The organism is Pseudomonas sp. GXM4, from assembly GCF_008923895.1.
Classification (GTDB): Bacteria; Pseudomonadota; Gammaproteobacteria; order Pseudomonadales; family Pseudomonadaceae; genus Aquipseudomonas; species Aquipseudomonas atacamensis.
Genome location: NZ_WBRZ01000007.1, coordinates 1 through 55,342 on the forward strand (window position 1 = coordinate 1; position 55,342 = coordinate 55,342).

The 55,342-nt window shown below is 59.2% G+C and carries 60 protein-coding genes, 1 tRNA gene and 1 pseudogene (1 of these 62 cut by a window edge); 20 read left to right on the plus strand and 42 right to left on the minus strand.

Translation table 11 applies throughout. From position 1 onward, the window contains the following. Positions 1–68 precede the first annotated feature (68 nt). The 19 genes from der to trmJ form a co-directional block, all read right to left on the minus strand. Complete coding sequence (gene der, locus F8N49_RS02265) at positions 69–1,541, minus strand: ribosome biogenesis GTPase Der (RefSeq protein ID WP_024014210.1); 1,473 nt, start codon at positions 1,539–1,541, stop codon at positions 69–71. A gap of 135 nt (positions 1,542–1,676) precedes the next feature. Further along, a complete protein-coding gene (bamB, locus tag F8N49_RS02270) occupies positions 1,677–2,828 on the minus strand; it encodes an outer membrane protein assembly factor BamB (protein ID WP_016773335.1) in 1,152 nt (383 codons plus the stop codon). After that, the gene (locus tag F8N49_RS02275; RefSeq protein WP_056790153.1) at positions 2,821–3,462 is read right to left on the minus strand and encodes a tetratricopeptide repeat protein; all 642 of its coding nucleotides are present in this window, start codon (positions 3,460–3,462) and stop codon (positions 2,821–2,823) included. The genes bamB and F8N49_RS02275 overlap by 8 nt, the downstream gene beginning before the upstream one ends. Before the next feature lie 41 nt (positions 3,463–3,503). After that, a complete protein-coding gene (gene hisS, locus F8N49_RS02280; RefSeq protein ID WP_024014212.1) occupies positions 3,504–4,793 on the minus strand; it encodes a histidine--tRNA ligase in 1,290 nt (429 codons plus the stop codon). 22 nt (positions 4,794–4,815) lie between these two features. Continuing rightward, on the minus strand, positions 4,816–5,925 hold the full coding sequence (gene ispG, locus F8N49_RS02285; protein ID WP_016773332.1) for a flavodoxin-dependent (E)-4-hydroxy-3-methylbut-2-enyl-diphosphate synthase: 1,110 nt from the start codon (positions 5,923–5,925) through the stop codon (positions 4,816–4,818). Between the two features lie 3 nt (positions 5,926–5,928). Further along, complete coding sequence (locus F8N49_RS02290) at positions 5,929–6,948, minus strand: RodZ family helix-turn-helix domain-containing protein (RefSeq protein WP_151550704.1); 1,020 nt, start codon at positions 6,946–6,948, stop codon at positions 5,929–5,931. Next, positions 6,948–7,706, minus strand: coding sequence for a type IV pilus biogenesis/stability protein PilW (gene pilW / locus F8N49_RS02295; RefSeq protein WP_016773330.1), 759 nt, complete (start codon positions 7,704–7,706; stop codon positions 6,948–6,950). The genes F8N49_RS02290 and pilW overlap by 1 nt, the downstream gene beginning before the upstream one ends. Before the next feature lie 12 nt (positions 7,707–7,718). Beyond that, positions 7,719–8,867, minus strand: coding sequence for a 23S rRNA (adenine(2503)-C(2))-methyltransferase RlmN (rlmN, locus tag F8N49_RS02300; protein ID WP_024014215.1), 1,149 nt, complete (start codon positions 8,865–8,867; stop codon positions 7,719–7,721). A 28-nt stretch (positions 8,868–8,895) separates the two neighbouring features. Further along, positions 8,896–9,321 (minus strand): nucleoside-diphosphate kinase, encoded by a 426-nt coding sequence (ndk, locus tag F8N49_RS02305; protein WP_024014216.1) that lies wholly within the window; start codon positions 9,319–9,321, stop codon positions 8,896–8,898. An 87-nt stretch (positions 9,322–9,408) separates the two neighbouring features. Next, on the minus strand, positions 9,409–9,609 hold the full coding sequence (gene iscX / locus F8N49_RS02310; RefSeq protein WP_016773328.1) for a Fe-S cluster assembly protein IscX: 201 nt from the start codon (positions 9,607–9,609) through the stop codon (positions 9,409–9,411). A 14-nt stretch (positions 9,610–9,623) separates the two neighbouring features. Continuing rightward, positions 9,624–9,965 carry an ISC system 2Fe-2S type ferredoxin gene (gene fdx, locus F8N49_RS02315; RefSeq protein WP_016773327.1) on the minus strand — a complete coding sequence of 114 codons (342 nt, stop codon included), beginning with the start codon at positions 9,963–9,965 and terminating at the stop codon, positions 9,624–9,626. Beyond that, complete coding sequence (gene hscA / locus F8N49_RS02320; protein WP_151550705.1) at positions 9,965–11,830, minus strand: Fe-S protein assembly chaperone HscA; 1,866 nt, start codon at positions 11,828–11,830, stop codon at positions 9,965–9,967. The genes fdx and hscA overlap by 1 nt, the downstream gene beginning before the upstream one ends. Before the next feature lie 50 nt (positions 11,831–11,880). Further along, a complete protein-coding gene (hscB, locus tag F8N49_RS02325) occupies positions 11,881–12,402 on the minus strand; it encodes a co-chaperone HscB (RefSeq protein ID WP_016773325.1) in 522 nt (173 codons plus the stop codon). An 8-nt stretch (positions 12,403–12,410) separates the two neighbouring features. Next, positions 12,411–12,734, minus strand: a complete 324-nt coding sequence (gene iscA, locus F8N49_RS02330) for an iron-sulfur cluster assembly protein IscA (RefSeq protein ID WP_003227904.1) — start codon at positions 12,732–12,734, stop codon at positions 12,411–12,413. 34 nt (positions 12,735–12,768) lie between these two features. Then, a complete protein-coding gene (iscU, locus tag F8N49_RS02335) occupies positions 12,769–13,155 on the minus strand; it encodes a Fe-S cluster assembly scaffold IscU (protein WP_003227907.1) in 387 nt (128 codons plus the stop codon). 100 nt (positions 13,156–13,255) lie between these two features. Next, positions 13,256–14,470, minus strand: coding sequence for an IscS subfamily cysteine desulfurase (locus tag F8N49_RS02340; RefSeq protein ID WP_151550706.1), 1,215 nt, complete (start codon positions 14,468–14,470; stop codon positions 13,256–13,258). Between the two features lie 50 nt (positions 14,471–14,520). Further along, complete coding sequence (iscR, locus tag F8N49_RS02345) at positions 14,521–15,012, minus strand: Fe-S cluster assembly transcriptional regulator IscR (protein WP_151550707.1); 492 nt, start codon at positions 15,010–15,012, stop codon at positions 14,521–14,523. Between the two features lie 245 nt (positions 15,013–15,257). Next, a complete protein-coding gene (gene cysE / locus F8N49_RS02350) occupies positions 15,258–16,034 on the minus strand; it encodes a serine O-acetyltransferase (RefSeq protein WP_024014221.1) in 777 nt (258 codons plus the stop codon). After that, positions 16,027–16,809, minus strand: a complete 783-nt coding sequence (trmJ, locus tag F8N49_RS02355) for a tRNA (cytosine(32)/uridine(32)-2'-O)-methyltransferase TrmJ (RefSeq protein ID WP_151550708.1) — start codon at positions 16,807–16,809, stop codon at positions 16,027–16,029. Before trmJ ends, cysE begins: the two co-directional genes overlap by 8 nt. Positions 16,810–16,954: 145 nt before the next feature. Here trmJ and suhB point away from each other — a divergent pair, with 145 nt between their 5' ends. Continuing rightward, positions 16,955–17,773: an inositol-phosphate phosphatase gene (gene suhB / locus F8N49_RS02360; RefSeq protein WP_016773320.1), complete on the plus strand. Its 819-nt coding sequence runs from the start codon at positions 16,955–16,957 to the stop codon at positions 17,771–17,773. A 236-nt stretch (positions 17,774–18,009) separates the two neighbouring features. Here the strand turns inward: suhB and F8N49_RS02365 are convergent, their stop codons facing one another. The 6 genes from F8N49_RS02365 to queA form a co-directional block, all read right to left on the minus strand. Then, entirely contained in the window at positions 18,010–18,558 is a 549-nt protein-coding gene (locus tag F8N49_RS02365; protein ID WP_007916907.1) for a glycine zipper 2TM domain-containing protein, read from the minus strand. A gap of 121 nt (positions 18,559–18,679) precedes the next feature. Beyond that, entirely contained in the window at positions 18,680–19,594 is a 915-nt protein-coding gene (gene secF / locus F8N49_RS02370; RefSeq protein WP_016773319.1) for a protein translocase subunit SecF, read from the minus strand. A 9-nt stretch (positions 19,595–19,603) separates the two neighbouring features. Next, positions 19,604–21,472, minus strand: coding sequence for a protein translocase subunit SecD (gene secD / locus F8N49_RS02375; RefSeq protein ID WP_016773318.1), 1,869 nt, complete (start codon positions 21,470–21,472; stop codon positions 19,604–19,606). Between the two features lie 65 nt (positions 21,473–21,537). Continuing rightward, entirely contained in the window at positions 21,538–21,876 is a 339-nt protein-coding gene (gene yajC / locus F8N49_RS02380; RefSeq protein ID WP_016773317.1) for a preprotein translocase subunit YajC, read from the minus strand. 43 nt (positions 21,877–21,919) lie between these two features. After that, entirely contained in the window at positions 21,920–23,035 is a 1,116-nt protein-coding gene (gene tgt / locus F8N49_RS02385; RefSeq protein ID WP_160768392.1) for a tRNA guanosine(34) transglycosylase Tgt, read from the minus strand. 14 nt (positions 23,036–23,049) lie between these two features. Further along, positions 23,050–24,114 (minus strand): tRNA preQ1(34) S-adenosylmethionine ribosyltransferase-isomerase QueA, encoded by a 1,065-nt coding sequence (gene queA / locus F8N49_RS02390; RefSeq protein WP_016773315.1) that lies wholly within the window; start codon positions 24,112–24,114, stop codon positions 23,050–23,052. A 108-nt stretch (positions 24,115–24,222) separates the two neighbouring features. On the opposite strand from queA, the gene F8N49_RS02395 reads away from it, so the two are divergent. Next, a tRNA-Leu gene (locus F8N49_RS02395) sits at positions 24,223–24,307 on the plus strand. A gap of 212 nt (positions 24,308–24,519) precedes the next feature. Here the strand turns inward: F8N49_RS02395 and F8N49_RS02400 are convergent. From F8N49_RS02400 to F8N49_RS02415, 4 genes and pseudogenes are all read right to left on the minus strand, one after another. Next, the gene (locus F8N49_RS02400) at positions 24,520–24,807 is read right to left on the minus strand and encodes a hypothetical protein (RefSeq protein ID WP_122747855.1); all 288 of its coding nucleotides are present in this window, start codon (positions 24,805–24,807) and stop codon (positions 24,520–24,522) included. A gap of 208 nt (positions 24,808–25,015) precedes the next feature. Then, on the minus strand, positions 25,016–25,372 hold the full coding sequence (locus F8N49_RS02405; RefSeq protein ID WP_039761423.1) for a hypothetical protein: 357 nt from the start codon (positions 25,370–25,372) through the stop codon (positions 25,016–25,018). A 67-nt stretch (positions 25,373–25,439) separates the two neighbouring features. Then, positions 25,440–25,559, minus strand: a pseudogene (locus F8N49_RS02410) (PAAR domain-containing protein); the annotation flags it as partial. A gap of 200 nt (positions 25,560–25,759) precedes the next feature. Beyond that, entirely contained in the window at positions 25,760–25,978 is a 219-nt protein-coding gene (locus F8N49_RS02415; protein WP_232245565.1) for a DUF6429 family protein, read from the minus strand. A 221-nt stretch (positions 25,979–26,199) separates the two neighbouring features. Here F8N49_RS02415 and F8N49_RS02420 point away from each other — a divergent pair, with 221 nt between their 5' ends. Next, on the plus strand, positions 26,200–26,529 hold the full coding sequence (locus F8N49_RS02420) for a hypothetical protein (protein WP_122747804.1): 330 nt from the start codon (positions 26,200–26,202) through the stop codon (positions 26,527–26,529). Positions 26,530–26,564: 35 nt separating this feature from the next. Here the strand turns inward: F8N49_RS02420 and F8N49_RS02425 are convergent, their stop codons facing one another. Continuing rightward, positions 26,565–27,314: a hypothetical protein gene (locus tag F8N49_RS02425; RefSeq protein ID WP_122747805.1), complete on the minus strand. Its 750-nt coding sequence runs from the start codon at positions 27,312–27,314 to the stop codon at positions 26,565–26,567. Between the two features lie 115 nt (positions 27,315–27,429). Here F8N49_RS02425 and F8N49_RS02430 point away from each other — a divergent pair, with 115 nt between their 5' ends. The 5 genes from F8N49_RS02430 (at position 27,430) to F8N49_RS02450 (ending at position 31,358) form a co-directional block, all read left to right on the plus strand. Beyond that, complete coding sequence (locus F8N49_RS02430; RefSeq protein WP_122747806.1) at positions 27,430–27,795, plus strand: hypothetical protein; 366 nt, start codon at positions 27,430–27,432, stop codon at positions 27,793–27,795. Positions 27,796–27,895: 100 nt separating this feature from the next. Then, on the plus strand, positions 27,896–28,630 hold the full coding sequence (locus F8N49_RS02435; RefSeq protein ID WP_151550709.1) for a hypothetical protein: 735 nt from the start codon (positions 27,896–27,898) through the stop codon (positions 28,628–28,630). Positions 28,631–28,701: 71 nt separating this feature from the next. Further along, entirely contained in the window at positions 28,702–30,621 is a 1,920-nt protein-coding gene (locus F8N49_RS02440; protein WP_151550710.1) for an alkaline phosphatase D family protein, read from the plus strand. 231 nt (positions 30,622–30,852) lie between these two features. Then, positions 30,853–31,107 (plus strand): type II toxin-antitoxin system prevent-host-death family antitoxin, encoded by a 255-nt coding sequence (locus tag F8N49_RS02445; RefSeq protein ID WP_042608352.1) that lies wholly within the window; start codon positions 30,853–30,855, stop codon positions 31,105–31,107. After that, entirely contained in the window at positions 31,104–31,358 is a 255-nt protein-coding gene (locus tag F8N49_RS02450) for a Txe/YoeB family addiction module toxin (RefSeq protein WP_042608353.1), read from the plus strand. The genes F8N49_RS02445 and F8N49_RS02450 overlap by 4 nt, the downstream gene beginning before the upstream one ends. Here F8N49_RS02450 and F8N49_RS02455 read toward each other — a convergent pair. Beyond that, positions 31,352–32,539: an aspartate aminotransferase family protein gene (locus tag F8N49_RS02455; protein WP_151550711.1), complete on the minus strand. Its 1,188-nt coding sequence runs from the start codon at positions 32,537–32,539 to the stop codon at positions 31,352–31,354. The genes F8N49_RS02450 and F8N49_RS02455 overlap by 7 nt on opposite strands. A gap of 102 nt (positions 32,540–32,641) precedes the next feature. On the opposite strand from F8N49_RS02455, the gene F8N49_RS02460 reads away from it, so the two are divergent. Further along, complete coding sequence (locus F8N49_RS02460) at positions 32,642–33,568, plus strand: LysR family transcriptional regulator (RefSeq protein WP_122507822.1); 927 nt, start codon at positions 32,642–32,644, stop codon at positions 33,566–33,568. Between the two features lie 134 nt (positions 33,569–33,702). After that, positions 33,703–34,404 carry a hypothetical protein gene (locus F8N49_RS02465; RefSeq protein ID WP_016773307.1) on the plus strand — a complete coding sequence of 234 codons (702 nt, stop codon included), beginning with the start codon at positions 33,703–33,705 and terminating at the stop codon, positions 34,402–34,404. Positions 34,405–34,477: 73 nt separating this feature from the next. Here F8N49_RS02465 and F8N49_RS02470 read toward each other — a convergent pair whose 3' ends face one another. Then, a complete protein-coding gene (locus F8N49_RS02470) occupies positions 34,478–34,969 on the minus strand; it encodes a RidA family protein (RefSeq protein ID WP_016773306.1) in 492 nt (163 codons plus the stop codon). A gap of 342 nt (positions 34,970–35,311) precedes the next feature. Between F8N49_RS02470 and F8N49_RS02475 the strand changes: the two genes are divergently transcribed. Beyond that, positions 35,312–36,496 carry an AAA family ATPase gene (locus tag F8N49_RS02475; protein WP_122747810.1) on the plus strand — a complete coding sequence of 395 codons (1,185 nt, stop codon included), beginning with the start codon at positions 35,312–35,314 and terminating at the stop codon, positions 36,494–36,496. Positions 36,497–36,641: 145 nt separating this feature from the next. Here the strand turns inward: F8N49_RS02475 and cyoE are convergent, their stop codons facing one another. Genes cyoE through cyoA form a run of 5 tightly spaced genes read right to left on the minus strand, consistent with a single transcriptional unit; the run spans position 36,642 to position 41,477 of the window. Continuing rightward, complete coding sequence (gene cyoE, locus F8N49_RS02480) at positions 36,642–37,529, minus strand: heme o synthase (RefSeq protein WP_016773305.1); 888 nt, start codon at positions 37,527–37,529, stop codon at positions 36,642–36,644. Positions 37,530–37,539: 10 nt separating this feature from the next. Continuing rightward, positions 37,540–37,875, minus strand: coding sequence for a cytochrome o ubiquinol oxidase subunit IV (gene cyoD / locus F8N49_RS02485; RefSeq protein ID WP_011335842.1), 336 nt, complete (start codon positions 37,873–37,875; stop codon positions 37,540–37,542). Further along, positions 37,875–38,498, minus strand: a complete 624-nt coding sequence (gene cyoC / locus F8N49_RS02490; RefSeq protein ID WP_016773303.1) for a cytochrome o ubiquinol oxidase subunit III — start codon at positions 38,496–38,498, stop codon at positions 37,875–37,877. Before cyoC ends, cyoD begins: the two co-directional genes overlap by 1 nt. Positions 38,499–38,501: 3 nt before the next feature. Continuing rightward, positions 38,502–40,532: a cytochrome o ubiquinol oxidase subunit I gene (gene cyoB / locus F8N49_RS02495; protein WP_016773302.1), complete on the minus strand. Its 2,031-nt coding sequence runs from the start codon at positions 40,530–40,532 to the stop codon at positions 38,502–38,504. A 3-nt stretch (positions 40,533–40,535) separates the two neighbouring features. Next, positions 40,536–41,477: a ubiquinol oxidase subunit II gene (gene cyoA, locus F8N49_RS02500; protein ID WP_024014231.1), complete on the minus strand. Its 942-nt coding sequence runs from the start codon at positions 41,475–41,477 to the stop codon at positions 40,536–40,538. 350 nt (positions 41,478–41,827) lie between these two features. Between cyoA and F8N49_RS02510 the strand changes: the two genes are divergently transcribed. After that, positions 41,828–42,163, plus strand: a complete 336-nt coding sequence (locus F8N49_RS02510) for a hypothetical protein (RefSeq protein WP_151550712.1) — start codon at positions 41,828–41,830, stop codon at positions 42,161–42,163. 141 nt (positions 42,164–42,304) lie between these two features. On the opposite strand, the gene F8N49_RS02515 is transcribed toward F8N49_RS02510, so the two are convergent. Both F8N49_RS02515 and hmpA read right to left on the minus strand, forming a co-directional pair. Further along, positions 42,305–42,814, minus strand: coding sequence for a disulfide bond formation protein B (locus tag F8N49_RS02515; RefSeq protein ID WP_016773299.1), 510 nt, complete (start codon positions 42,812–42,814; stop codon positions 42,305–42,307). Between the two features lie 251 nt (positions 42,815–43,065). Then, positions 43,066–44,247: an NO-inducible flavohemoprotein gene (hmpA, locus tag F8N49_RS02520; RefSeq protein WP_151550713.1), complete on the minus strand. Its 1,182-nt coding sequence runs from the start codon at positions 44,245–44,247 to the stop codon at positions 43,066–43,068. Positions 44,248–44,411: 164 nt separating this feature from the next. On the opposite strand from hmpA, the gene norR reads away from it, so the two are divergent. The 5 genes from norR (at position 44,412) to F8N49_RS02545 (ending at position 48,906) form a co-directional block, all read left to right on the plus strand. Beyond that, entirely contained in the window at positions 44,412–45,971 is a 1,560-nt protein-coding gene (norR, locus tag F8N49_RS02525) for a nitric oxide reductase transcriptional regulator NorR (protein ID WP_151550714.1), read from the plus strand. 230 nt (positions 45,972–46,201) lie between these two features. After that, the gene (locus F8N49_RS02530; protein WP_016773296.1) at positions 46,202–47,104 is read left to right on the plus strand and encodes a chemotaxis protein CheV; all 903 of its coding nucleotides are present in this window, start codon (positions 46,202–46,204) and stop codon (positions 47,102–47,104) included. A gap of 3 nt (positions 47,105–47,107) precedes the next feature. Further along, entirely contained in the window at positions 47,108–47,590 is a 483-nt protein-coding gene (locus tag F8N49_RS02535) for a GNAT family N-acetyltransferase (RefSeq protein ID WP_151550715.1), read from the plus strand. A gap of 156 nt (positions 47,591–47,746) precedes the next feature. After that, positions 47,747–48,073 carry a hypothetical protein gene (locus tag F8N49_RS02540; RefSeq protein ID WP_151550716.1) on the plus strand — a complete coding sequence of 109 codons (327 nt, stop codon included), beginning with the start codon at positions 47,747–47,749 and terminating at the stop codon, positions 48,071–48,073. An 83-nt stretch (positions 48,074–48,156) separates the two neighbouring features. After that, positions 48,157–48,906 (plus strand): YkgJ family cysteine cluster protein, encoded by a 750-nt coding sequence (locus F8N49_RS02545; protein WP_151550717.1) that lies wholly within the window; start codon positions 48,157–48,159, stop codon positions 48,904–48,906. Positions 48,907–49,055: 149 nt separating this feature from the next. On the opposite strand, the gene F8N49_RS02550 is transcribed toward F8N49_RS02545, so the two are convergent. From F8N49_RS02550 to F8N49_RS02560, 3 genes are all read right to left on the minus strand, one after another. Next, positions 49,056–49,295: a hypothetical protein gene (locus F8N49_RS02550; RefSeq protein ID WP_039761398.1), complete on the minus strand. Its 240-nt coding sequence runs from the start codon at positions 49,293–49,295 to the stop codon at positions 49,056–49,058. 145 nt (positions 49,296–49,440) lie between these two features. Continuing rightward, the gene (locus F8N49_RS02555) at positions 49,441–49,860 is read right to left on the minus strand and encodes a hypothetical protein (RefSeq protein WP_151550718.1); all 420 of its coding nucleotides are present in this window, start codon (positions 49,858–49,860) and stop codon (positions 49,441–49,443) included. Then, positions 49,823–50,452, minus strand: coding sequence for a nucleotidyltransferase domain-containing protein (locus F8N49_RS02560; protein ID WP_110646179.1), 630 nt, complete (start codon positions 50,450–50,452; stop codon positions 49,823–49,825). Before F8N49_RS02560 ends, F8N49_RS02555 begins: the two co-directional genes overlap by 38 nt. 191 nt (positions 50,453–50,643) lie before the next feature. Here F8N49_RS02560 and F8N49_RS02565 point away from each other — a divergent pair, with 191 nt between their 5' ends. The 3 genes in view from F8N49_RS02565 to F8N49_RS02575 are tightly spaced (at most 9 nt apart) and all read left to right on the plus strand, a layout consistent with a single transcriptional unit that may run on beyond the window. Beyond that, complete coding sequence (locus tag F8N49_RS02565) at positions 50,644–51,804, plus strand: efflux RND transporter periplasmic adaptor subunit (RefSeq protein ID WP_151550719.1); 1,161 nt, start codon at positions 50,644–50,646, stop codon at positions 51,802–51,804. Next, complete coding sequence (locus tag F8N49_RS02570; protein ID WP_071173545.1) at positions 51,801–54,902, plus strand: multidrug efflux RND transporter permease subunit; 3,102 nt, start codon at positions 51,801–51,803, stop codon at positions 54,900–54,902. Before F8N49_RS02565 ends, F8N49_RS02570 begins: the two co-directional genes overlap by 4 nt. A 9-nt stretch (positions 54,903–54,911) precedes the next feature. After that, positions 54,912–55,342 carry the 5' portion of a heavy metal response regulator transcription factor gene (locus F8N49_RS02575; protein ID WP_016773287.1) on the plus strand. It continues 247 nt past the right edge of the window, so 431 of the gene's 678 nt are visible here — the first part of the coding sequence; it begins with the start codon at positions 54,912–54,914; the stop codon falls past the right edge of the window.

A 55,342-nucleotide genomic window follows, 5' to 3' on the forward strand; every position in this document is an offset into this window, starting at 1 on the left:
TGCGCAGCCCATCGGGGATAAATCCCCTCGCCACAAAAGCCCCACACAAAATTGTGCAGGGCCTCGGATCACTTCTTGTCGCGGCGCTTCTTGCTGGCTTTCTTGTTGTGCGACATCAAGCGACGCTTCTTGTTGACCTGGCGGTCGGTCAGCGTGTTCTTGTTGCCTTCGTACGGGTTCTCGCCGCCCTTGAACTCGATGCGGATCGGCGTACCGACCAGCTTGAGTACACGACGGTAAGTGTTTTCCAGATAACGCACGTACGACTTCGGCACTTTCTCGATCTGGTTACCGTGGATCACGATGATCGGCGGGTTCGCACCACCGAGGTGAGCGTAACGCAGCTTGATCCGGCGGTTGTTGACCATCGGCGGCGCGTGCTCGCCCACCGCATCTTCGAGAATCTGGGTGAGACGGTTGGTCGGCCAGCGGGTAACCGCGGACTTGAACGAGTTCTGCACCGAGGCGTAGAGGTTGCCCACGCCCGTGCCGTGCAGCGCCGAGATGAAGTGAATGTCGGCGTAGTCGACGAAGAACAGCCGGCGTTGCAGCTCGACTTTCACGAAGTCGCGCTCGCTCGGCGTCATGCCATCCCACTTGTTGATCGCGATGACCAGCGCACGACCGGATTCGATCGCGAAGCCCAGCAGGTTCAAGTCGTGATCGACCACACCCTCGCGGGCGTCCATCACGAAGATCACCACGTTGGCGTCTTTGATCGCCTGCAGGGTTTTGACCACGGAGAACTTTTCGACTTCTTCGTGGATCTTGCCGCGCTTGCGCACACCGGCGGTGTCGATCAGCGTGTACTTCTCTTCATTGCGCTCGAACGGAATGTAGATGCTGTCGCGGGTGGTGCCCGGCTGGTCATACACGATGACCCGGTCTTCACCGAGCATACGGTTGACCAGAGTCGACTTGCCGACGTTCGGACGGCCGATGATGGCGATCTTGATTCCGTCTTTCTCGCTCGGGCCAGGAATACGCTTGGCTTCCTCGCCTTCGGCAACCACTTCTTCCTCTTCGCCTTCAGCCGGCTCGTCATCATCGCGCGGGAATTCGCTCAGGGCGGCTTCCAGCAATTGCGTGATGCCACGGCCGTGGGCGCCGGCGATCGGGATCGCGTGACCCATGCCCAGCGGGGCGAATTCGGCGCGGGCCATTTCCGGGTCGATGTTGTCGACCTTGTTGGCAACCACGTGGGAACGCTTGTTACGTTTGCGCAAATGCTCGGCGATCATCTGGTCGGCAGCGGTAAAACCGGCCTTGGCATCTACCAGAAACAGCACCACATCGGCTTCTTCGATGGCCAGCAGCGACTGCTCGGCCATTTTTTCGTCCATACCATGTTCGTCACCGGAGATACCGCCGGTGTCGATCAGAATGTAGGAACGCCCTTGCCACTTGGCCTCACCGTACTGGCGATCACGGGTCAGACCGGACAGGTCGCCGACGATGGCGTCACGAGTCCTGGTCAGGCGGTTGAACAAGGTGGACTTGCCGACGTTCGGTCGGCCCACCAGGGCGATTACGGGAACCATGCGGCTCTCCACTTCGTTATTTCAGAAAATACAAAAGCCGCTGCGAGGCAGCGGCTGGTGCTCGGGGCAACACCCGGGGGCGCTGCAAACCCTGCTGATGCAGGGCCGCTTGGGGATGAACCCCAAGCATAGTTGTTACTTGATGGTCAGGGCTTCCAGTTTGCCGCTGTTGCCATACACATAAATCGTGTCGCCCACCACCAGCGGACGGGCACGCAGGCCGTCGCTGTCGATGCGCTCACGGCCGACGAAACGACCGTCGACCTGACTCAGCAGATGCAGATAACCTTCCAGGTCACCTACAGCTACGTAGCTGGAGAACACTTCCGGTGCCGACAGTTGACGGCGAGCCAGCGAGTCGTTGCTCCACAGTGCGGTGGTGGAACGCTCGTCGACGCCTTCAACGGTGCCCGAAGACAGGCTCACGTAGACGCTGCCGAAACCTTGAGCGATACCGGCATAGCTCGACGCATCGCGCTGCCACAGTTGACGACCGCTTTCCAGATCCAGTGCCGCAACGCGACCCTGATAGCTGGCCACGTACAGCGTGCCGCCGGACAGCAGCAGACCGCCGTCGATGTCGACCACGCGCTCCAGTTCCGAGCGCCCCTGTGGAATGGCGATGCGTTGTTCCCACACCGGCACGCCATTGGAGATGTCCAGCGCGACCACTTTACCGGTCGACAGACCAGCTACCGCCAGGCGGTTGGTGACCAGCGGAGCACTGGTGCCACGCAGGGTCAGGACCGCCGGGGTGCTGTCATACACCCAGCGCTGGTTGCCGGTGGCAGCGTCCAGACCGATCAGACGATCGTCCTGGGTCTGCACAACGACCACGTCCCCATTGTTGGCCGGCGGCGCGAGGACTTCACTGTTGACGCGGGCACGCCACTTCTCTTCACCGTTGCTGGTGTCCAGAGCGACGACTTCGCCACGCAGGGTACCGATCAGTACCAGACCGTAACCCACGCCAACGGCGCCGGAGACAGGCAGTTCCAGATCCTGGTCCCACTTCACGTCGCCGTTGCTGCGATCCAGCGCCATTACCACACCGGTCACATCAGCGGCGTAGATGGTGTCACCGTCGATCGCCGGCACCAGCATGTTGTAGGTCTCGCCCTGACCGTCACCGATCGAGCGGCTCCACTGCTTCTGCAGAACGACTTCTTCTTTGAAGTCGGTCAATTCGGCCGGTGGCAATTCTTTCTTGCTGTTGCTGCTGCAACCCGCGGCCAGAAGGGCCAGAGCCAGCAATGCTGCATGCTTCCAACGGATCACGTCACGCATCCCCTTTGGCCAGGTCGTCGAGCTTGATTTGAAGGCCACCGACCGCCGCTTCATCCGACAGTGCCGCCTTGGCTTTTTGATACGCCTTGTTCGCGTCATCGGTACGGCCCAAGCGCACCAGCAGATCGCCCTTGAGTTCTTCGCGAGTGGCCAGGAACGCTTTGTCGGCATCGCCGTCGAGCAGTTTCAGGGCGTCTTCGGCCTTGTCCTGCGCGCCCAGCACCTGCGCCAGACGCTGACGGGCGATTTCGCCCAGCGCCGGGTTGGCCGGTTTGTCGACGATGGCTTTGAGTTCGGTTGCCGCGTCGTCCAGCTTGCCGCTGTCGACCGCTACTTTGGCGACGAACAGGCTGCCGTACTGCGCGTAGGCCGAACCGCCGTATTCGCTGTTGAGCTTGCCGGCCAGGTCCGCAACGCGGGCGGCATCAGGCTTGCCGTCAGGCGTCAGCGTGGTTTCCAGCAATTGCTGATAGAGCACCGAGGCGCCTTGCGACTGGTTGCTCTGATATTTGTGCCAGGCCTGCCAGCCGAACACGATGACCAGCGCCAACAGGCCGCCGGTGACCAGAGGTTTGCCGTTGCGTGTCCACCAGTCCTTCAAATCCGCCAACTGTTCGTCTTCGGTACTCGACACCCCAATACTCCTTAATCGCTAAATCGGCTGTTAAGACAGCTTCAACCCTGCACGACGCAGGTGGCCAGGTGAGCGGCGAGCGCATCCCAGGCAATGCTTTGTTGTTCGCCCTGGCCACGCAGGGGTTTGAAACCTACCACTTGCTGGGCCATTTCGTCGTCACCGAGGATCAATGCGTACAGCGCACCGCTCTTGTCGGCCTTCTTGAACTGGCTTTTGAAACTGCCGGCGCCGGCATTGACTTGCAGGCGCAGGTTTGGAAGTTCATCGCGAACCCGTTCGGCCAGGGCCAGACCGGCCAGCTCGGCTTCTTCACCGAAGGCGCAGAGGTAGACGTCGACCTGACGGGAAATTTCCTGCGGGATCTGCTCAAGGGTTTCGAGCATCAATACCAGACGCTCGATGCCCATGGCGAAACCGACGCCCGGGGTTGGCTTGCCGCCCATCTGCTCGACCAGACCGTCGTAACGGCCGCCCGCGCACACGGTGCCCTGGGCGCCGAGCTTGTCGGTGACCCATTCGAAAACGGTTTTGCTGTAGTAATCGAGGCCACGCACCAGTTTCGGATTGAGCACGTAAGGAATGCCAACGGCATCCAGACGCGCCTTCAGGCCTTCGAAGTGAGCGCGGGACTCGTCGTCGAGGTAATCGGCCATTTTCGGCGCATCGACCAGCACGGCCTGAGTGTCGGCATTTTTCGTGTCGAGCACGCGCAGCGGGTTGGTTTTCAGGCGACGCTGGCTGTCCTCGTCGAGCTTGTCGTGGTGCGCCGAGAGGTACTCGACCAGCGCTTCACGATAGCGACCACGGGATTCGCTGGTGCCAAGGCTGTTGAGTTCGAGCTTGACCGCATCACGGATGCCCAGCTCGCCCCACAGGCGCCAGGTCATGATGATCAGCTCGGCGTCGATGTCCGGACCGTCGAGGTTGAACACCTCCAGACCGATCTGGTGGAACTGGCGATAACGGCCTTTCTGCGGACGCTCGTGGCGGAACATCGGGCCGATGTACCAGAGTTTCTGCACCTGACCACCGCCGGTGATGCCGTGTTCGAGCACTGCGCGCACGCAGGCCGCAGTGCCTTCCGGACGCAGGGTCAGGGAATCACCGTTGCGGTCTTCGAAGGTGTACATCTCTTTTTCGACGATATCGGTGACTTCGCCGATCGAGCGCTTGAACAGCTCGGTGAATTCGACGATGGGCATGCGGATCTGCTTGTAACCGTAGTTATCCAGCAGACGCGCCACAGTGCCTTCGAAATAACGCCACAGCGGGGTCTGTTCGGGCAGGATGTCGTTCATGCCACGAATGGCTTGCAGAGACTTGCTCACAAAATTTCCTTAATACGTTCGATCAGCCGCGCGCGATAACGGCAGCGTCAGCTTCGACCTTTTCGGCCGCTTTCTGGCGGATCAGCTTTTCCAGCTCGTCCACCAGATTGTCATTCGTCAGCTTCTGCGACGGCTTGCCGTCGATGTAAATCAGGTTTGGCGTGCCGCCGGTCAAGCCGATATGGGCTTCCTTGGCTTCGCCGGGGCCGTTGACCACGCAACCGATGACCGCGACATCCAGCGGCACCAGCAGGTCTTCAAGGCGCCCTTCCAGCTCGTTCATGGTTTTCACCACATCGAAGTTCTGCCGCGAGCAGCTCGGGCAGGCGATGAAGTTGATGCCACGGGAACGCAGATGCAAAGACTTGAGAATGTCGTAACCGACCTTCACTTCCTCGACCGGGTCGGCCGCCAGCGAGATGCGGATAGTATCGCCAATCCCTTCGGCGAGCAGCATACCTAGGCCCACGGCGGATTTCACTGTGCCCGAGCGCAAACCACCGGCTTCAGTGATGCCGAGGTGCAGCGGCTGGACGATTTCTTTCGCCAGCAAACGGTAGGCTTCGACGGCCATGAACACGTCGGAGGCTTTCACGCTGACCTTGAAGTCCTGGAAATTCAGGCGTTCGAGGTGTTCAACGTGGCGCAGCGCGGATTCGACCAGCGCCGCCGGGGTCGGCTCGCCGTATTTCTTTTGCAGGTCTTTTTCCAGCGAACCGGCATTGACGCCGATGCGGATCGGAATGCCGCGATCACGGGCCGCATCGACCACTGCACGCACACGATCTTCACGACCGATGTTGCCCGGGTTGATGCGCAGGCAGTCCACACCCAGTTCGGCTACGCGCAAGGCGATTTTGTAGTCGAAGTGGATATCGGCCACCAACGGCACTTTGACCAGTTGTTTGATCTTGCCGAACGCCTCGGCGGCGTCCATGTCCGGCACCGAGACGCGAACGATGTCGACGCCGGCGGCTTCCAGACGATTGATCTGCGCCACGGTCGCAGCGACATCATTGGTATCGCTGTTGGTCATGCTTTGCACAGCGATCGGCGCGTCGCCGCCCACCGGTACGTTGCCGACCCAGATCTTGCGCGATTCGCGACGTTTGATTGGAGATTCGCCGTGCATGACTTATTGACCCAACTTCAGGCGAGCAGTCTCGCCACTGGTGAACGGAGCGATATCGACCGGTTGGCCGTTGTAGCTGACCTGTGCTGCGCGGGCAACGCCCAGACGCACATTGAGCGGCGGTTTGCCGGAAACGGTCACGCTGTCGCCTTTATGCTTCAGACCACTGAAAATCACTTTGCCACGGCCATCGGTCACCTGTGCCCAGCAATCGCCGGTGAACTGCAATTGCACCTGGCCTTCGCCGGCAACCGGCGCAGCTGCTTCAGCGCTTGGCGCTTGAGCAACCGGCGCGGTCGGGGCAGGTGTCGCTGGGACATTCGGCGCTGGAGTGGCCGGAGCCGCCACCACTGGTGCAGGCGTCGGTGCCGGAGCGCTTGGCGCAACTGCCGGGGCAGCCGGCTCGGTTGCTGGCGCTGCGGACTCGGCACCGGTGGATTCAGCACTGGTTTCCGACTGCGGCAAGGCCAGCGATGTCGAATTGTCAGCCTGATTTTCGGCGACAGCCTGGTCTTCCGGCTCGTCGATCGGGTGGATCTGCGTGGTGCCGTCAGCGCCTTCGACTTCGACGTGCTCCGGTGCGAGGCTGGTCAGATCGCGGGTGCGCTGGGAGGTCTGATCCTGCCACCAGACGAATCCGCCGCCGATGACCGCGATCAGCAGCAACAGGCTGACGATACGCAAAATGGTGTGGGAAACCCGCACCGGCTCTTCGATACGACCGAGGGCGTGAACGTTGCTGCCCTGGGAGTCGGTGCCGGTGGACTGGTCGAACTGCTGAACCAGAACGGTCTGGTCCATGCCGAGCAATTTGGCATAGGCGCGAATGTAACCGCGAGCGAAGGTATGCCCCGGCAGCTTGTCGAAAGCGCCGGCTTCAAGATTGCTCAGGGATGTCACGGTGAGGTTGAGCTTGAGGGCCACTTCGGCCAGCGACCAGCCATTGCTTTCGCGGGCCTGGCGCAGGGTCTCACCGGGATTTACGCGATTCGCTGCTACAACTTCGGGATGCGCCGCTTTCATCATTGCTCCGACAGGTATTGCTGATATTCCGGCGTACCGGGATAGAGTCGTTTTAATTGCAGACCGTAACTGGCTGCCTTGTCGCGATCTTCAAACACTTTTGCCAGCCGAACGCCGAGCAATAGACTACGTGCATTTTGTTCGGTGAGCTGGCTGAAACGGTCGTAATAGTCACGCGCGGGCACATAATGCCTGTCTTCGAAGGACAACTCAGCCATTTCCAGCAACGCGCGTGGTTGTTGGCGATTCAGGCGCAGGGCTTTTTCCAGCTGTTGCTGGGCCAGATCACGCTGGCCAAGCTTGGCGGCGGTCATGCCGAGGTTTTCGAAGACCCGCGAGCGCTCAGGATACAGGGTATCGGCGGCCGCTTGTTCAAAACGCTCGTAGGCTTCCTTGTAGCGCTGTTCTTCGTAGAGAAAACTGCCGTAGTTGTTGAGGATGCGCGCATCGGCGGGACGTGAGGACAAGGCCTTGCGAAAGTGCTCGTCGGCCAGTGCCGGCTCCATTTCCGCCTGGAACACCAGACCGAGGGCCGCATTGGCATCGGGGTCGGAACCGTCCAGCTCCAGCGCTTTCTTCAGTGGCACCTTGGCGCGCTCGGTCATGCCTTGCTGCAGATAGCCCAGCCCCAGCTGCACGTAGGCAGCCCGCGCTTCATCGCGGCCCTTGCTGGTCTTCATCGGGTTGTAGTCACCCGACAGGACACAACCAGCACACAGGCTGGCCAACAGCAACAGCAGCGCAAAGCGCAGGGACATAGAGATCCTCTCTTAGTTAGTGTTCGCGGCGTTCTGTGCCAGATCGCTGTCGGCGCTCAACTCGCGCACGGCGATGTAACGTTCGCTGCGACGGGTGCGATCCAGCACCTGCCCTACCAATTGACCACATGCGGCATCGATGTCTTCGCCACGGGTGGTGCGCACGGTGACGTTGAAACCGGCCTGATGCAACTGATCCTGGAAGCGGCGGATGGCATTGTTGCTCGGCCGCTCGTACCCGGAGTGCGGGAACGGGTTGAACGGGATCAGGTTGATCTTGCACGGGATGTCTTTAAGCAACTCGATCATTTCCACCGCGTGCTCAAGCTTGTCGTTGACGTCCTTGAGCAAGGTGTACTCGATGGTCAGCACACGTTTCTCGCCAAGGGCGGACATGTAGCGCTGGCACGACTCGAGCAGCATCTTAAGCGGATATTTCTTGTTGATCGGCACCAATTGGTTACGCAATGCGTCGTTCGGTGCGTGCAGGGACAACGCCAGGGACACGTCGATGTGCTTGGCCAGCTCATCGATCATCGGCACCACGCCCGAGGTGGACAGGGTCACGCGGCGCTTGGAGATCCCGTAGCCGAGGTCATCCATCATCAGATGCATGGCGGCGACGACGTTGTCGAAGTTCAGCAACGGCTCGCCCATGCCCATCATCACCACGTTGGTGATGGCGCGGTCGACGGTGGCCGGGACGCTGCCGAAAGATTTGTTGGCAATCCACACCTGACCGATGACTTCGGCGGCGGTGAGGTTGCTGTTGAAGCCTTGCTTGCCGGTGGAGCAGAAACTGCAATCCAGGGCACAGCCTGCCTGGGACGAAACGCACAAGGTGCCGCGCTTGCCCTGGGGAATGTACACAGTCTCGACGCAGCTGCCGGACGCCACGCGAACCACCCATTTACGGGTGCCGTCGCTGGAGATGTCCTCGCTGACCACTTCCGGACCACGCACTTCAGCAATGGCCTTGAGCTTGTCGCGCAAGGCTTTGCTGACGTTCGTCATGGCGTCGAAATCATCGACGCCAAAGTGGTGAATCCATTTCATTACCTGACCGGCACGGAAACGCTTCTCCCCGATTGAGTCGAAGAATTTTTCCATTTCCGGCTGGGTCAGACCCAGCAGGTTTGTTTTAACAGTCGATGTAGTCATGGATTCACCTTCACTCTGCAAGCAATGCTTAGCGAGTGGTTACTTCAGTAGCTGCGAAGAAGTAAGCGATTTCGCGAGCGGCAGCAGCTTCGGAGTCCGAACCGTGAACGGCGTTGGCGTCGATCGATTCAGCGAAGTCAGCACGGATGGTGCCGGCAGCAGCTTCTTTAGGGTTGGTAGCGCCCATCAGCTCACGGTTGCGAGCGATAGCGTTTTCACCTTCCAGAACCTGAACGACAACCGGGCCGGAAGTCATGAAAGCAACCAGGTCACCGAAGAAACCGCGCTCGCTGTGCTCAGCGTAGAAGCCTTCGGCTTCGGCTTTGGACAGTTGCTTCAGTTTCGAAGCTACAACGCGCAGGCCAGCGTCTTCGAAGCGAGTGGTGATCTTGCCGATCACGTTTTTAGCAACGGCGTCAGGCTTGATGATGGAGAAAGTACGTTGAACAGCCATGGTGTAACTCCAGAAACGGTAATTTGCGAAAAATTAAACCCGCGAATTATACGCGGGTTCTTGGGTATTGCCTAACCTGCGAGACGATCAGTCCAATTCTGCGGCCCAGAGCTCCTGAACCGCTTCGAGCACCTTCTCGCCGACCCGGCCGGAAGTAGCATCGAAGTCAGGCAGTTCAAGAATCATCTGCTGCAAACGGACGAAACCTACAGAATACGGGTCGAGCCCCTCATGGGCCTCGGCCAGCTCTTCTGCAATGCGTTGAACATCATTCCAACCGTAGCTCATGACAGTCTTACCAGTCAGTGCGGCGCTTCGGCCGCATGGTTAAGCGAATATTTCGGAATCTCGACGGTGAGGTCTTCCTCACCGACGATGGCCTGGCAAGCCAGACGCGATTGCGCCTCAAGGCCCCAGGCACGGTCGAGGAAGTCTTCCTCCAGCTCGTCGGCCTCTTCCAGCGAGTCGAAACCCTCGCGGATGATGCAATGGCACGTGGTGCAGGCGCAGACGCCGCCGCACGCGCTTTCCATCTCGATATGGTGTTCGTGGGCCAGTTCGAGAATCGATGTGCCGGGCGCAGCCTCGACCACCATGCCTTCAGGGCAGAACTTCTCGTGGGGCAGAAAAATGACCTGGGGCATCAGATATCCTCGATTTCATTCAGGTTGCGCCCCGACAGAGCGGCTTTCACCGTCAGATCCATGCGGCGGGCAGCAAAAGCATCGGTCACTTGCGACAGACGCTTGGTCTGCTGCTCGATGGCATAACCATCGGTACCTTTCATCAGTTCGGCCAGTTCCTGCATTTGCAGTTCGATGACCATGCGCTCTTCGGCATCGAGCAAACGCTCGCCATCGGCATCCAGCGCGCCCTGCACCGCTTCGAGCAGGCGCTGGGCATCGACTTGCTGCTCACGCAGAACGCGGGCGACCTTGTCGTCATTGGCATGCTGGAACGAATCCTTGAGCATCTTGGCGATTTCGCCATCGGTCAGACCATAGGAAGGCTTGACCTGAATGCTCGCCTCAACGCCCGAACCCAACTCACGGGCAGACACGCTGAGCAGACCGTCGGCATCGACCTGGAAGGTCACGCGAATTTTCGCCGCACCGGCCACCATCGCCGGAATGCCGCGCAATTCGAAACGTGCCAGAGAGCGGCAGTCGCTGATCAGCTCGCGCTCGCCCTGCAACACGTGGATCGCCATGGCCGACTGGCCGTCTTTATAAGTGGTGAAGTCCTGGGCGCGCGCGACGGGGATGGTGGTGTTGCGCGGAATCACCTTCTCCATCAGCCCGCCCATGGTTTCCAGCCCCAGGGACAGCGGAATCACGTCGAGCAGCAGCAGTTCGCCGCCATCGCGCTTGTTGCCAGCCAGGGTGTCGGCCTGGATCGCGGCCCCGATGGCCACCACTTGATCCGGGTCGATTTCCGTCAATGGCTGACGACCGAAGGCTTCGGCAACGGCTTCGCGAACACGTGGCACGCGGGTCGAACCGCCGACCATGACCACAGCGTGGACGTCTTCCAGTTCAATACCGGAATCGCGAACGGCGCGGCGGCAGGCTTTCAGGCTGCGCGCGACCATCGGCTCGATCAGCGCATCGAAGGCTTCGCGGGTCAGCTGTGCATTCCAGTCGCCGTAAGCCACTTCCACACTGGCCGCATCGGTCAGGGCTTCTTTGGCCGCGCAGGCGGTTTGCAGCAGATTGCGTTGCGCGCCCGGGTCGAGATCGGCGGAGAGGCCAGCGCTCTCGATGATCCAGCCGGCAATCGCGTGATCGAAGTCATCGCCGCCCAGCGCGCTGTCGCCGCCAGTGGCCAGGACCTCAAAGACGCCGCCGGTCAGACGCAGAATGGAAATATCGAAGGTGCCGCCGCCCAGGTCGTAGATCGCCACCAGACCTTCGGCGTGTTGATCCAGACCATACGCCACAGCAGCAGCGGTCGGCTCATTGAGCAGACGCAACACGTTCAGACCGGCAAGCTTGGCCGCATCTTTGGTGGCTTGGCGCTGCGCATCATCGAAGTAAGCAGGAACGGTGATTACCGCGCCGACCAGCTCGCCACCCAAGGTCGCCTCAGCGCGCTGACGCAGGACCTTGAGGATATCGGCGGAGACTTCAACCGGGCTTTTCGGGCCTTGCACGGTATCGATGAACGGCATGTGCGATTCGCCGCCGACAAAGCGATACGGCAACTGCTCGCCCAATTGCTTGACGTCGGACAGACCACGACCCATCAAGCGCTTGACCGAGAGCACGGTGTTCAGGGGATCGGAGGCTGCTGCCAGCTTGGCGGACTCACCGACTTCGACGCGGTCGGCGTGATAACGCACGGCGGACGGCAGGATGACCTGCCCGTTGGCGTCGGCCAGCGGTTCGGAAAGACCACTGCGCAGCGCAGCGACCAGCGAATTGGTAGTACCCAAGTCGATGCCCACAGCCAGACGACGCTGGTGCGGTTGAGGACTTTGGCCGGGTTCGGCGATCTGCAGTAGAGCCATGGTGATCAGGTCTTGTCTGTCTGTCAGCGTGCAATCAGGGCAGCACTGGGTTAATCGTCGAGGCGCTCTTCCAGCTGGCGCACTTCGTAGGTGAGCTTGTCGAGGAACTGCATGCGCCGCATCAGGCGTTCGGCCTGCTCGCGCTGCGCTGCATCATCCCAACAGGCTGCGAAGCTTTCGTTGAGCTGCTCCTGAGCCGCCTTCAAACGACGCTTGAATACCGCGACACCGTCGAGGTCGGCACTGTCCTGCAGATCTTCGAGCTCTTCGCGCCATTGCATCTGCTGCAGAAGAAACTCGGGATCGTGGACGGTGACTTCCATCGGCACTTCATGCCCGCTGATTTTCAGCAGGTAGCGTGCGCGCTGGGCCGGGCTCTTGAGCGTCTGGTAGGCGTCGTTGAGCCGCGCCGATTGCTCGAGCGCCGAGCGCTGCTCGCGTTCGGATGCATCGGCAAAACGGTCAGGATGGACGCCGCGCGCCAACTCACGGTAGCGCGTGGCCAACTGCTCGAGATCCAGGCGGAAGCTCGGTTGCAGCTCGAATAAAGCGAAATGACAAGGAATACCCACGACCAGCCTCAGATGTTGAAGCTTTCGCCGCAGCCACATTCACCGCGCACGTTGGGGTTGTTGAACTTGAAGCCTTCGTTCAACCCTTCCTTGACGAAGTCGAGCTCGGTGCCGTCAAGGTAGGCCAGACTTTTCGGGTCGATGATCACTTTTTCGCCGTGACTCTCGAACACCTGATCTTCCGCCACCACCTCGTCGACAAACTCCAGCACGTAGGCAAGGCCGGAACAGCCTGTGGTGCGAACACCCAGACGAATCCCTTCACCTTTGCCGCGCCCGTCGAGGGAGCGCCGCACGTGTCGAGCAGCCGCTTCTGTCATGCTGATAGCCATCGTTGACTCCTTACTCGTCGCCGAATCTTGAAATTCAGATCAAGCCTTTCTTCTGCTTGTAATCGCGAACAGCCGCTTTGATAGCGTCTTCTGCGAGCACGGAGCAGTGGATTTTCACTGGCGGCAAAGCCAGTTCTTCGGCCAGCTGAGTGTTCTTGATGGTTTCGGCTTCGTCCAGGGTCTTGCCCTTCATCCACTCGGTAGCGAGGGAGCTGGAGGCGATTGCCGAACCGCAACCGTAGGTCTTGAACTTGGCGTCTTCGATAACGCCCTGATCGTTGACCTTGATCTGCAGACGCATCACGTCGCCGCACGCCGGAGCGCCGACCATGCCGGTGCCGACATCAGGATCTTCCGCGTTCATCTTGCCGACGTTGCGCGGGTTTTCGTAGTGGTCGATGACCTTTTCGCTGTAAGCCATGATTCTCAATCCTCACTCATCAGGGCCGCTCTTGAGACCCTGCAACTGCGCTGCGTTAACGCCGCGTCGCTACAGGATCTGTATCCGGCGGCTTCTATAGTTAGTGTGCCGCCCACTCGATTTTCGAGATATCGACGCCGTCTTTGTACATGTCCCACAGCGGCGACAGAGCGCGCAGCTTGGTAACGGCCTCGCAGACTTTCTGCGCGGCGTAGTCGATTTCTTCTTCGGTGGTGAAACGGCCGAAGGTAAAGCGGATCGAGCTGTGTGCCAGTTCGTCGTTGCGGCCCAGGGCGCGCAGTACGTACGAAGGCTCCAGCGACGCCGAGGTGCAGGCCGAACCGGACGATACCGCCAGATCCTTGAGCGCCATGATCAGCGACTCGCCTTCAACGTAGTTGAAGCTCAGGTTCAGGTTGTGCGGAACGCGGGCGGTCAGGCTGCCGTTGACGTACAGCTCTTCCAGGTGCTCGACCTGCTTGTAGAAACGATCACTCAAGGCTTTGATGCGCACGTTTTCAGCGGCCATGTCTTCCTTGGCTACGCGGAACGCTTCGCCCATGCCGACGATCTGGTGGGTCGCCAGAGTGCCGGAACGCATGCCGCGCTCGTGACCGCCGCCGTGCATGGTCGCTTCGATGCGCACACGCGGCTTGCGGCTGACGTACAGCGCGCCGATGCCTTTAGGGCCATAAGTCTTGTGGGCGGAGAACGACATCATGTCGACTTTCAGCTTCTGCAGATCGATTTCGACCTTGCCAGTGGACTGAGCCGCGTCGACATGGAACAGCACGCCTTTGGCGCGCAGCATTTCGCCGATGGCAGCGATGTCGTTGATGGTGCCGATTTCGTTGTTGACGTGCATCACCGACACCAGAATGGTGTCTTCGCGCAGTGCGGCGTCAATCATTGCCGGGGGGATCAGACCGTCTTCGGTCGGCTCGAGGTAGGTCACTTCGAAACCTTCACGCTCCAGCTGGCGCATGGTGTCGAGGACAGCCTTGTGCTCGATCTTGCTGGTGATCAGGTGCTTGCCCTTGGAGGCGTAGAAATGTGCCGCGCCCTTGATCGCCAGGTTGTCGGATTCGGTGGCACCGGAGGTCCAGACGATTTCGCGCGGGTCGGCATTGACCAGATCGGCCACCTGACGACGGGCGTTTTCGACGGACTCTTCAGCCTTCCAGCCGAACACGTGGGAGCGGGACGCCGGGTTACCGAAGTTTCCGTCGACCAGCAGGCATTCACTCATTTTCTGCGCAACGCGCGGATCAACCGGGGTGGTTGCAGAGTAATCAAGGTAAATCGGCAATTTCATGGACTATCTCCTAAATCAGGGCTGGCGTGCCGCAGGTAGCTCTTCGGCTGTCATTCGACGGCGGACGCTTCAATCTTGTCCAGGCGTGGCGCCTTGCTGCTGCAACGGCGCTGGTCCTGACGCTTGGCCACTTCTTGTACCTCACGGCGAGTCACAAGGTCGGCCAAGCTGATACCGCTCAGAAATTCGTGAATCTGCAGGCTCAAGTCGCACCACAGATGATGGGTCAGGCAAGTATCACCGGAATGGCAATCGCCCTGGCCCTGGCACTTGGTGGCATCGACCGATTCGTTCACCGCATCGATCACCTGGGCGACCTGGATGCCCTGCATGTCGCGGGACAACTGGTAGCCACCACCCGGACCGCGAACGCTGGAAACCAGGTTGCTGCGGCGCAGCTTGGCGAACAGCTGTTCGAGGTAGGACAGGGAGATGCCTTGGCGCTCGGAGATATCGGCCAGAGACACCGGCCCGTGCTGCGCGTGCAACGCCAGGTCAAGCATGGCGGTCACGGCGTATCGGCCTTTTGTAGTCAGTCGCATGGACAGTTACCACGGAGTTCGGAATGGGCGGGAGTATGCAATTCCCGAGCATTTAAGTCAACTATAAGACCTAGTGCTTTAGTCGGATTTACCCGCAAAAGAGCGCGCGAATGATAGCAGGGTCTGCAGCCCAATGGCACACCAGCTGCTGGACGCCTTTGTAGGAGCTGCCGAAGGCTGCGATCTTTTGATCTTAAGAAGGCAAAATCAAAAGATCGCAGCCTTCGGCAGCTCCTACAGAGGCTTTAGCCGGCTTTCGATTCGTCCTTGCCCTTGACGCAAGCGAAGTCTTCTTCACGCAACTCAGGTAGATCTTTCGCACAGTAATTGCTGCCCAGATCCTTCAGCGCGCCGCACATGCCTTCCAGGCGCCCATCCACCGCTTGCAGATGGTCGAGCAACTGGCCGATGGCGCGGGCCACCGGGTCGGGCATGTCTTCGCTGACACCGTAGGCGTCGAAACCGATCTTTTCCGCCATGGCTTTGCGCTTGGCGTCCTGCTCTTCATCGGTCTTGACGATGATCCGCCCCGGAATCCCCACCACCGTGGCGCCCGGCGGCACTTCCTTGGTGACCACAGCGTTGGAGCCGACTTTGGCGCCGGCACCCACCGTGAACGGGCCAAGCACCTTGGCGCCAGCACCAACCACCACGCCGTCACCCAGTGTCGGGTGGCGCTTGCCTTTGTTCCAGCTGGTGCCGCCGAGGGTCACGCCTTGATAGATGGTGACGTCGTCGCCGATCTCGGCGGTTTCACCAATAACGATGCCCATGCCGTGGTCGATGAAGAACCGCCGACCGACCTTGGCGCCCGGATGAATCTCGATCCCGGTCAGCCAGCGACCGAAGTTCGACACCAGTCGCGCCAGCCACTTCAACTCGTTGCGCCAGAGCATGCCGGCCAAACGATGAATCCAGATCGCATGCATGCCGGGGTAGCAGGTCAGGACTTCAAAAGCGTTACGCGCCGCCGGGTCTCGATGGAATACGCTTTGGATATCTTCACGCAAACGCTCAAACATCATTCCAATCCTTCCGCTTTAGAAGCTCGCCACGGGCCGCTTTCTGGGTTTCCGTGAGGATGCCACGCAAAATATTCATTTCCGCCCGGCTGACCGAGCTGCGTCCGTACAACCGGCGCAGGCGCGCCATCAAGTGGCGTGGCTTTTCCGGGTCGAGGAATTCGATGGCAACCAGTGTCTGCTCCAGGTGCTCATAGAATCGCTCCAGCTCATCCATGGTCGCCAGCTCGGCGCTTTTCACCGAGGCCACTTCTTCTTTCTCGACCTTGCTCGGCTGACCCTGTGCGGCCAGCCAGGCCATGCGCACTTCATAACTCAATACCTGCACCGCCGCCCCGAGATTCAGCGAACTGAAGGTCGGGTCGGAAGGGATGTGCACGTGAAAATGACATCGCTGCAGCTCTTCGTTGGTCAGGCCGGAATCTTCACGGCCGAACACCAAAGCAATCTCGGCGCCCTGCCCGGCTTCCTCAACCACTTTGTTGCCGCATTCGCGCGGATCGAGCAGGGGCCAGGGAATGCGCCGGTCGCGGGCGCTGGTGCCGAGCACCAGATTGCAGCCGACCAGAGCATCTTCCAAGGTGGCGACGACTTGCGCGTTTTCAAGGATGTCACCAGCACCGGAGGCGCGGGCGTCGGCCTCGTGGTGCGGGAAGACCCGCGGTTCGACCAGCACCAGTCGCGACAGACCCATGTTTTTCATGGCGCGCGCGGCCCCGCCGATGTTGCCGGGGTGGCTGGTGTTGACCAGGACGACACGAATGTTCTGCAGCAAGGGAGGCGCTCTCGGACACAGGAAAGGGGGGCAAATCTTACAGAACAGCCTACCGTTAAGCTATGAAAGCGAACAGCGTCCTTCACCTGAAGAAAAGTTCTGATAGAATGCGCGGCTTTCTTTAACAACCTTAGGTGACACATCCATGCAGCCCATGCTGAATATCGCGCTGCGCGCCGCCCGCAGCGCCAGTGAACTGATCTTCCGCTCCATCGAGCGCCTGGATACCATCAAGGTCGACGAAAAAGACGCCAAGGATTACGTATCCGAGGTTGATCGCGCCGCCGAACAGAAAATCATCGATGCCCTGCGCAAGGCTTACCCGAATCACTCGATCCAGGGTGAAGAAACCGGCCTGCACGCTGGCACCGGCATCGAAGGCGAAGAGTACCTGTGGATCATCGATCCACTGGACGGCACCACCAACTTCCTCCGTGGCATTCCGCACTTTGCAGTGAGCATTGCCTGCAAATATCGTGGTCGCCTGGAACACGCAGTGGTTCTGGACCCGGTTCGCCAGGAAGAATTCACCGCCAGCCGTGGTCGCGGCGCTCAACTGAACGGTCGTCGCCTGCGCGTCAGCGGCCGCACCAGCCTCGACGGTGCCCTGCTCGGCACCGGCTTCCCGTTCCGTGACGACCAGATGGACAACCTCGACAACTACCTGGGCATGTTCCGCGCCCTGGTTGGCCAGACTGCCGGCATCCGCCGCGCCGGTTCGGCGAGCCTGGACCTGGCTTACGTGGCTGCCGGTCGTTTCGATGCGTTCTGGGAGTCGGGCCTGTCCGAGTGGGACATGGCTGCAGGCGCCCTGCTGATTCAAGAAGCCGGCGGCCTGGTGAGCGACTTCACCGGCGGTCACGACTTCCTGGAAAAAGGCCACATCGTTGCCGGCAACACCAAATGCTTCAAGGCAGTGCTGACGGCGATCCAGCCGCACCTGCCGGCCTCGCTGAAGCGCTAAGCTTTCCGCGAAACCAAAAAGCACCCTCCGGGGTGCTTTTTTTATGCCAGCAATTCCAAACAGCATAATTCCCTGTGGGAGCGAGCCTGCTCGCGAATGGGCGTGTCAACAAAGGAAATATCAACTGTTGGACCGCATTCGCGAGCAGGCTCCCACAGGTGAGAATCGCGCGCTGCCCTGAATCGCGGGTATAAAAAAAGCACCCGCAGGGTGCTTCTTTTCACAACCGTAAATCCTTACTGAGCCGGCTCATTCTGCGACAGGATCAACTTGCCTTCCTTGTCGACCGGAATCTGGTTGCCCGGATCGCGATCCATCCGCACTTTGCCTTCCTTGCCATCAAGCGAGTAACGCACGTCGTAACCGACGACCTTGTCGCTGATGTCATTGACCGTGTTGCAGCGAGTTTGCGTGGTGGTGTAGGTGTCACGCTCCTGCATGCCCTCCTGCACCTTGTTGCCCGCATAACCGCCACCGACCGCACCGGCCACCGTGGCAATCTTCTTGCCGGTACCGCCGCCAATCTGGTTACCCAGCAAACCACCGGCCAGCGCGCCGACCACGGTACCGGCGATCTGGTGTTGATCTTTTACCGGTGCCTGACGGGTCACCGTTACATCCTTGCATACTTCACGTGGAGTCTTGATCTGTGTCTTGACCGGCTCAACGGCTAATACTTGCGCATACTCAGGGCCGCTTTTAACCAGGCTGTAGGTGGCAACAGCACCCCCGGCTGTGACACCGACAGCACCCAATACCGCACCAACCAGCAACGACTTGTTCACATGAACCTCCTGACCATCACATGCGGGACGCGCCCGCGCTTCTCCCAGCCTTGGAGCACAAAAAAAGGCGCGAGTTCAACTCGCGCCTTTTGTTGGCTGACAGCCGGGAAATCGCTGGCCGTTATGGACGGTCATCGACTTCCTTATCGGTGTTGGCCGGAGGAATCAGATCCTCGGTGGTCAGGTTCAGCCAGATCAGCACCACGTTAGCGATGTAGATCGACGAGTAGGTACCCGCCAGTACACCGATGAACAGTGCGATGGAGAAACCGAACAGGTTGTCGCCACCGAAGAACAGCAGCGCCGCGATCGCCAAGAGAGTGGAGATCGACGTCGCCATGGTGCGCAGCAGAGTTTGGGTGGTCGAGATGTTGATATTCTCGATCAGCGTCGCCTTGCGCAGCACGCGGAAGTTCTCACGCACCCGGTCGAAGACCACGATGGTGTCGTTCAGCGAGTAACCGATGATCGCCAGCACCGCCGCCAGCACCGTCAGATCGAAGGTGATCTGGAAGTACGAGAGGATACCCACGGTCACGATCACGTCGTGGATCAGCGAGACAATGGCGCCGACCGCAAACTTCCACTGAAAGCGGAAGGCCAGGTAGATCAGGATGCCGCCGAGCGCCAGCAGCATGCCGAGGCCGCCCTGGTCGCGCAGCTCTTCACCGACCTGCGGGCCGACGAACTCGACACGCTTGACCGTCGCCGGGTTGTCACCGCCGACCTTTTGAAGCGCTTCCGCTACTTGATGGCCCAACTGCGGGTCTTCACCCGGCATGCGCACCAGCAGATCGGTGGTCGCACCGAAGTTCTGCACCACGGCTTCGTGATAACCGGAAGTCGCCAGTTGCTCGCGCACCTTGGTGACGTCGGCCGGACGCTCGTAGGTCAGCTCGATGAGCGTACCGCCGGTGAAGTCCAGGCCCCAGTTCATGCCCTTGGTGGCAACACTGAACAAGGCAATGACGGTAAGCAGCAATGTGACGCCGAACGCGAAGTTGCGAACGCCCATGAAGTTGATTGTACGTAACATGGCAGCCCCTTAAATCCACAACTTCTTGAAGTCACGTCCGCCAAAGATCAGGTTGACCATTGCGCGGGTCACCATGATGGCCGTGAACATCGAGGTAAAGATCCCGAGGGACATCGTCACTGCGAAACCCTTCACCGGGCCGGTGCCCATGGCGAAGAGAATGCCGCCGACCAGCAAGGTGGTCAGGTTGGCGTCGAGAATCGCGGTGAATGCCCGGCCGAAGCCTTCGTTGATTGCCCGCTGCACAGTCATGCCGGCGGCGATCTCTTCACGAATCCGCGAGAAGATCAGTACGTTGGCGTCGACCGCCATACCCATCGTCAAGACGATACCGGCGATACCCGGCAGGGTCAGCGTGGCGCCCAGCAACGACATCAACGCCAGCAGCAGCACCATGTTCACCGCCAGCGCGACGGTGGCGATAACGCCGAAGAAGCGGTAGATGGCGATGATGAACAGCGACACGAACAGCATGCCCCACAGGGAAGCGTCGATACCTTTGGTGATGTTGTCAGCACCCAGGCTCGGACCGATTGTGCGCTCTTCAGCGAAGTACATCGGTGCAGCCAGACCACCGGCACGCAGCAGCAGCGCCAGTTCGGACGACTCGCCCTGACCGTTCAGGCCAGTGATGCGGAATTGCGCACCCAGCGGCGACTGAATGGTCGCCAGGCTGATGATCTTCTTCTCTTCCTTGAACGTCTGCACCGCAACGTCTTTCTCGACGCCATCAACCACTTGCTTGGTGTAAGTGGTGACCGGACGCTGTTCGATGAAGATCACCGCCATGCTGCGGCCGACGTTGGAACGGGTCGCGCGGCTCATCAGCTCGCCACCGTGGCCATCCAGACGGATGTTCACTTCAGGCGTGCCGTGTTCGCCGAAACCGGCCTTGGCGTCGGTGACCTGGTCACCGGTGATGATCAGGCCACGCTCGATCTGCGCAGGAGGACGGTTGCCTTCGCGGAATTCGAACGATTCGGAAGTGGCTTTCGAAGCGCCCGGCTCGGCGGCCAGACGGAACTCAAGGTTGGCCGTCTTGCCGAGAATACGCTTGGCTTCGGCAGTGTCCTGCACGCCCGGCAGCTCAACCACGATGCGGTTGGCGCCCTGACGCTGCACGATCGGTTCGGCAACACCCAGCTCGTTGACGCGGTTACGTACCGTGGTCAGGTTCTGCTTGATGGAGTATTCACGGATTTCCGCCAGCTTGGCCGGGGTCATCGCCAGACGCAGCACCGGTTGACCGTTGAGGTCGGCCGGAACAATGTCGAAATCGTTGAAATTCTTGCGGATCAGCGCACGGGCCTGTTCGCGGGAGTCTTCATCGCTGAAGCCCAACTGAATGGCACCGCCCAGTTGCGGCAGGCTGCGATAGCGCAGCTTCTCTTTGCGCAGCAGGCTCTTGACGTCGCCCTCGTAGACTTTCAGGCGCGCATCGAGGGCTTTGTCCATGTCCACTTCGAGCAGGAAGTGCACACCACCGGACAAGTCCAGACCCAGCTTCATCGGGTGCGCACCGAGGTTGCGCAGCCATTGCGGGGTAGTCTGTGCCAGGTTCAGCGCGACGACGTAGTCATCACCCAATGCCTTGCGTACAACGTCCTTGGCCGGCAGCTGATCTTCAGCCTTGCTCAGACGGATCAGACCGCCCTTGCCGCCCGCCGTCAGCGTTGCCGCCTTGACGTTGATGCCGGACTCTTTCAGCGCTGTGCTGACGCGAGCCAGATCGGCGTCATTGACCTGCAGAGCCGTGCTGGCGCCGCTGATCTGAATGGCCGGGTCATCGGGGTAAAGATTGGGAGCGGAATAAATCAGACCGATCGCCAGCACCGCCAGGATCAGAATGTATTTCCACAGAGGGTATTTGTTCAGCATCACGCCGCCCGTTATGAACGCGGGGCGCCTTGCGCGCCCCGTCGATTGAGTAGAAGTTGTTGCTCTTAGATCGCTTTCAGCGTGCCTTTTGGCAGCGTGGCGGCGATGGCGCCTTTCTGGAACTTCATTTCCACGGTGTCGGACACTTCCAGAACCACGAAGTCATCGGCAACCTTGGTGATCTTGCCGGCGATGCCGCCAGTGGTCACGACTTCGTCGCCCTTCTGCAGGCTGCTCAGCAGGTTCTTCTGCTCTTTGGCGCGCTTGGCCTGTGGACGCCAGATCATCAGGTAGAAGATGACCAGGAAGCCGACCAGGAAAATCCACTCGAAGCCGCCGCCCATTGGGCTTGCAGCAGCCGGTGCAGCTGCGTCAGCCATGGCGTTAGAGATAAAAAAGCTCATTTAGCACTCCAGTTGCAAATGTTGAATCTTGGGGTCAGAAAACTCAGTCCAAAGGCGGGACGGGAAGTCCGCGTTTGGCGTAGAAGGCATCGACAAAGGCGGCCAATGTACCCTGTTGAATAGCCTCGCGCAAACCAGCCATCAGCACCTGATAATGGCGCAAGTTATGGATGGTATTGAGCATGCTGCCGAGCATTTCGCCGCACTTGTCCAGGTGATGCAGATAAGCGCGCGAGAAGTTCTGGCAGGTGTAGCAATCGCAGGTCGGATCCAGCGGCGATTCATCATGGCGATGGAACGCGTTACGGATCTTCAGCACACCGGTATCGATGAACAGATGCCCATTGCGGGCATTACGGGTTGGCATCACGCAATCGAACATGTCCACCCCGCGGCGCACACCCTCAACCAGATCTTCCGGTTTGCCAACGCCCATAAGGTAACGAGGTTTGTCAGCGGGCATTTGGCCCGGCAGATAATCCAGCACCTTGATCATTTCGTGCTTCGGTTCGCCCACCGACAGACCGCCGATCGCGAGGCCGTCGAAGCCGATCTTGTCGAGGCCTTCGAGCGAGCGCATGCGCAGGTTTTCATGCATGCCGCCCTGAACGATGCCGAACAGCGCTGCGGTGTTGTCGCCGTGGGCATTCTTCGAACGCTGCGCCCAACGCAACGACAGCTCCATCGATACGCGCGCGACGTCTTCGTCAGCCGGATACGGCGTGCATTCGTCGAAGATCATCACGATGTCGGAACCGAGATCGCGCTGCACCTGCATCGACTCTTCCGGCCCCATGAACACTTTGGCGCCGTCGACCGGAGAAGCGAAGGTCACGCCCTCCTCCTTGATCTTGCGCATCGCGCCGAGGCTGAACACCTGGAAGCCGCCGGAGTCGGTGAGGATCGGGCCTTTCCACTGCATGAAATCGTGCAGGTCGCCGTGCTCCTTGATCACTTGAGTGCCGGGACGCAGCCACAGGTGAAAGGTGTTGCCCAGAATGATTTCCGCGCCAGTGGCGACGATGTCGCGCGGCAGCATGCCCTTGACCGTGCCGTAGGTGCCGACCGGCATGAACGCCGGGGTCTCGACGGTGCCACGGGGAAAGGTCAGGCGACCACGACGAGCCTTGCCATCGGTGGCCAGCAGCTCAAAGGACATTCGACATTCGCGACTCATTCTGTTTCCTCTGGGCCTGTCTGTTCAGGGGCAGTTGGAGCGGGATTGCGGGTGATGAACATCGCATCCCCGTAACTGAAAAAGCGGTAGCCGTTTTCCACGGCGGCCTTGTAGGCGGCCATGGTTTCGGGATAACCGGCAAACGCGGAAACCAGCATCAACAGCGTGGATTCCGGCAAATGGAAATTGGTCACCAGGGCATCGACCACATGAAACGGCCGGCCCGGATAAATAAAGATGTCGGTGTCGCCACTGAACGGCTTGAGCACACCATCGCGCGCTGCGCTTTCCAGCGAACGCACGCTGGTGGTGCCGACCGCAATCACCCGACCGCCCCGCGCACGGCACGCAGCGACCGCATCGACCACATCCTGGCCGACTTCCAGCCACTCGCTGTGCATGTGGTGATCTTCGATCTTCTCGACACGCACCGGCTGAAACGTCCCCGCGCCGACGTGCAATGTCACGAACGCAGTCTCGACGCCCTTTGCGGCAATCGCCTGCATCAACGGCTCATCGAAATGCAGCCCCGCCGTCGGCGCCGCCACCGCGCCCAGGCGCTGAGCGTACACGGTCTGATAACGCTCGCGATCCGAGCCTTCATCCGGGCGGTCTATATAAGGAGGCAACGGCATGTGCCCGACGCGATCGAGCAACGGCAAGACTTCCTCGGCAAAACCCAGCTCGAACAGCGCATCATGACGCGCGAGCATCTCGGCTTCGCCACCGCCGTCGATAAGGATCTTCGAACCCGGCTTCGGCGACTTGCTGGAGCGCACATGGGCCAGCACGCGGTGCGCATCGAGCACGCGCTCGATGAGAATTTCCAGCTTGCCGCCGGACGCTTTCTGCCCGAACAGCCGCGCCGGAATCACCCGGGTATTGTTGAACACCATCAAATCGCCCGGGCGCAAATGCTCAAGCAAATCAGTGAATTGACGGTGTGCCAGGGCGCCGCTCGGCCCATCAAGGGTCAGCAGGCGACTACCGCGACGCTCGGCCAACGGATGGCGGGCGATCAGCGAATCAGGAAGCTCGAAAGTAAAGTCAGCAACGCGCATGATGGGGTTCGTCTAGCAGGGCCGGAAAGTCTAGCGGAAATATCAAAAATTGACCATGAAACGTGATTGACCAACGGTAATCACCTCTCTATACTTCGCCGCCATTGAGCCCTGATGGCGGAATTGGTAGACGCGGCGGATTCAAAATCCGTTTTCGAAAGGAGTGGGAGTTCGAGTCTCCCTCGGGGCACCAACACAGAGAAAAAGGTCTTGCGAAAGCAGGGCCTTTTTTTCGTCCGTAGGAAAGTGGAGGTCGGCTTTTGCCAATGTGAGGCGCATAGGCTTGGGCTCACCAAGGAGGCCAATCCCGAGATGCTGGAAGCATGGATAACCAAGCATAAGGCTGAGCAATTAGCGCTCGATGAGAAAAGGCCTGCGAAGAGGCCCTCTCTTTATCCCAACAAGCTATTTTTTCCGGCAGATCTCAACATCGTTTTGTGTTTTCAGATCGGTGTCGATGCCAAGCCGATACCTGCAGTAATCAATAATCCATTTACGCTCCTGCTCCGTGAGTCGCTCGACTTGTCGAATCTCCCCGTCATTTGCGTGGATGTTGTAAAACTTCACCTGAAACGTCGGATGCTTTTTGACGAACAGGATGGTTTCGATGTCTCCATCATCGAGCGCTTGGTAATACCCGACGTAGAGCATTGTCACCAGAACCAAAACAATCAGGGCAATCAGCTTCTTCATTCTTGCGGCGCTGGAACTAACGCGCCACCGCATGGCCAAGCCTCCAATCTTCTACGCGCAGCAAGCCCATTAAAAAATACCTCTGTAAAACCCGCAAAAATGGCCTTGGCATATCCTGGCGTTGGGAACTGGCCGGATCGTTACGTGCCGCAGGTTTTGCCACAACCAACTCCTCGTCACCATCGCCCATTCCCATACCAATTCGAGCTCAAAGCCTACTTTCGATTTCCTCCCAGATGTACGCGTAGTTGTACTTCAACCAACGAACCAGCACTTTATCGAACTGGCGACGAAACCAGTTTCGCTCTCTAGCTGCCAGCCTTTCCTCAATCGATTCTCTGAGTATGTCGGGGTCGAAACCCGTCCATATCGGAGGCACAGGTGCAACGAGATTGGTAAAGCACACCGGCGCGACCTCTGAATAAAGAATTGAGTAAAGGATTTCAGGGTCGACACCTCTCACCTTATTCGCCAAATAATCATATTCCACGGGAAAATCATTGAATGGCTCGGAAAGAGCGGCTCTAACTTTTGTCAGTTGTGGCTCGGTCAGAAGATGTCCCAATGTGTGAGCTCCTCTAACTCTTCATCCAGTGAACTCGCTACCGCTTCGCCTGCAATACCACCGGCAGGCGAGTTGCGGGCAAACCATCGAAGAAAACGTCAGGCGAACCTGTCGCGATGGGGTTGGTTCCGTGCCCTGGAACAGGACAGCTGGAGGGATCGCTTTTACGAGCGGCTGGGTTAGCCATGAATGACTCCTGTCAAAAAAATCCTTTTTGAGAGGTAAACCTATCACGTAATTCAGCCTGGACGGCCGCATCCGATCATTCAAAAAAGTGCTCGATCACCAGACCGCGCTACCTGTTGCTTCGGTTAACGCGGTTGGTACTTCGCTGGCGTTTTCTACCTTGCCATCAACTCAGGTTTCAGAATGGGACGCGGCTCCTCCCTATTCCTTGACTGCAAACATCCGCTCAGCAATCTCCCGCCCCCGCTCCAACCCTTCCTCCGTCAACCATATCGATTTGTTCCGGTTCACCGGATTACTGATCAAACCCTGCTCGTGCAAGCGGTTCATGATCTCGAAGTCATAGCCCTTCCACGCATTGCCGTCGTCGGAGCTATAAGCTGCCAGGAGAGCAAGGACGGCGTCGTCGATCAGTTTCATGTCGTATTCCATGATGGTCACTCCGCTGATGTTCAGTGTTTGTAATCAAAGCGTCGTATCAAAGTGGATGTCAATGCTGCGCGAGCTTGTAGGTTTTAGATGCCCGATTGCTGGTTGCCTCGCATGCGATCCCCGCCCGTATAATCACGCCCGCACGGCAAACCTCCTCTTGCGTTTTGCGCATTGGTTTCAAGCCTTCCACTTCACTGACAGACATCCCCATGGAAACCTCACTGGAAACCGTCGCCCTCTTCTCCCTCAAACTTGCCTACGAAGAAGAGGGCCTGAGCCCGATCCTGCGCGACGACATGGTCATGGGCGATTATCAGAAAGACGTTTTCGAATTACTGGTGAAACGCGGCGATGTCGAGGCCATTCAGTTCAAGATGAACGAATGCCTGAACCTGGCGCTGGATGCCTTGGGTGGGGTCGAGAAGCCGTTGGGGCGGGAGTTGCGCAAGTTGTCGGCGGAGTTGGCTCAGGCGCGATCGATGGAGCAGCTGGGTCAGCCGCTGCTCGCGCTGAAGGGGTATCTGCGCGACATTCTTTGAATGGCGCGCTAGAGCCATGCCGTTATCTCGTCCGATCAGCGACGAGCTTTCAGTACTCGAATATCTGTTGGGAAGCCGTCAGCGCCAACCAGCTTTTTCCAGCCCATGTACTGAAATTCGCCATTGGGATCAATGTAGTCGCCCTTCTCTGGTTGCCCTCCGCCAACTATCGCAACACGCTTCACTTCGCCGCAGCCGCCATCCGATGGTCGCACCGTGTAGATCACATAGGGCTTCACGTATTGCGTGGCGCGGAAGTATTGGCCGCAGATTTCGTCGACGGTAATCAGCATGGTTTTCAGGCGGGCTTCGCCGTCGGTGTCTTCGTGCAGTTTCAGAAAGGAGATGTCGCCGACGTCGCTGTAGCCGAGGGAACGGGCGCGTTGGTAGGCGGGGGAATTCTGGTGTGCAATACGGCCCTCCTCCACACCCCGTTGCATTTGCGCGGCGAACTCGGCTTTGCCTTGGGCCAGGGTTGCCTCGGCGTGGGCGGCGACGTTTTCGCAGTGGGCGTACTCGCTGGAGTCGAGGTGTTGCGGGAGCAGGTTAAGGCGGCGCTCGTTCATGGAGGCGAGGCTGTCTTGCAGGCCGGACGTTAGTGCATAGGCAGCGGAGACGCGACCGCTCTGGACGTCGGCGATTGTCTCCTGCATCCGCTGGCAATTGGCGAGGTAGTAATCCCAGCTGGCTTGCGGGTGTTCTTTCGCGATGCAGAAGGCTGGGGTAATGGAGACGGCAAGGGTGAGAGCGCCGAGTAGTTGCAGCAAACGGGTTGTGGAAAACATGGGTAGTCCATTACAGAGAAGGCATGGCGGGACGCTACTATTTTGCTATCGTGCCGTCCACTCTCTACAGGCGAGCAAGTTGCCGCCTCTGTCTCGTAGCCAGGAAAGAAATCCGATGGATGCTGTGTTGTGTTTGGTAGTCATGGCGGCAATGTGGTTCTGGGTGGTGCGACAGCGCGGGCACTGGTATCTGTTGTTGGCAAACCTTGCCGGAGCGGGCAGCGCTGTGGTGGTCGGCATTGTCTTCACGCTGCTTTATGACGGGCTGTTCGGCACCACCATGGCAGCGCCGGGACTGCATAACAGCCTGGTGGTGTTCATGACCAGCGCGGGCGTTCTGGCGGGTGTGTGGTTGTGGATCGCCAAGCGTCGTCAGCCGGCGCATCCGGTTGCACGTCAACTGCTCGCGGGCGCCTGTGGCGTTGCCGCCGGGATGATCACGTTGATTTTTCTGGCGGCGAATTATTTTCCGCAACCGTAGCCGGACGGCGCGTCTATTTTGCTATCTTGCCGCGCATCGTCGGGGCTTGCTGATCGTCTCGCGCCGCGCTTGGATTGTTGAAAGGTAAGGAAAGGATCAAATGGAGTTTTTGCGTTTTCTGGCGTTCGTCGCTGTCTGGGGTTTCATGTGGCGCTGGGTGGTGAAGAACCGCGGCAGCTGGAATATTTTCTACGGCAACATCGTTGGCGCGGCGGGTGGGTTCATTGTCGGGCTGGTGATGTTGTCGATCACCTTTTCGCTGTTTCCTTCGTCGCTCGATCACGAGGCGCAGGCGCAAAACACGCCAGTCGTCGAGTCGACCTCTGTACTGCCTGACGCCGAGGCAGTCACGCCCGCCACCGAACTGAAAGATGCGCCGGTTTTTGCTGCCATCGAAGCGGATGACAAGCCTTCCCCGCCGGACTCCGCACTGTTGCCGAATAACGTCAGCCGAGCGCCGAAATCAATGGCGGTACAGACCGTGCTGAATCAAAGCGACTACGAGGGTCGCATGGCCCTGGCCGCGCTGAACAAGAAGTTGCGCGGCGACGCACAGGCCGACAAGTCGATGATCGCGTATGTCATGTGCAGCCCGTTTGTCACCAGCACCCTGCGTTATCCCGCTTCGGCGCGTTTTGCTGACAGCAAAGCGCTGGTCAGTCATCGCTACAAGGATCAGGTCTACAGCTTCAGCAACAGCGTCACTGCGCGCAACATGAATGGCGACGATGTCACCTACCGTTTCGATTGCTCCGTGCAGGAATTGCCACGGGTTGATGCGACGGCCGGGGAATGGCGTTTGCTGGCGCTGAAACTGCAAAAAGCCGACTCTTAAGGCTGATTTAAGGGATCAAGGCGCCGGCTGCGCTATCATCGCCGGCCTGTGCGCCTTGAGCTTTGCCCTCGATGTTTTCAACACCCGATAACCTGATCTCGCTGCCTCCTGTCCTGGCCGGCCCGCTGCTGCGGCGGCTGGAGCCGACGCGCGTGGTGCTGTGGCTGGTGGGCTCGCGTGAACTGACGCTGACCTTGCGCCTGCAAGGTGTAGGAGATATCCGGCTCGACTCAGAGAAATGCACGGTCATTGCCGTAGGCCGTCATGCGTTCGTGCATCTGATCGACGTCCAACTTGAATGCGCCCTGCCCTGCGACACGTTTATCGATTACGACCTGCTGATCGATGACGCCATCGGTATGGCTGAGTGGGCACCGCACCTGCTTTATCCCGGCGCCACCTGCGCGAACCTCGTCGTGCGTTCGCGGATCGACCAATTGCTCCACGGCTCCTGCCGCAAGCCGCATCATCCGGCAACCGATGGTTTGCTCTGCGTCGATCAATTGCTGGCCGACGAAGCCGATGCGCAACGGCGCCCGGCGTTGCTGATGATGAGCGGTGATCAGGTCTATGCCGACGACGTCGCCGGGCCGATGCTGCGGGCGATTCATGCCCTGATCGAGCGCCTGGGTCTGTTCGATGAGCACCTTGACGGTGCCGTGGTCAGCGACAGCGCCAAGCTCTATCAACACCCGGCCAGCTACTACCACCGTGCGGATTTGTTACCGGCGCTAGAGAGCAACGAGACCTTGCGCGAGCGATTTTTCGGTGGCGCGCGTAAGCCGATTTTCACCAGCAGCAGCGCCGACAATCACCTGGTGACATTCGCCGAAGTCATGGCCATGTACATGCTGGTGTGGTCGCCGACGCCGTGGTCGCTGATCAATCCGAGCGCGCCGACGCTGACGCCGGAACGCCGCAAGCGCTACAACCTCGAGCAGACGCGCATCGATGCCTTCAAGGCGGGCCTGGGCAACGTCGCGCGGGCGCTGGCGCATCTGCCGAGCCTGATGATTTTCGATGATCACGACATCACCGATGACTGGAATCTCTCCGCGCAATGGGAGGAAACCGCCTACGGCCATCCGTTCTCCAAACGCATCATCGGCAATGCGCTGATTGCCTATTTGTTGTGTCAGGGCTGGGGCAACAATCCGGATGCCTTCAAGGACGTACTGGAGCAGACCGCGCAACTGAGTGCCAGCGGTGATGACGGCTATCTGGACATGCCGGTGCAGGACGATCTGATTGATCAGTTGCTGCGCTTTCAACAGTGGCATTTCGTGCTGCCGAGCAGTCCGGCACTGGTGGTGATCGACACGCGCACCCGGCGGTGGCGCAGCGAGATGGCCCTCAAGCAACCATCGGGCCTGCTCGACTGGGAAGCCTTGAGCGAACTGCAACAGGAACTGCTCGATCACCCGTCGGCGATCATCGTGTCGCCGGCACCGATCTTCGGTGTGAAGCTGATTGAAACCGTGCAGAAAGTGTTCAGCTGGTGCGGTTATCCGCTGCTGGTCGACGCGGAAAACTGGATGGCCCATCGCGGCGCGGCGCAGGTGATCCTGAACATTTTCCGACACTCGCGCACACCGGGGAACTACGTGGTGCTGTCCGGCGATGTGCATTATTCCTTCGTCTACGAAGTCCTGATCCGCCACCGCAAGGCCGGCCCACGGATCTGGCAGATCACCAGCAGCGGCATCAAGAACGAATTCCCACCGACCCTGCTGGAATGGTTCGACCGCCTCAACCGCTGGCTCTACTCACCGCGCTCGCCGCTGAACTGGTTCACCAAACGCCGCTTGATGCGCATCGTCCCGTATACGCCGGAACATGCCGAGGCCGGGGAACGGCTGTGGAATTCGGCGGGGATTGGACAGGTGTTTTTCAATGAACAGGGGCAGCCGAGCGAGATTGTTCAGCACAACTCGAATGGGGCGGTGAAGACGAGGATGCTGGCGCCGGAGTTGGGGGATGGGCTGGATTGAAACAGTAACCATTTCCTACATCGGCTAGGGCACGGTATGACGAGATAAGGGCTTCGCGACACTGAACAGGAGGGAAGAGGATTACAACCCTCTCAGAAACGTCTCGAATATTACTGAGCGATACTGATTGAAGTCGCAGTCAGCCCTGCTGCGACACAACCACTGGTAGGTGTCGCCTTGTCATCCTGTACTCATTTCTGTACGTTCTCTGCATCCAGCGAGGACTTCAATATGCAAACCATCAACTACACCACCGCCCGTGCGCATTTGGCCGAGACGATGGACCGTGTCAATGAAGATCGTGCGCCGCTATTGGTCACTCGGCAGAAAGGTGAACCCGTAGTGATGATGTCTTTGGCCGAATACAACGCATTGGAAGAAACAGCCTACTTGCTTCGCTCCCCCGCCAACGCCGAACGGCTGATGAAATCCATCGGTGAGTTGCGCGCCGGCAAAGCCAAAGTCAGGCAATTGATCGAAGAATGAAAATCGAGTTCACGCCAACAGGCTGGGAAGACTATTTGTGGTTTCAGCAAAACGACAAGGCTGGGCTCAAGCGTATCAATCTTCTGATCAAAGCAATCAAGCGCGAACCGTTTGAGGGTGTCGGTAAACCAGAGGCGCTCAAACATAATATGAGCGGCCTCTGGTCACGCCGAGTAACGGCCGAACATCGTCTGGTGTACAGGGTTGAGGACGGCGAAATCTGCGTCATCAGTTGCCGGTATCACTATTGAACCTGAGCTGAATCAGTCATCAGAGCGCGTCCAACCCCTCTGACAATCATCCTCACCTCGCGCTCATCAATCGTCAGCGGCGGGAGCAACCTGATGGTCTTGCCACGAGTCACGTTGATCAACAAGCCATGATCCCGCGCGGCGATCAGCGTCAGGTCGCGCACCGGTTGTTTCAGCTCGACACCGATCATCAGGCCCTGCCCCCGGATTGCCAGCACGTTCGGGTTGTCTGCCAATTCGGCGCGCAGGCGTTCCAGTAACCGCGCGCCCTGCACCCGCGCATTCTCCAGCAGGCCTTGCTCTTCGATGATGTCCAGCACCGTGCAGCCAACCCGACAGGCCAGCGGATTGCCGCCGAAGGTGCTGCCGTGGCTGCCCGGGGTGAACAAATCCGCCGCGCGGCCACGGGCCAGGCAGGCGCCGATCGGCACGCCATTGCCGAGGCCTTTGGCCAGGGTCATGACATCGGGCACGATGCCTTCGTGCTGAAAGGCGAACCACTGCCCGGTGCGGCCGATGCCGGTCTGGATTTCATCGAGCATCAGCAGCCACGCATAGCGATTGCACAGGTCGCGCAGGGCCTTGAGATAACCCGGCGGTGCGACTTGTACGCCGCTTTCGCCTTGGATCGGTTCGACCAGAATCGCCACGATGCGCGCGCCGTGTTTGCGCTGTATTTGCTCCAGCGCCGGGAGATCGCCGAACGGCACTTTGACGAAGTCCCCCGGCAGTTCGTTGAAGCCCAGGCGCACCGCCGGGCCATCGCTGGCAGACAGCGTGCCGAGGGTGCGGCCATGAAACGCGTTGGCCATGACCACCACCAGCGGCTGCTCGATGCCTTTGCGCCAGCCGTAAAGGCGCGCCAGTTTCAGTGCCGTCTCGTTCGCTTCGGCGCCGGAGTTGTTGAAGAACGCGCGCTCCATCCCCGACAACGCCGTCAGCCGTTTGGCCAGTTGTAGTTGCCAGTCGATGCTGTATAGGTTGGAGGTGTGCAACAGCAATCCCGCTTGCTCGCTGATCGCCGCAACGATGCGCGGATGCGAGTGGCCGACATTGGTCACTGCCACACCGGCAACGGCATCCAGATATTCGCGCCCCGCCTGATCCCACAGACGCGTGCCCAGGCCCTTGGTGAAACTCAGGGCCAGTGGTTGGTAGGTGTTCATCAGGGCGGCGGTCATGACGTGAAACTCCATTGCAGGTCGGTGTTTTTGCAGTATGGTTAGCCACCTGAGCTGGATAAACTCGGAAAAACTTCAATCATTTAAAAGCCGAGCTTGATAATGGACTTGTTTCAGTCGATGGGCGTCTACGTCAAAGTGGTCGAAACCGGGAGCATGACGGCCGCCGCTGCGAAGTGCGAAATGTCGACGACGATGGTGGGCAATCATCTGCGCGCGCTGGAGCAACGGCTCGGCGTGCAACTGCTGCAACGCACCACGCGCCGCCAGCGCCTGACCGAATTCGGCAGCGTCTATTATCAGCGCTGCCTGGAAGTGCTCGGCCTGGTGGCCGACTCCGAACGCCTGGCCGAACAAGCGTCGGACGAGCCGCGCGGTTTGCTGCGTATCACTGCGCCACTGACCTTCGGCGTCGAACGACTGACCCCGGCCCTGAGCGAATATTCCTTGCTGTATCCGCAAGTGAAACTCGACGTGGTATTGACCAACAGCCGCCCGGATCTGCTGGAGAACGGCCTCGATGTCGCATTCCGCCTGGGCAATTTCGACCAATCCAACCTGATCGCCCGGCCCTTGATCGACTACACCCTGACGGTCTGCGCCTCCCCCGAATACATCGCGCGGCGCGGCATGCCGCACACGCCACAGGATTTGCAGCAACACGATTGCCTGTCCTTCGCCTACCCGGCTGGGGATGACTGGCAATCGGTGGAAAAACGCTGGCGTCTGAGCGGCCCGGAAGGTGAAGTCCTCGTCGACGTCAGCGGGCCGATGCTGATCAACAGCTCCGCCGGTTTGCACCAGGCGGCGCGCAACGGCATGGGCATCATGATGCTGCCCGACGCGCTGGTGGAGCAGGATCTGCGCGACGGCAAACTGGTCAGGGTAATGACGGACTACCAACCGCCAAGCAGGCCGATGCATCTGTTGTATGCGCAGGATCGCTATCGACTGCCGAAGCTGAGACGGTTTGTTGAGTTTGCGATGCGTACATGGGGGAAACCCGCTGACGCCATGCTCGGAAAATAACGCACGCCGGGAAAAATCCCGACCACCAGACCGTTGCTCCGTGACAACGCCGCCCCGCTCCCCTAAATTAGTCGGCCTGAAAAAGACCTCGTGCTTTCTCGCCTCAACTCAAGTTAAAAAGTAGTGAAATTTCAATGTCCGATTTCAACACCGCTGAATCCGTAGTCACCCAGTCGTCCAAAGCGGAATACGAAAACTCCATCAATCTTTCACAACACCTGCCTCAAGCCAAAATCATCAGCGAGATGGTCCTGGACGCGTTCCAGTCGACCCGCGAAAGCGACCAGATCCGCGAATTGCGTGCGGCGATCCGTCAGGCGCATGACAGCTTTGATGACGACAAGGCGTACGAGCTGATGGGCGAACTCAAGCGCCTGAAAGACGCCGAGGCAGCGGACATCGCCGCGCTGGAAGACCTGAGCAGCAAGTTCTCGATCGGACGCATTCTGTCCAGCTTCAAGGACGATCCGGCATTTCAGGAAATCGTCTATGGTCTGGCGCTGAAAGTGCTGAATCAGACCCATCAGGCGATCAGCAATCCGAGCGGCGGCAAGAGCAAAGCTGCGAAGAAGAAAGAAGTGGAAATCTTCACCATCAGCAAGGACGGCGCCAGCGTGACCCTGCCAATGCGCACCCCGCGTTCGCGTCTGAATGTTGATCGTGAGGCATTGGAATTCCTCGGTTTCACCTTCGTGGGTGAAGGCGATGAAGCCGAGCTGGAGAGCGAAACCTTCGTCGATAACGCCGGTACGGAACAGGCGGTGAACCGCAAGAACATCATCACCGCGCTGCAGCAGCAGACTGCGTTTGATGGGTACAGCATCGCGGCGCAGTAATCTGCCAAGCGCTTGCCAAAAAGCCCCGCGCTGAGTGATCAGGCGGGGCTTTTTGTTTGAGGCGGGGATAACCTCAAGCCGAAGGATGCAACGCCGCAATCATGTCCACTTCAATCGCCGCATTCTTCGGCAACTGATAGACGCCGATGGTCGTGCGCGTATGCCGTCCGGCATCGCCCAGCACATGGCTGAACACATCCGAAGCGCCGTTGGCCACTTCGCTCAGGTCGACAAAATCAGCGGTCGACTTCACATACACCGTGACCCGCAACAACGCGCGAATCTTGTCCAGCGAACCGACCGCATCGACGATCAGCGCCAGGCAACGCATCGCGCTGATGCTCGCCGCGGCTTGCGCATCCTTGAGGTTCAATTCCAGCCCCACGCGACCGGGATACAGGATCTTGCCATTGACCCGCGGCACCATGCCGCTGATGTAGAGCTCGTCGTGATGACGGATCAGCGGCGCGTAATTGCCACCAGCGGTGTTCTCGCCATAGATGTCGTAGTTGAGTTCTTCAGCCAGGGCGATAAAGCGCTCATCGCAGGTCATCCGTTCGGTCATTGCGCCCAGCCTTTTTGAGTTAAGCCAATTATCTAGCGAGTTGAAGGCCGCAACAGGATCGCGGACAAACCGCTGACATATTTGGATCCAAATCTAGGTCTTTTACCTGCTCTGCGCAACCACCCTTTACAGCGGCCGATTTCACAGTACTTCAGCTTTCAACCACACCAAAAATCAGTAGGACGGGCACTTCGCTACGATTGTCTCGTTCCGGCAGCGAACCTAAAGTTTGAGGGAACCGAATCAAGCAATTCAGCCCTCTGCCGGGCAACTTTAGCTACTTATTTGCAGTTATATAAAAATCTCACTATAACTATGAATAATTTCGTATGAGAGCGAGCTGTGGATAAGAATACTAACCCCTTCAATCCCGGAGCAGGAGTTTCCCCACCGGAACTAGCAGGGCGATCAGAAGTACTGGAAACGGCAGACACCGCATTGGCGCGCACGAAGCGCGGCAAGCACGCCAAATCCCTGATGATATTGGGCCTGCGCGGTGTCGGAAAAACAGTGCTTCTGAATCAGATCAAAGATCGAGCTTTGGCATTGGGTTATCTCGCCGAAATGCAGGAGGCCCATGACGGTGCGGAGTTGAAACAGCTCCTGATTCCGGTGTTACGCCGAGTGCTGTTGCGTTTGGACCGAGTGCAGAACACGGTCGAGACGGTCAAAAGAGGGATACGCATACTTCGTAGCTTTATCGGCAATATCACTATCGCGGCGGGTGGGGCCGAAGTTACGCTGGGCGGAGACTCCGAAGCTGGCTATGCCGACAGTGGCAATCTGGAAGATGATCTTCGTGACGTTCTGATAGCAACAGCGGAGGCCGCGAGGGACGCAGGCATACCAGTCGCCATTCTGATTGACGAATTACAGTATCTTTCAAAAGATGAGCTTGGCGCGCTTATTCGCGGCATCCACGCAGTCAATCAGGCAGCTCTCCCTCTGATTCTTTTTGGCGCGGGTCTTCCGCAGCTGGCGGGGCAAGCAGGCGATGCCAAAAGCTATGCGGAGCGACTATTCGAATTTCCTCGTCTGGGCGCTCTCTTAGAGATAGATGCCTGGAAAGCCTTACGTGATCCTGTTGAAGAAGAAGGCGCCAGTATCTCTGACGATGCATTGCGTGAGATTTTTGAAAAAACCCACGGCTATCCCTATTTTTTGCAGGAGTGGGGCTATACCGCTTGGAACATTGCCAAAGCACAGACCATAACCGAGGCCGACGCGCAGGCAGCGACAGAGGAAAGCATCCGGAAACTTGACGAGTCTTTTTTCAGGGTCCGCTTTGATCGGACCACGCCGGCTGAAAGGGACTACATGCGTTGCCTTGCCGAGCTGGGAGAAGGACCGCAACGCTCTGCTGAGGTTGCTAAAGCGCTGGGGCGAAACGCTACGAGCCTGGGCCCCGTACGCGATAGCCTGATCAAAAAGGGCATGATCTACAGTCCGGAATACGCACTGATAGCATTTACCGTTCCGCTGTTCGATGAATTCATGAGGCGTGTGACTGCCTCACCACTTGCTTAAACGTCGCATTAGCTCACACACCCATCAAGCCGCCGCCACAAGCTGTTGGGCCAAGGGAGCAGGCAAATCGGCACACTCCAGGCCAACCAACAAAAAACCCCGCACATCTCTCAACGTGCGGGTTTTTTTCTGAAGCTTGCAAACCTTACGGCGCGTACGTCAGCAACAGCTCTGTCGGCACCTTGAAGTCCAGGGACATCATGACGCTCAATGCAGTGATGGTGAAGATCGAGAACACGAACAGCTTGCGTGCCCAGACGGTGTCATCGACTGCCTTGTAGCCGGTCCAGGCCATGTACAGCCAGTACATGCCCATGGCGGCGGCGACGGCGAGGTAGCTCATGCCGGCGTAGCCGCTGAAGGTCAGCATCAAGGTCGCCACGAGGAACGCCAGGATGTAGAGCAGGATGTGCTTCTTCGCCACTTGAATGCCGCGTTTCACTGGCAGCACCGGAATCGATGCGGCCAGGTAATCATTGAAACGGAAAATCGCGATGGCGTAGGAATGCGGCATCTGCCACAGGCTGAACATCACCAGCAGGGTCAGTGCGGCCATGTCGAAGCTGTTGGTCACGGCAACGTAACCGATCACTGGCGGCATGGCGCCCGACAGACTGCCCACCAGCGTGCCGTGAACCGACTTGCGCTTGAGGTACAGGCTGTAGAAGCCGACGTAGATGATGAAGCCGATTACTGCGAACAAGGCAGCCAACGGGTTGGCCACCTTGTACAACAAGGCAACGCCGAGAACACCCAGAATGGTCGCGTAAACCAGGGCCAGTTTCAGGGAGATGAGGCCCTGGACCAGCACACGGTTCTTGGTGCGTTCCATCTTCAGGTCGATGTCGCGGTCGATGCAGTTGTTGAACACGCAACCGGAGGCCACGACCAGGGAAGTACCGATCATGGCGGCCAGAAACACCGCCAGATCGACATGCCCTTTCGAGGCCAGGAAGAACCCGCCTGCCACAGAAAGCACGTTACCGAAAATGATCCCCGGTTTGGTGATTTGGATAAAGTGCTTGAGCGACATCGGGTCTACCTCACTTCGCCATCATGTACGTGTGGATGCTGAACATGATCCACAGCGACAGGCCAACCAGCAGCACGATCACGATCGCCGTAAAGACGAATGCGATCACGTTGTTACGCTGTGCAATGGAACGGTCCAGGTGCAGGAAGTAATACAGGTGAACGATCACCTGGATCACTGCGAACAGCAGAACGATTGCCAGCGTCGTCGACTTCGGCAGGGTCGGGTACATCACCAGACCGAACGGAATGACGGTCAGGATTACCGACAGGATGAAGCCGATGGCGTACGACTTGACGCTGCCGTGGCCAGCATCGTGGCTGTCATGGGAGTGTGCGTTAGCCATTACAGAGTCCCCATCAGGTAAACAACGGTGAAGACGCAGATCCAGACCACGTCCAGGAAGTGCCAGAACAGGCTCAGGCAGCTCAGACGGGTCTTGTTGGTCGACGTCAGGCCATGCTTGTTGACCTGATACATCATGATGCCCATCCAGATCAGACCGGCCGAAACGTGCAGACCGTGGGTACCGACCAGGGTGAAGAACGCCGACAGGAAGCCCGAACGGCTAGGACCAAAGCCCTCGGAGATCAGCAGGTGGAACTCGTTGATCTCCATGGCGATGAAGCCCGCGCCGAGCAGGAAGGTCATGAACAACCAGCCCAGGACCGCCTGCTTCTTGCCCTTGTACAACGCCAGCATGGCGAAGCCGTAGGTGATCGAACTGAACAACAGCAGAGCGGTTTCGCCCAGCACGTATGGCAGTTCGAAGATGTCGTGGCCCGACGGGCCACCGGCAACGTTGTTTACCAGTACTGCGTACACCGCGAAGATCGACGCAAACAGAATGCAGTCGGTCATCAGGTAGAGCCAGAAACCGTATACGGTCATCTCGCCCGAGTCGTGGTGATGGTCATCGTGCCCATGGTCACCATGGGCGTGTCCAACATTGGTCACTAAGTTCGACATGGTTTAAGCCTGTTCCAACGAGGTTTCAACACGGGTGGCATTGGCCGGGATTTTCCCTGCCGCGACCAGACGCTTGTGCTGCTCGGCTTCGATACGCTCGATCGTTTCAACCGGAACCATATAGCCCTGGTCGTCACGTGCAGCGTGGATCACGAAGTAAACGACGGTGCCTACCAGGCTCGCGATCGCCAGCCACCAGATGTGCCAGATCATCGCGAAACCGAAGACGGTCAACAGCGCGCCCATCACCACGCCAGTGGCGGTGTTGTTCGGCATGTGGATCGGCTCGTACTTGGCCGGACGCTGGTACGCAGTACCGTTTTCCTTGGCCTCGGTGAACGGGTCGATGCAGTCAGCCTTAGGCAGCACAGCGAAGTTGTAGAACGGTGGTGGCGACGAGGTCGACCATTCCAGGGTGTGTGCATTCCACGGGTCACCGTGATCGCAAACGTTCTCTGGCTTGTTGCGGTCGCGCACACTGACGTACAGCTGGATCAGTTGGCAGGCGATACCCACAGCAATCATCACCGCACCGAACATGGCAACGTACAGGTACGGTACCCACTCAGGGTTGGTGGTGGCGTTCAGACGACGGGTCATGCCCATGAAGCCCAGTGCATAGAGCGGCATGAACGCGACGAAGAAGCCCGAGATCCAGAACCAGAACGCTGCTTTACCCCAGCCTTCGTGCAGCTTGAAGCCGAACGCTTTCGGGAAGTAGAACGCGAAGCCAGCGATGTAACCGAATACCGCACCGCCGATGATCACGTTGTGGAAGTGCGCGATCACGAACAGGCTGTTGTGCAGCACGAAGTCAGCACCCGGGATGGCCAGCAGTACGCCGGTCATGCCGCCGATGGCGAAGGTCACCATGAAGCCCAAAGTCCACATTACCTGGCTGGTGAAGCGCAGACGGCCCTGGTAGATGGTGAACAGCCAGTTGAACAGCTTCACACCCGTCGGGATGGAAATCAGCATCGTCGCCAGACCGAAGAAGGCGTTGACGCTCGCACCCGAACCCATGGTGAAGAAGTGGTGCAGCCAGACCATGAAGCCCAGTACCGAGATCGCGCCCGAGGCGTAGATCATCGAGTGGTGGCCGAACAGTTTCTTGCCGGTGAAGGCCGAGATCACTTCCGAGAAGATGCCGAAGGCCGGCAGGATCAGGATGTAAACCTCAGGGTGGCCCCACGCCCAGAACAGGTTGACGTACATCATCGGATTGCCACCAAGTTCATTGGTGAAAATGTGGAAATCCATGTAACGGTCAAGGGTCAGCAGTGCCAGGGTAGCGGTCAGGATCGGGAACGAAGCCACGATCAGAACGTTTGCCCAGGTGCAGGTCCAGGTGAAGATCGGCATGTCCATCAGTTTCATGCCAGGGGTACGCATTTTCAGTACGGTCGCGAGGAAGTTGACCCCGGTTAACGTCGTACCCAATCCGGATAGCTGTAGCGCCCAGATGTAGTAATCCATACCCACGCCAGGGCTGTATTGCAGACCCGACAGCGGCGGATACGCAACCCAACCGGTCTTGGCGAATTCACCGATACCCAGCGACAGGTTGATCAGCACAACGCCGGACACCAGCAGCCAGAAGCTCAAGGAGTTCAGGAACGGAAACGCAACGTCACGCGCGCCGATCTGCAGCGGCACTGCAAGGTTCATCAGGCCGGTGAAGAATGGCATCGCCATGAAGATGATCATGATCACACCGTGAGCGGTGAAGATCTGGTCATAGTGTTCAGGTGGCAGGTAGCCAGGCGAACCCTCGGTGGCCATGGCCAGCTGGGTACGCATCATGATCGCGTCGGCAAAGCCGCGCAGCAGCATGACCATGGCGACGATGATGTACATCACGCCGATTTTCTTGTGGTCGACCGAAGTCAGCCACTCGGTCCACAGGTACGTCCACTTCTTGAAGTAAGTGATCGCAGCGAACAGCGCCAGACCACCGAGGGCGATCATGGCGATGGTCACCATCACGATCGGCTCGTGGAATGGGACTGCTTCCCAACTTAATTTACCAAACATCGTTTACTCCTCTGCCCCGGCAGCTGAATGCGAACCCGCGTCAATATCCGTGGCCGCCACTTCTTTCTCTTTCTTCTCGTGCTTCAGCGGCTTGCCCGGCTTCATACCTTCGTACTTGTCGACGATGATCTGGAACTGGTTCGGCGTGACCGACGAGTAGAGTTCGACTGGGTTGTTCTGGCTCGGTTTGGCCAGGGCCGCGTATTCAGCCTGATCAAGCTGTTTAGGCGACTTCTTGACTTCACTTACCCAGGCGTCGAAATCTTCCTGAGTGGTGGAGATAGCCTTGAATTTCATACCGGTGAAACCGGCACCGCTGTAGTTGGCGGAGATACCGTCCATTTCAGCGTTGCGGTCAGCGATCAGGTGCAGCTTGGTCTGCATGCCCGCCATCGCGTAGATCTGGCCGCCCAGGCCCGGGATGAAGAACGAGTTCATCACGGCGTCGGAGGTGATCTTGAAGTTGATTGGCGTGTGCGCCGGGAACACGATCTTGTTGACCGTGGCAATGCCTTGTTCCGGGTAGATGAACAGCCACTTCCAGTCCAGCGCGACGACTTCGATGGTCACCGGCTTGACGTCAGACTCGATCGGACGATACGGGTCCAGCTCGTGAGTCGAGATGTAAGTGATGTAGCCCAGGGCGATGATGATCAGCACCGGGATGGTCCATACGGCCACTTCGATCTTGGTCGAGTGCGACCACTTCGGCGTGTAGACGGCGTTCTTGTTCGAAGCGCGGTACTTCCAGGCAAACAGGAAGGTCATGACGATGACCGGCACGACGACCAACAGCATCAGCAGCGTGGCGGTGATGATCAGGTTGCGCTGTTCCAGGCCGACCTGGCCCGTTGGATTGAGCAAGGTCATGTTGCAGCCTCCCAGCAACAACGTGCCGAGCAGCGGCACTAGGCCTAGTAATCTGGGGTACCTGTTTTTACTCATCTCACGACCTCTAAAGCAGCTTGCGCAATGCAGTTGGGTTTTGATCGCCAACACTTCACCCTGCCAAGGGTTGGCATTTTCTTTGGATTGAATAAGGGCCGCCCGTCGCGCGTCTGACGCTCGACAAAACCTTGGGACAGCGTTCAGTTCTTATTCGAATTCGTGGTCAAAGGCCTTGTTACAGACCAATTCCATTTGGTGCGGAAAATTGGAAAGGCACCGACACCAGGGTGTCTCGAAAGCCTCGCGGCTCGCTCGACACCCGACCTCCTGATCAGTTCCTTGATAAAGGCTGAACAGCGTCGGGAATTCAGTGCGGGCGATTGTAGATAGGTAGCGCCCTATACACCATGTCTTATCCCGAAATAATTTTTATCACTCAGAGCAACAATCCATCGCCATTTTTGCAAAAGTTGCGCAAGTTATCGAAAGCGTTTCTCAATAAAAGCGGCAAAAACTGCCAGCGTAACCGCCTCAAATCAGACAGCTCTGCACCCGACCTACAGACGCTGGAGCGGCGCAAAGCCCGATGTTCCAAGGGCTTCGTCCATCTGCCGGTGCCTGTTAAAACTGCCTGCTCTGGTACGTCCGTGCTGAAGCCCGAAAACGCTGAAACTGGCCAATGTTTTTATGTAACAGGCGGCCAATCCGCCGCATCCCGAGTCCCTGCGACAGCTCCTGTGTGACAACATGTCGCACATTTGCCGCACGCTTCATTGCCGTTCGTCACGGTGTTTTCACAAACGCTCTGAAATGCAAAACGCCCCGATTTTCATCAACGAAAATCGGGGCGTTTTGTTTATCGGCAGCTGTGCCGAGAAGTTGACTCAGCGCAGCGCTTTTCGATTACGCGAAGTCAGCAGAGGCACCAGAATCACCACCAGCACGAACGCCACCAGCGCCCATTGCGCCAGCGACAGACCGAGGATCGGCGGATACGGCGTCGAGCAGAAACCGTCAACCTGGAAGCCCAGCGGGAAAATCTTTGCCAGCGGCAGATCATCGACAATCGGCTGCAGCACATCGACGCCACAGCTCACCGCCGGATAGAACTGTGTATAGACGTGATGCCCGGCCACACCGGCCCCGGCGATCGCACAGATCACTACCAGCGTCTCGAACACGGTGATGCTGCGACGGCTGCGCATGCCCGCGCCAATGAAGGCGAACAGTGCAATCAGCAACAGTGCATAGCGCTGCAGGATGCACAGCGGGCAAGGTGCTTCGCCGAGCACGACCTGCATGTAAAGTGCGCCGCCGATCAACGCCAGGCAGATGATCCCCAGCAACACCAGATAGCGCCGCTCACGCCCCAACCGCATCGTTTCCTCGCTCATTGCCTTTCCTTTGTAAGTCCATGGTCCAGCCGGCCGGCGGCTGAAATTGTCGCAAGTCTACACCGGGGCAATAAACGATAGAGCGGTTAAGGAACCATTAACTCGCAAGGATGCGTCCCCATATCTAAATTGCGTAAAGGCCATCGCGGGCAAGCCCACTCCCACAAAGGTTGCGGTGTTCAAGATATCCGTGAACGACGCGAACCCTGTGGGAGCGGGCTTGCCCGCGATGAAAGCGACTCGGTTTCAGCTCACTCGAGAGCAGCAGCCGGGCCGAAGAACTCGTAACGGCTCTGTTTCTCCGGAACGCCCAACGCTTTCAGGTGCCGTTTGATCGCGCCCATGAACCCTTTCGGCCCCAGGAAGTACGCATCGACATCGCGCTGTGCCGGCAGCCACTGGCCGAGCAGTTCTTCGCTGAGCAGGCCAACCTTGTCCGCCGCCGGGCTGACGCCATCTTCTTCGGCGTAGCAATAGAAGCGTTTGAGCTGCGGATGACGCGCCGCCAGCCCATCGACCCAGTCGCGGAACGCGTGGACGCTGCCGTTGCGCGCGCAGTGGATAAAGTGCACCGGACGCTCGGTTGCCAGCGCTGCTTCCAGCATCGCCAGAGTCGGAGTGATGCCGACGCCGCCACTGATCAGCACCAGCGGCTTGTCGCTGGCCGCCAGGGTGAATTCGCCCGACGGCGGGAACAGCTGAATGCTTGAGTCGACGTGCAGTTGATCATGCAGATAGTTGGACGCGCGACCATTCGGCTCACGCTTGACGCTGATGCGGTACTGACCGTTATTGGCCAATGCCGACAGCGAATAGTTGCGACGGATTTCTTCGCCGTCGAGCATCAGCTTCATGCCGATGTACTGACCCGGTTCGGCCGCAAGAATCGGCCCTTTGTCTGCCGGTTCGAAGTAGAACGAGGTAATTTCGGCGCTCTCTTGCACTTTAGCCGCAACGATGAATTCCCGCGCACCGCGCCAGCCGCCGACGGCGTGTTCCTTCTGGTCGTAGATCGCGGCTTCGGCGCCGATCAGGATGTCGGCCAGTTGCCCGTACGCAGCGCCCCAGGCACTCATCACCTCAGGGGTGGCGATCTCTTCGCCGAGCACTTCGGAAATGGCGCGCAGCAGGCAGGTGCCGACGATCGGGTAATGCTCCGGCAGGATCTGCAGGGCGACGTGTTTGTTGATGATCTTCGCCACCAGATCGCCCAACTGGTCGAGCTGATCGATGTGCCGCGCGTACATCAGCACGCCGTTGGCCAAGGCACGCGGCTGATCGCCACTGGCCTGATGCGCCTGGTTGAACAGCGGCCGCACCTGCGGGTATTCGGAGAGCATCATGCGGTAGAAATGCGTGATCAACGCCTCGCCGCCGCTTTCCAGCAGAGGCACGGTGGATTTGACGATGGCACGATCCTGGACGCTAAGCATAAGGTGACTCCTGGGCTTTCTGGAAAGATTGCTTTAGGGATATCAGCTTTCATGCCAACTAATTAATCTCTTAAATTCAATAGCTTGAAACCTTCATAGTCATTTCGACACAAATGAACGTATAGTCATCGCGACTACACCTTGTCTCTTTGACTACAAAAATCATGACCGCCAAATCCTTGCTTACCGCCCTGCTGCCTCTGGTCGCCGACCTCTCCCGCGAACTGCCCGAGGGTGAGCGCTACCGGCGTTTGCTCGAGGCCATGCGCGCCTTGTTGCCCTGCGATGCCGCCGCGTTGTTGCGTCTGGATGGCGAATCATTGGTGCCGCTGGCGGTGGATGGTTTGAGTACGGATACCCTCGGCCGCCGCTTCAAGGTCAGCGAGCATCCGCGCTTCGAAATTCTGCTGGCCGGCGCCGGGCCGACGCGCTTCGCCGCCGACAGCGACTTGCCCGATCCTTATGACGGTTTGGTCGATGGCCTCGACGATCACCTCGAAGTTCACGACTGCCTCGGCTGTCCTTTATTCGTCGATGAAAAACTCTGGGGTCTGATCACCCTCGACGCGCTGGACCCGGAGCGTTTCGAGCCGATCGAACTCGACGCCCTGCAAGCCTTCGCCAGCCTCGCCTCGGCCACGGTCAATGCGGCCGAACGCATCGAACGTCTGGCCACCCGCGCCGAAGACGAGCATCAGCGCGCCGAGGTCTACCGTCAGGCCAGCGGTCAGCAGCACCGCGAAATGATCGGCCAGAGCAAAGCGCACAAACGCTTGGTGGAAGAAATCAATCTGGTCGGTGGCAGTGATCTGACTGTTCTGATCACCGGCGAAACCGGGGTCGGCAAAGAGCTCGTGGCCCAAGCGATCCACGCCGCCTCCGCGCGCGCCGACAAACCGCTCATCAGCCTCAACTGCGCCGCCCTCCCCGACACGCTGGTGGAAAGCGAACTGTTCGGCCACGTGCGCGGCGCCTTCACCGGCGCCACCAGCGACCGGCGTGGCAAGTTCGAACTGGCCAATGGCGGCACGCTTTTTCTTGATGAAGTCGGCGAACTGTCGCTGACAGTCCAAGCCAAGTTGCTGCGCGTATTGCAGAGCGGTCAGTTGCAGCGCTTGGGCTCGGACAAGGAGCACCAGGTCGACGTGCGTCTGATTGCCGCGACCAATCGCGATCTGGCCGAGGAAGTGCGCAGCGGTCGCTACCGTGCCGACTTTTATCACCGCTTGAGCGTGTATCCGCTGCGGGTGCCGGCGCTGCGCGATCGCGGGCGCGACGTGTTGCTGCTCAGTGGCTTCTTTCTCGAGCAGAACCGCTCACGCATGGGCCTCAATAGCCTGCGTTTGAACAGTGATGCTCAGGAAGCGCTGCTCGCCTATACCTGGCCGGGCAATGTCCGAGAGCTGGAGCATTTGATCGGACGCAGTGCGCTGAAGGCGCTGGGTAACTGCAAAGTGCGGCCGAAGATTCTGAGTCTGAGCGCGGCGGAACTGGATTTGCCCCATGAGGTTGTGGATAACGTGGTTGCGCCTGCCAGTGCCGACTCGGCCAATGTGCTGCCGATGATCAGCGGGGATCTGCGCACTGCCACCGATGAGTTTCAGCGGCGCCTGATCAGTGCAGCGCTGGAGCGTCATCAGGATAACTGGGCGAGTGCGGCTCGGGAGTTGGGGGTGGATCGGGCGAATCTGGGGCGGATGGCCAAGCGTTTGGGCATGAAATAACCACGCCATGTAGCTTGCTTGATGACCTGTGGCGAGGGGATTTATCCCCGTTGGACTGCGCAGCAGTCCCGTCTTTTGCGCCCGCTACGCGACCCAACGGGGATAAATCCCCTCGCCACAGATGTTTTTTGTCCAGCCGACAACTGAGCTAAAGCCCCACCTTCTGACGCCGATAACACGGCATCAAAGGTTTCTGGCGATTTCCACTCTCGCCCCCACAGAAGGTTCTTATGTCCTCCACCAAAGCCCGCGCAGATTCACTTTCGCTTCTGCTGTTTACCTTGCGCAGCGGCAAGCTGATGGCGATCAACCTGCTGAAAGTCAGTGAAATCATTCCCTGCCCGCCGCTGACCAAGCTGCCGGAGTCGCACCCGCACGTCAAAGGCATCGCCTCCCTGCGCGGTGCCTCTTTGTCGGTGATCGACCTCAGCCGCGCGATCGGCGAGCGGCCGCTGGAGGATCCCAACGGTGGCTGCCTGATCGTCACCGATGTCAGCCGTTCCAAGCAGGGTCTGCATGTGCAGGCGGTGAGCAAGATCGTCCATTGCCTGACCACCGACATCAAGCCACCACCTTTCGGCTCCGGCGGCTCGCGCGCCTACATTACCGGCGTGACCTCGGTGGACGGCACGCTGGTGCAGGTGCTGGATATCGAAAAAGTCATCCACAGCATCGCCCCGGCGCAGATCGAAATGGCGCCGACCGACCTGACCATGGAAGACGCTGAAGTGCTCGGCAACGCGCGCATTCTGGTGGTCGATGACAGCCAGGTGGCCCTGCAGCAATCGGTGCACACCCTGCGCAACCTCGGCCTGCAATGCCACACCGCGCGCAGTGCCAAGGAAGCCATCGACTGCCTGCTCGACCTGCAAGGCACCGCGCAGCAGATCAATCTGATCGTCTCCGACATCGAAATGTCGGAAATGGACGGCTACGCCTTCACCCGTACCCTGCGCGAAACCCCGGATTTCGCTCACTTGTACGTCTTGCTGCATACCTCGCTCGACAGCGCGATGAACAGTGAAAAAGCTCGCCTGGCCGGTGCCAACGCGGTGCTGACCAAGTTCTCCTCGCCGGAGCTGACCCAACGCCTGATCGAAGCCGCCAAGCACGTCGCGGCCAACGGGCACTGAGTCTTGGCCGAGACGTTTTGCTTTCTGCTGCGCCGCGACTTGAGTGGACCTCTGCCGGATGCTCAGTGGCCGGACGGGATTGAGCTGTCCGTCTACCGCGAGGAACTGGCGCCGGCAGTGCATCAGTTGATGCAGCTCGGACAGCTGGAAGGTGGCGGTCGAGTGCCGTCACTGGACGATTGGCAGCGGCGCTTTGCCAGCGACCCTGAATACGACCCTGCGTTGTGTTTCATTGCCTGCGATGCCGAGGGCGTGGTGGGCGTGGCGCAGTGCTGGACCAGTGCGTATATCAAGAATCTGGTGGTGCACCCGCGAATGCAGGACCGGGGGCTTGGACGCGCGTTGTTGCTGCATGCCTTCAGCGTCTTTCAACAGCGACGCGAGGGGTTTGTCGATTTGCGGGTTCTGGAGGACAACCTGCGGGCGCGGCGGTTGTATGAGAGTGTCGGGATGTATCTGGTCCGCCGGGAATTGGTGCCGGACTGATCAAAGTCAAAAGATCGCAGCCTCCGGCAGCTCCTACAGGAAACCGCATATCCATGTGGGAGCTGCCGAAGGCTGCGATCTTTTAGCGGTGTCCCAGGCAACAAATCTCTTTAGACAGACTCCAACCTTGGCCACCCAGAACCAAGGACGCCCACCGTGAGAATCCTCATCGCAAGCTTGCTCAGCCTCATCGCCCTCGCCTCCCAGGCCCATGCCTCCAGCCCCGACGCCTGGGCTGCCTATGACAAGACCGTACTCGCCAGCTGCACCAAGGCCAGCGGTCTGAAAAACGTCAAACCGGTCGGCACACCGGCGCAATTCGACGACCGCGTCGGTTACACCGCCGTTCTGCTGCAAGGCCAATACCCGCAAAAACACATGAAAGGCCAGCAAGGCAGCGAGCTGTGCCTGTACAACAAACAGTCGAAAACCGCGTACGTCACCGAGTGGGATTCGATTCGCCCGACCGCCAAACCTCAGTGAATGGCGCACAACTTGCTTCGACCCGGCCCTGTGCGGTGGTTTTCCGCCACCGTTTCACACCCTGATTGAAGACAGATCGCTCAATGAATACGACGTTTTCCTGCGTAGGTTGCGGCAAATGCTGCACCGATCACCATGTCCCGCTGACGCTCGCCGAAGCCCGCATGTGGGCGGCGGATGGCGGTCAGGTGATCGTGCTGGCCGAGGCTTTTCTCGGCAATGGCCTGGGCCTGCCAGCGCAACAGCGCGAACATGCCGAGCGCCGTTCGGCGGTGGTCCGCAGTGGCACTACTGATGCTCACGTGGCGATCACTTTTGCCGCCTACAACGTCGGCCCCTGCCGGAATCTTGACGACGACAAGCGCTGCCGGATCTACGAGCGCCGCCCGCTGGTCTGCCGGATTTACCCGGCGGAAATCAATCCGCACATCCCGCTCAATCCAGCTGCCAAGGATTGCCCGCCAGAGTCCTGGGAGCAGGGGCCGGAGCTGATTGTGGGCGGCGAGCTGGTTGATCGGGAACTGGTTGAGCTGATCCAGCGTTCGCGTCAGGCGGATCGGGATGACATCAGACTCAAGGATGCGATCTGCGCAATGTTGGGGATTCGCACCACGGCGCTCAAGGGCGACGGGTTCACCGCGTACTTGCCGAACATGGATGCGTTTGCAGCGGTGATCGACCAGGTGAGCGCGCAACCGCTGGCGGCGCGAACCAGTGAATGGCTGTTTCATTTGTCCGGCGATGATGTCGCCGGGCAAGTGCTGGCTGCGGGTGGGCAAGTGGTGACGGAACCGGCGCAGACTTATGCGTTTATTTCATTGCGCGCGGCTTGATCCACGTTTTTCGGCGAGGCTGAGGGCCTCTTCGCGGGCAAGCCCGCTCCCACAGGGACTTGCGTAGTGCACCAATCAGGTGAACACCCGAGAAACCTGTGGGAGCTGGCTTGCCAGCGAAAAGGCCAATCAGGTCCAGCAGATCTGACTCAGCGCTTTCCCATCGACCGACGCGTGCCCGGCGGCGCCATGCCCGGGGTTTTGGTGTGGCCATTCTTCGCGCCATTCTTGTACCAAGGCTGATTCGAGCCTTTCGCCGAAGCCAGCTCGCCCGGTTTGAACGGGAACTTGAACGCCGGGATCTCGGCCTTGGTTTCGCTGGTGTCAGCCACTTCAGCCGGGACGTCGCTCACAGCGTCGTCAACCGGCGGTTGGGTCGGGGAAGTCATAAAAGCTCCGGGAACAAAAAGTCGGCCCGATCAGTGAGCCGCAAAGGCGCGCAGTATACCTGTGCGCTCTGGCTCGGCATCTGAAGATTTGCGCGATGCGCTGAATGGCTGCCTGGCACTGACACTGACACTGCGTGATGATATTTCAGTTCATGCGATGCTGAACGTCACCCAACAATTGCGAGGTGCTCTCCAGCAACTGCTCAAGAAGCGCGTCATCTTCATCCATATAGCCTTCGTATTCGGCGAGATTGCGTCGCTCGTGGCACAACGCAAACAATCGCACCTGAATTTTGCTGCTTTGCGTGGTATGGATCAGGCACTGGAATACCAGATAGCGCTTGTCCGATCGATAGCCACTCAAGCGAAGAGCTGTCAGCGCCAGCGCGTGAGCGGCGTTGTAGGCCAAATCGAACCGGCTGGAAAACGACAGTGTGCAGGTGTGCGCATCCTTGAGCCTGTCCAGAGCCGAGCGCATCAGCCCCTCACACTCCTTGCGGTCAGGTGGCTCCGCTTTCAGTACACCGCTACGTAGAAGATTCTCCAGACTCTCGTTGCTGCCCATCCTTGGACTCCAAAGGGTTTGCCCCTGACAGATCAATTTTTTCCTGCTGCATCACTCGCATGACAAAACTGTTCTGTGCCGCCAGCTTCCTGGCCCAGTCTTGCGGGGTGTATAGCGTCGGGTTGATGGGACGCCCCAATTGCTCCTCCAACGGCATGAGTCGCTCCATCAACTCACTGTAGTGCAGGCCTTCGCCAATCAGCATGAGATCTATGTCACTGAGTGTGTTCGCCGAGTTTTTGGCGATGGAGCCATACACGAACGCCCAAGTGATCTGTTCGGCAAACGGTTCTAATGCCTGACGAAGAGGCTCGGCAAAACCGAATGTCTTGCGCGTGATGCCCAGAAGCTCCGCGTAGATAGGACATGCGGGGTTGGCCTGGTAATGGGTCTGGTTACCCACTCGAGTCATGCTGAGAATCCCGGCTCGTTGCAATCGATCGAGTTCACGCATCAAGCCGCCTTTGCCAACCTGTGCCCAGCGCACAATTTCGTTGGCGTAGAACGTCTGGTCAGGCTTGCCGAACAACAATCCCAACACTTTTTGCTGGGTGGCGGTGAACAGGGCTTCGCTTAAAGAAAGGTTTTCCACTGGCGCAAACCGAAGAGTCCCAAAAAAGGAACGATAGGTCCCTTTTAGGGACTTATCAACTCAACGGTAATCGCAGCCACTGCAATTATCGTCGGAAACTGACAATCCTGACAGCCAGTCGTCACCCTGCCGACCGCCTGACCGGTTTATAACTGGTCAATCTGCCCAAACTCCAGACTTCGGCGCCGCGCATGTCCATCCAGAAAAACAAAATCCTGCTGGCCACTCTCCTGATTCTGCTGGCAGCCGCCGGCCTGTGGTTCGCGCTGAAACCGGCGCCGGCCAAACTGGCTACACCGACCGCCATTCCTGTGCGGGTGGTGACGGTCAGCGCCAAAGACGTGCCGCGCTATACCAGCGGCATCGGCTCGGTGCTGTCGCTGCACAGCGTGGTGGTGCGCCCGCAGATCGACGGGATCCTGACGAAAATTCTGGTCAAGGAAGGTCAGCTGGTCAAAGCAGGCGACCTGCTCGCCACCATCGACGACCGCTCGATCCGCGCCAGCCTCGACCAGGCCCGGGCGCAGTTGGGCGAGAGTCAGGCGCAGTTGCAGGTCGCGCTGGTCAATCTCAAGCGCTACAAACTGCTCAGCGTCGACGACGGCGTATCGAAACAGACCTTCGACCAGCAACAGGCCTTGGTCAATCAGCTCAAAGCCACGGCACAAGGCAATCAGGCCTCGATCGATGCGGCGCAGGTGCAACTGTCCTACACGCAGATTCGCTCTCCGGTTACTGGGCGCGTCGGTATTCGTACGGTCGATGAAGGCAACTTCCTGCGCATGACCGACACCCAGGGCCTGTTCACCGTCACGCAGATCGACCCGATCGCCGTCGAGTTCTCCCTGCCGCAGCAGATGCTGCCGACCCTGCAGAGTCTGATCAGCGATCCGCAACGCGCCCCGGTCAAGGCGTACATCGGAGCCGATACTGATGGCGAAACCGGCAATCTGCTCGGCGAAGGTCAGCTGACCCTGATCGACAATCAGATCAACGCCAACACTGGCACCATCCGCGCCAAGGCCGAATTCGCCAATGCCAGCCAGAAGCTCTGGCCGGGTTTGCTGGTGACGGTAAAAATTCAGACGGCTGTGGATAAAGATGCGCTGGTGGTTCCGCCCACCGTCGTACAGCGTGGCCTCGAACAACACTTTGTTTACCGCGTGAAGGACGACAAGGTCGAGGCGGTGCCGGTGCAAATGGTTTATCAGGGCAGCGGCCAGGACATCATCAAAGGTGTCAACGCTGGTGACGTGCTGGTGACCGACGGCCAGTCGCGACTCAAGCCGGGCTCGAGCGTGCAAGTCATGAGCGAGCCGCCGCAAGTGGTGCAGGCGGAGCAGAAGCCATGAACTCGCACAAAGGCATCTCGACCTGGTGCATCGATCACCCGGTGGCGACGATTTTGCTGACGTTCGCTCTGGTACTGGTCGGCGTAATTGCCTTCCCGCGTTTGCCGATTGCGCCACTGCCGGAAGCAGAATTTCCTACGATCCAGGTCTCGGCACAGTTGCCCGGCGCCAGCCCCGACACCATGGCTTCCTCAGTGGCCACGCCGCTGGAGGTGCAATTCAGCGCCATCCCCGGCATGACCCAGATGACCTCGAGCAGTGCGCTGGGCTCAACTCTGCTGACCCTGCAATTTACCCTCGATAAAAGCATCGACACCGCCGCCCAGGAAGTACAGGCGGCGATCAACACCGCCGCCGGCAAGTTGCCCAAAGACATGCCGACGCTGCCAACGTGGAAGAAGGTCAACCCGGCCGACAGCCCAGTGCTGATCCTCAGTGTCAGCTCGACACAGATGCCCGGCACCGAACTCAGCGACCTGGTGGAAACCCTGCTCTCGCGTCAGATCAGTCAGGTCGACGGCGTCGGCCAGATCAACATCACCGGTCAGCAACGCCCGGCGATTCGCGTACAAGCCTCGGCGGACAAACTCGCGGCCATCGGCCTGACGCTGGCCGACATTCGGCTGGCGATCCAGCAGACCAGCCTAAACCTGGCCAAAGGTGCGCTGTACGGCGAGTCGAGCATTTCCACGTTGTCGACCAACGACCAGTTGTTCCACCCCGAGGACTACAGCGAGCTCATCGTTTCCTACAAGGATGGCGCCCCGGTTCACCTGCGCGATGTCGCCAAAGTCGTCAACGGTGCGGAAGATGCCTACGTGCAGGCCTGGGCCGGAGATCGCCCCGGTGTGAATCTGGTGATTTTCCGCCAGCCCGGCGCCAACATCGTTGAAACCGTCGACCGCATTCAAGCCGCCCTGCCCGGCCTCGAAGCGATGCTGCCGGCCTCGGTGCAGGTGAAAACCCTGATCGACCGCACGCAGACCATTCGCGCCTCGCTGCATGAAGTCGAGATCACTTTGCTGATCGCGATCCTGCTGGTGGTCGCGGTGATGGCGCTGTTCCTGCGGCAGTTGTCGGCGACGCTGATTGTTTCGGCGGTGCTCGGCGTCTCGCTGATCGCCAGTTTCGCCCTGATGTACGTCCTCGGCTTCAGCCTGAACAACCTGACGCTGGTGGCGATCGTCGTCGCGGTCGGCTTCGTCGTGGACGATGCGATTGTGGTGGTGGAAAACATCCATCGCCATCTCGAGGCCGGCGATGACATGCGCGAGGCGGCGATCAAGGGGGCCGGCGAGATTGGCTTCACCGTCGTCTCGATCAGTTTCTCACTGGTGGCGGCGTTCATTCCGCTGCTGTTCATGGGCGGTGTGGTCGGGCGCCTTTTCAAGGAATTCGCCCTGACAGCGACTTCGACGATCATGATTTCCGTGGTGGTGTCGCTGACCCTGGCGCCAACCCTTGCCGCGCTGTTTATGCGTAAGCCGGTACATCACGCCAACGCCCAACCCGGTTTCAGCGAACGCCTGCTCGGCTGGTACGAAAAGGGCCTGCGCCGCGCCCTCGATCATCAGAAATTGATGATCGGCGTGTTCGGTCTCTCGCTGGCGTTGGCGGTCGCCGGGTACATTTTCATTCCCAAGGGGTTCTTCCCGGTGCAGGACACCGGTTTTGTCCTCGGCACCACCGAAGCCGCTGCGGATATCTCCTACGGCGATATGGTGAAAAAACACTTGGCCATGGCCGAAATCGTCGCGGCCGATCCGGCGGTGCAGGCGTTTTCTCATTCGGTCGGGGTTTCCGGCAGCAACCAGACCATCGCCAACGGGCGCTTCTGGATCGCCCTGAAAAAACGTGGCGATCGCGATGTCAGCGCCAGCCAGTTCATCGATCGCATCCGCCCGCAGCTGATGAAAGTCCCCGGCATCGTCCTGTATCTGCGCGCCGGGCAGGACATCAACCTCAGCTCCGGGCCGAGCCGTGCGCAGTACCAATACGTACTCAAGAGCAACGACGGCGCGACCCTCGCCACCTGGACCCAGCGCCTGACCGAGAAACTGCGCAGCAACCCGGCGTTCCGCGACATTTCCAACGATCTGCAACTGGGCGGCAGCATCACCCACATCAGCATCGATCGCAGCGCCGCCGCGCGTTTCGGCCTGACCGCCAGCGATGTCGACGAGGCGCTGTACGATGCATTCGGCCAACGGCAGATCAATGAATTCCAGACCCAGGTCAACCAGTACAACGTGATTCTGGAACTGGATACCAAACAACGCGGCAAGGCCGAAAGCCTCAACTATTTTTACCTGCGCTCACCACTCAGTGGGGAAATGGTGCCGCTCTCGGCTCTGGCCCGATTCGACGCGCCGACCATCGGCCCGCTGTCGATTGCCCATGACGGCATGTTCCCCGCCGCCAACATGTCATTCAACCTCGCCCCCGGCGTGGCATTGGGCGATGCGGTGATTCAGCTCAACCAGGCCAAGGCCGAGATCGGCATGCCCACCGCGATCAGCGGCAATTTTCAGGGTGCGGCGCAGGCGTTCCAGAGTTCGCTGGCCAGCCAGCCATGGCTGATTCTGGCGGCGCTGGTGGCGGTGTACATCATTCTCGGAGTGCTTTATGAAAGCTTCGTGCATCCACTGACGATCATTTCGACCCTGCCGGCGGCAGGCCTCGGCGCGGTGATCATGCTGTGGATCTGCGGCCAGGACTTTTCGATCATGGCGTTGATCGGCCTGGTGCTGCTGATCGGCATCGTCAAAAAGAACGGCATCCTGATGATCGACTTCGCGCTCGAGGCGCAGCGCCAGCGCGGTCTGCCGCCGCAGGAGGCGATTTTCGAAGCGTGCATCACCCGGTTCCGGCCGATCATCATGACCACCCTCGCCGCCCTGCTCGGTGCGTTGCCGCTGATGCTCGGTTACGGCACCGGCGCCGAACTTCGCCAGCCGTTGGGCATTGCCGTGGTCGGCGGTTTGCTGGTCAGCCAGATGCTGACGCTGTTTACCACTCCGGTCATATACTTGTGGCTTGAGCGGCTGTTCCACCGGCCCAAACCTGCGCCTGTAGCGGCGTTGGCGACCACAGACTGAGGCAGGGTCATGCGCGTTCTGATTATCGAAGACGAAGAAAAAACCGCGGATTATCTGCACCGTGGCCTGACCGAACAGGGCTACACCGTCGACCTTGCCCGCGACGGTGTCGAAGGCCTGCATCTGGCGCTGGAATGCGACTACGCCGTGATCGTCCTCGACGTGATGTTGCCGGGGCTCGATGGCTTCGGCGTACTGCGCGCATTACGTGCGCGCAAGCAGACCCCGGTGATCATGCTCACCGCCCGCGAGCGCGTCGAAGATCGGATAAAGGGCCTGCGCGACGGCGCCGACGATTACCTCGGCAAACCGTTTTCCTTTCTCGAACTGGTCGCCCGCCTGCAAGCATTGACTCGCCGCAGCGGCGGCCATGAGCCGGTGCAAGTGACAATCGCCGACCTGTGGATCGACCTGATCAGCCGCAAGGCCACCCGCGCCGG

Bases quoted from the DNA above. Each gene is read 5' to 3' on its own strand.
- der (WP_024014210.1), bottom strand. From the start codon at position 1,541: ATGGTTCCCGTAATCGCCCTGGTGGGCCGACCGAACGTCGGCAAGTCC.
- bamB (WP_016773335.1), bottom strand. From the start codon at position 2,828: ATGCGTGACGTGATCCGTTGGAAGCATGCAGCATTGCTGGCTCTGGCC.
- ispG (WP_016773332.1), bottom strand. From the start codon at position 5,925: ATGCACGGCGAATCTCCAATCAAACGTCGCGAATCGCGCAAGATCTGG.
- F8N49_RS02290 (WP_151550704.1), bottom strand. From the start codon at position 6,948: ATGAAAGCGGCGCATCCCGAAGTTGTAGCAGCGAATCGCGTAAATCCC.
- pilW (WP_016773330.1), bottom strand. From the start codon at position 7,706: ATGTCCCTGCGCTTTGCGCTGCTGTTGCTGTTGGCCAGCCTGTGTGCT.
- rlmN (WP_024014215.1), bottom strand. From the start codon at position 8,867: ATGACTACATCGACTGTTAAAACAAACCTGCTGGGTCTGACCCAGCCG.
- ndk (WP_024014216.1), bottom strand. From the start codon at position 9,321: ATGGCTGTTCAACGTACTTTCTCCATCATCAAGCCTGACGCCGTTGCT.
- iscX (WP_016773328.1), bottom strand. From the start codon at position 9,609: ATGAGCTACGGTTGGAATGATGTTCAACGCATTGCAGAAGAGCTGGCC.
- fdx (WP_016773327.1), bottom strand. From the start codon at position 9,965: ATGCCCCAGGTCATTTTTCTGCCCCACGAGAAGTTCTGCCCTGAAGGC.
- hscA (WP_151550705.1), bottom strand. From the start codon at position 11,830: ATGGCTCTACTGCAGATCGCCGAACCCGGCCAAAGTCCTCAACCGCAC.
- iscA (WP_003227904.1), bottom strand. From the start codon at position 12,734: ATGGCTATCAGCATGACAGAAGCGGCTGCTCGACACGTGCGGCGCTCC.
- iscU (WP_003227907.1), bottom strand. From the start codon at position 13,155: ATGGCTTACAGCGAAAAGGTCATCGACCACTACGAAAACCCGCGCAAC.
- F8N49_RS02340 (WP_151550706.1), bottom strand. From the start codon at position 14,470: ATGAAATTGCCGATTTACCTTGATTACTCTGCAACCACCCCGGTTGAT.
- iscR (WP_151550707.1), bottom strand. From the start codon at position 15,012: ATGCGACTGACTACAAAAGGCCGATACGCCGTGACCGCCATGCTTGAC.
- cysE (WP_024014221.1), bottom strand. From the start codon at position 16,034: ATGTTTGAGCGTTTGCGTGAAGATATCCAAAGCGTATTCCATCGAGAC.
- suhB (WP_016773320.1), top strand. From the start codon at position 16,955: ATGCAGCCCATGCTGAATATCGCGCTGCGCGCCGCCCGCAGCGCCAGT.
- secF (WP_016773319.1), bottom strand. From the start codon at position 19,594: ATGTTACGTACAATCAACTTCATGGGCGTTCGCAACTTCGCGTTCGGC.
- secD (WP_016773318.1), bottom strand. From the start codon at position 21,472: ATGCTGAACAAATACCCTCTGTGGAAATACATTCTGATCCTGGCGGTG.
- yajC (WP_016773317.1), bottom strand. From the start codon at position 21,876: ATGAGCTTTTTTATCTCTAACGCCATGGCTGACGCAGCTGCACCGGCT.
- tgt (WP_160768392.1), bottom strand. From the start codon at position 23,035: ATGTCCTTTGAGCTGCTGGCCACCGATGGCAAGGCTCGTCGTGGTCGC.
- queA (WP_016773315.1), bottom strand. From the start codon at position 24,114: ATGCGCGTTGCTGACTTTACTTTCGAGCTTCCTGATTCGCTGATCGCC.
- F8N49_RS02400 (WP_122747855.1), bottom strand. From the start codon at position 24,807: ATGAAGAAGCTGATTGCCCTGATTGTTTTGGTTCTGGTGACAATGCTC.
- F8N49_RS02415 (WP_232245565.1), bottom strand. From the start codon at position 25,978: ATGAAACTGATCGACGACGCCGTCCTTGCTCTCCTGGCAGCTTATAGC.
- F8N49_RS02420 (WP_122747804.1), top strand. From the start codon at position 26,200: ATGGAAACCTCACTGGAAACCGTCGCCCTCTTCTCCCTCAAACTTGCC.
- F8N49_RS02425 (WP_122747805.1), bottom strand. From the start codon at position 27,314: ATGTTTTCCACAACCCGTTTGCTGCAACTACTCGGCGCTCTCACCCTT.
- F8N49_RS02430 (WP_122747806.1), top strand. From the start codon at position 27,430: ATGGATGCTGTGTTGTGTTTGGTAGTCATGGCGGCAATGTGGTTCTGG.
- F8N49_RS02435 (WP_151550709.1), top strand. From the start codon at position 27,896: ATGGAGTTTTTGCGTTTTCTGGCGTTCGTCGCTGTCTGGGGTTTCATG.
- F8N49_RS02440 (WP_151550710.1), top strand. From the start codon at position 28,702: ATGTTTTCAACACCCGATAACCTGATCTCGCTGCCTCCTGTCCTGGCC.
- F8N49_RS02445 (WP_042608352.1), top strand. From the start codon at position 30,853: ATGCAAACCATCAACTACACCACCGCCCGTGCGCATTTGGCCGAGACG.
- F8N49_RS02450 (WP_042608353.1), top strand. From the start codon at position 31,104: ATGAAAATCGAGTTCACGCCAACAGGCTGGGAAGACTATTTGTGGTTT.
- F8N49_RS02455 (WP_151550711.1), bottom strand. From the start codon at position 32,539: ATGACCGCCGCCCTGATGAACACCTACCAACCACTGGCCCTGAGTTTC.
- F8N49_RS02460 (WP_122507822.1), top strand. From the start codon at position 32,642: ATGGACTTGTTTCAGTCGATGGGCGTCTACGTCAAAGTGGTCGAAACC.
- F8N49_RS02465 (WP_016773307.1), top strand. From the start codon at position 33,703: ATGTCCGATTTCAACACCGCTGAATCCGTAGTCACCCAGTCGTCCAAA.
- F8N49_RS02470 (WP_016773306.1), bottom strand. From the start codon at position 34,969: ATGACCGAACGGATGACCTGCGATGAGCGCTTTATCGCCCTGGCTGAA.
- cyoE (WP_016773305.1), bottom strand. From the start codon at position 37,529: ATGTCGCTCAAGCACTTTATCCAAATCACCAAACCGGGGATCATTTTC.
- cyoD (WP_011335842.1), bottom strand. From the start codon at position 37,875: ATGGCTAACGCACACTCCCATGACAGCCACGATGCTGGCCACGGCAGC.
- cyoC (WP_016773303.1), bottom strand. From the start codon at position 38,498: ATGTCGAACTTAGTGACCAATGTTGGACACGCCCATGGTGACCATGGG.
- cyoB (WP_016773302.1), bottom strand. From the start codon at position 40,532: ATGTTTGGTAAATTAAGTTGGGAAGCAGTCCCATTCCACGAGCCGATC.
- cyoA (WP_024014231.1), bottom strand. From the start codon at position 41,477: ATGAGTAAAAACAGGTACCCCAGATTACTAGGCCTAGTGCCGCTGCTC.
- F8N49_RS02510 (WP_151550712.1), top strand. From the start codon at position 41,828: ATGTCTTATCCCGAAATAATTTTTATCACTCAGAGCAACAATCCATCG.
- F8N49_RS02515 (WP_016773299.1), bottom strand. From the start codon at position 42,814: ATGAGCGAGGAAACGATGCGGTTGGGGCGTGAGCGGCGCTATCTGGTG.
- hmpA (WP_151550713.1), bottom strand. From the start codon at position 44,247: ATGCTTAGCGTCCAGGATCGTGCCATCGTCAAATCCACCGTGCCTCTG.
- norR (WP_151550714.1), top strand. From the start codon at position 44,412: ATGACCGCCAAATCCTTGCTTACCGCCCTGCTGCCTCTGGTCGCCGAC.
- F8N49_RS02530 (WP_016773296.1), top strand. From the start codon at position 46,202: ATGTCCTCCACCAAAGCCCGCGCAGATTCACTTTCGCTTCTGCTGTTT.
- F8N49_RS02545 (WP_151550717.1), top strand. From the start codon at position 48,157: ATGAATACGACGTTTTCCTGCGTAGGTTGCGGCAAATGCTGCACCGAT.
- F8N49_RS02550 (WP_039761398.1), bottom strand. From the start codon at position 49,295: ATGACTTCCCCGACCCAACCGCCGGTTGACGACGCTGTGAGCGACGTC.
- F8N49_RS02555 (WP_151550718.1), bottom strand. From the start codon at position 49,860: ATGGGCAGCAACGAGAGTCTGGAGAATCTTCTACGTAGCGGTGTACTG.
- F8N49_RS02565 (WP_151550719.1), top strand. From the start codon at position 50,644: ATGTCCATCCAGAAAAACAAAATCCTGCTGGCCACTCTCCTGATTCTG.
- F8N49_RS02570 (WP_071173545.1), top strand. From the start codon at position 51,801: ATGAACTCGCACAAAGGCATCTCGACCTGGTGCATCGATCACCCGGTG.